This is a genomic window from Sphingomonas sp. Leaf30 (assembly GCF_001422525.1).
GTDB lineage: Bacteria > Pseudomonadota > Alphaproteobacteria > Sphingomonadales > Sphingomonadaceae > Sphingomonas > Sphingomonas aerolata.
Window position 1 is genome coordinate 1,718 of the sequence record NZ_LMKZ01000022.1, and the last position, 53,109, is coordinate 54,826.

Genomic DNA, 53,109 nt, shown 5'->3' on the forward strand with positions numbered 1-53,109 from the left:
CGTCCTTGTTCCAGTAGTCGTGCCCTGTGTAGATCGTGCGGTTGTACGGATCCATTGCCTTGACGCCGCCCGTGCGCTCGACCTCGACCAGAGCGAGCGGCAGGAACGTCATGTTGTTCCAGTCGCCGGCGCCCGCAAAGATATAGCCCCGATAGCCCGCCGCCCGGATAGCTCGGATCGTCTTACGCAGCGGTTCCGTCCATACGGTCAGGTCTTTGCTACCCTTCCCTGGCTCGTTCGCCAGCTCAATGCCGAAGAGCGGGGTCGGACCATCGATTGCCTTGTCCAGCGCTGGCGCAAACATCGCCCAAAAGCTGGCGACAGCCGGGTCGCTAAAGGGCAGGTAGGTGTGCGCGTCGAGGACGGTGGAAACGCCGTGCGAGATGTTAAACTTGATGGCCGTTGCAAGCGTTTTGACGACCCACTTGTTGATCGTGCCGTCAGCGTTCAGGCAGTATCTCGGGTGGATCGGGAGCCGTACCGTCTTCACGCCGAGGTCGACCATGTTTCGCATGTCCGAAACCTTCGGCCAACCACTGCCGTTGTGCTTGCCGTCGCCAAGCGTGGCTCCGAACCACGCCACGCCGTTGGCCGGCTTGCCATAGGCGAATGATGCGAGGCTGACGGCCTGTTCAGCGATGGCGGCGGAAGCGGGGAGTGGGGCAGGATTGATTACGGCCGGCCGGGGTGAGGCTAGCGCGGCCGCCGGCGCGGTAACGACCAGCCCGGACGGAACTCCCGCCGGCAACAGCTTTTCTAGAGCCTTCTTCGCTGCCTCTACATTTTTGATAGAGGCGACACCCGCATTGATCGACTCCTGCGCCTTCGCCTGAGCTGCATCGAGCGCAGCTCTCAGCGCTACGAGGTTTATCTGTTCTGTCGTCATACTAGCGACGGGCCGGTTTGCGCCGATGACGGCGGTTTCCGTTTGGGCTGCCGCCGAGGTGGCGAGCAGAGCGATGACGGCAGCGAGCTTAACCCGGATCATATCGATTCCCTATTTGCGCGGTCAGGTTATAAAGATCTTTGACGGAATTGACGCCCTGCTGGCGAAAGCCGCACTAAACGAGACGCCTGCCTAGCTGCGGCGGAACCGCTCAATGGGTCGTCATGCCGTCGCGATCGGTGTCGAACCGGGGTATGTCGAAATAGTAGATCATGCTGTCCACCTCGAAGTCAAAACGGGTGCAATTAAGCTTGCTTGTTCAACTGTTTGGCACGACGACCCGTGCCCAACATAAGGCGGAACGACAGGATGCTTGCGACGATCGAACACCTTCAGCATCTCAAGACAACCGTCGATCAGGCGACCGACCTTTCCGCTGTGAAAGCAGCGGTTTCGGGCCTTTTCGAGCATGTGATTTCCGGCTTGGTCGCCGAGAATGAGAGCCTTTACGCTGGGTTCCCAGGGTTGAGGGAAGCGCAAGAAAAGCACGCAAAGGCATTATATTCCCAGCCTACCGATAATAGCCTGCGCGAAGGCGCGGGCCTCGGTAAGAGCATCGGCGTAATCGGATGCGTTTTGGTCGAGTAGGGCGACGGGGATAATTACCCCGCTCGCCATGAAGGTCGCATCGTAACGCGAATATGCAATCGCCATACCCAGATACTGGGTCATGGTGATTGTGTTGACTTCCAGAACATGCGCAACACCGTCACAAATATTAGTGAACAGTGTGTTTCGAGTTATGCTTGAAAGGGCAACTCCATCCTTTGCGTATCGGACGCTAGACGAATTGGTGCCAAAGCTAGCTCCGCCCGTGTCCCCGCTTTTGTACGCGCCATGAAAAGCCGTGGTTGAACTTGTGTTATTGCCAATTGAGCCAACAGTATCCGTGGTTTTCACGATGTAGACCATCGTGCCCAACGCCGGGCCGGTACTCGCAAAAGCAAAGTTCAGGCTGTCGTCAGCGCCATCAAACGTGAGGCCGCCTGTCGAAAGAGGGCGCTGGGCATCGGTGGGCGCAATGAGGTGATAGTTGTTCACACCGCGCTTGTCGTTCATGCGCGCAACCGGCTGTGCGGTCGCAGTGACCGGCACGCTGCTATCCGCACTCTGAAACATGGTCGTGCGGTCAGACGCGTCCCACGCCGCCAACGTTGCGGTGCGCGACAGGAGACCAGTCTGGCCCGCTGCCGCTGCCGTGGTGACGCTAAACGTATCCGAGACGCCGCCAATGGTCAGGGTGACGTTCGAGGTGGTGGATGCAGCGCTGGACGATGTGAGGCGAACCTTGACCGTCTGGCCGTTTGTAACCGTACCCGCCGCGGTGACCCAGGAACCGCCGTTGATCTGATATTCGCCGCCGCTGACACTGATAGCCGAAGCCGCGTTGATGCCGGACACCGTGATCGCGTTCGACGCGGTCAGCGTAGAAGGCGCAGCGTTCGTTGCATCAGTGAAGGTAAATGCGTTCGGCGTGGTATCGGTGACAGGGGCACTACCGTCGATCGCCTGAACTGCCGACGAGATCGCAGCGGCCATAGCGGAAACTGCGACCGGCGACGGATGCACGCCATCGATCACGTTCTTGTTCGTCGTGCCGTCGGCCAACCACTTGTTAGTAGTCGTGTCAAATACAGCAGGGACCGGGTCGAACACACCCAGGCAGTTAGGCAGGACGGCTTTAATCGCTGCCTGCACCGTGTCGAACTTCCCCCCGGGAAGGAAGTTCGTAGGGACCGTCTGATCGCTGCCGTCTGCCAGCGTCCATGCGCCAGACGAACGCGAAGTAATCGTGGTCCGATAATACCCGGTGTCGCTGAAAAACGCACCGACGGTGTTGAGGTTATTGATGATGCTCGACGCCGACGTGCTGCCGTTAACGTCGTTGCAGCCGTACTCAACGATAGGAGGTAAAGAGGTGTACTTTCGAAGCGCCCGGCGTTTTTCGGAGTTGGCACCGTTGGCGAACGAAGAGGCGGTGTCTCCGTAGGAACCAACGTTGATGACACCGAACTTGTTGCCAATCGCTTCCTCAATGTAACCGTGATTACCGGCAGAGGTCCAAGCGCCATTTGCACCACGGCAAATGCTGTCACCGACAGCAAGCACTGCGGGAACGGTCGAATCACCAACGATCGCAACTGGAAACCAGGCCACAGCCGAGTTCGTCTGCGCTATCGTTCCACCCATCACCTTGTTGGTTACCGAAGCACCGTACTCCAGGCAGGCGACAGACGCCGGGATGGGATCGCCAACCGGATCCTTCGAGATGGTATAGTAGCCAGTCGTCGTTACCATGTAGACGCGCCACCGGTAGAAAGCGCCTTTAGGTACGGTCACGCTTGCCAGATCTGACTCGAGCAGGTCCATCGCTGCGGTCATGGTACCCGCGCTGGCTCCGCCAAATGTTACGCGCGTAAAGGTGCCGAGAGGATACTCGAGCGCCGCCTCATATGTTTGCTCGAAACCACTATTGGTGTCCGCGCCCCCGTTACTGTTCCAGCGCCAATTTGGGATAACGATCGTAGGCGGCTGGGTATCGGTAGCAGTGTGAGCAGTCACAGAGTTGAACGCAGCAGCACCGGCTACAGCGTTCGTCATGATGCGACAATTGTTGGCGATCTGTCGAAGATTAGACGCTCCCGCCGCCGCAACCGTCAGCACACCGCTTGCCCCGGTGGCGCCAGTCGCGGCGACCGAGTAATTGATCGTTCCAGTCGAAATCGCTGACATGCCGCGCACGACCTTCCAGCCTGCCGATGCATCGCCAGCGATGACCAGGCGGCCGTCGTTCGGCGTCACCGTGGGCGTGACACCGGCCGGGACGTTCGTGATGTTTGATACCGTGGTGCCCGCGGCTGCGTTCGATGCGATCGAGATAGAGGCTGGCGACAGGGTGAGGGTTGGCGTCGCGGCCGATACAGTGCGCGTCAAAATCGACGACGAAGCACTGCCGCCCGAGCCTGTCGCAAACTCCTGATACGTCAGCGTGCCAGCTGAGGCAGGGGCGGCGGTCAGCCCGGTGCTGATCACCGAGCCGTTAAGCGACCAGGCACGGGACGTGATCGTGCCGTTGGTCACTGCACCTGGCGTCGCGGTGTAGGTCGTCGTCCCCGCCGTGCCAGTCGAGGGGCTGACCGTCGGCTGCGACGTGAAGGCCGGCGCTGCGGCAGCGGCGGTTGCAACGGTCACCTGCTGCACCGTCGATTGCGTGGTGCCGCCCGGTCCGGTCGCGGTCTCCTGGTAGGTCAAGGTACCGGACGACGCGGGTGAGGCAGTGAGGCCGGTGCTGATGACCGTCCCGTTGATCGTCCACGATCGCGACGCAACCGCGCCGTTGCTGACGTTGCCCGCGGTCGCCGTGAAGGTTGTGGCGCCTGCGGTGCCGGTGTTCGGGCTGATGCTCGGCTGCGAAGTGAAGGACGGTGCCGGCGTCGGGGTGACGGTGGCCGCGGTTACTGCCGCCACCTGAACCGTCGACGTCGTCGTACCGCCCGGGCCGGACGCCGTTTCCTGATAGGTAAGAGTGCCGGCCGACGCAGGCACAGCGGTCACGCCAGTGCTGATGGCGGTGCCGTTCAGCAGCCATGCGCGGGACACGACAGAGCCGTTGCTGACGGTGCCAGGCGTAGCGGCGTACACCGTCGATCCAGCGGTCCCGCTGGTCGGACTGATGCTAGGCTGCGTCGTGAAGGCAGGCGCGGGGGTCTCTACGGGGACGCCCGCCGCCTCCAGTGCGGCAACCCGCTTGAGCAGCGAGTTCACCGTGTCACGCCAGTCACGCGCGGACGTGTTGTTTGGGATATTCGTCAGCACGGCCATGCGTGGACACTCCTATTTAGGAAAGCGGGTTTGGAGCTCATCAGGGAGGCGACGCGTCAGCGCGGCCAGGCGTCGACAGCGAGGCCGCGGCGCGCGTCACAGAGTGCGAGGTCGGCGCGCGCATCGCGCAGCGACCACTCGGTGTCCGCGCTGTTGGCGCTACCGTCCGGCTGCCGGCGCATCGGCGTCGCCGTGCAAGGCTTCTTCGCCTCGGCTGGCACTGGGGGGATCACCGGCGAATAGCTCAGCGTCGAGCGCGTCGATGCCGCGCACGCGATCAGCAGGAAGGCAGGCAGCACGGCCAGCAGCAGTTTGCGCATAGGTCCTCACGGTGTCAGTGGATCGAAGGATGATGGGTTCACGATTTGCGAGGCGATCGGCGAAGGTCGCGAGCGCCGTGGTTTGCTGGACGGCGAACCGCTTTTCCGCGTCGGTGGGCAGCTGGTCAGCCTTCGCCATATCGGCGCTCATCGCCGCTCGCTCGGCGTTCAGAGTTGCCGTGCGATCAGCGAGCGTCTCTCGAGTGAAGTGCAGCGCGGCGAGCAGACCGAGCATCGGTACCGCCCACCAGAAACGCCGCAGGAGGGCGAGGCCCCCCGCCCAGGTCATGCTTCGTCCGAAGATGAGGGGACGCCCGCGATCGTCGCCATTTTCACAGCGCCACCGATAACGGGCACGCCGGCAGGCCAGCGCGATGCGGTCAGACGCGACTTTGCAATGCGTGTGACCGAGACCGCGTTGCCCTGATTTCCACCGAGCACATGATATGCGGACTCGTCTTCGCCAACATAGAAGCCGACATGCCCGCCGCCTGGGCGATCGAAGACGAGGACTGCACCGGGAGCAAGCCGCTCAGGCCGCAGTCGGCTGCCCCAGGACGCCCAGCTCTTCGCGCGCGCTGCGATCTTGACCGGTTCCACACCGACGGCGACGAGGCATGCGGCGACGAAGCCACCACACCACGGCATCTCGTCGTCTTTCCAGATCACGCCGTTCCATTTGCGTGCCGAGTTAAGGAACGCGATCAGGGCGTTGTTGTGCGTCCGCCCGACTATTTCACGGGTGCCAAGAAGCGACCGAGCATGGCGAAGCCACGCCGGCGTTGATGCCGTCGTCATGATTATTTCCTTCGATGTGAAGCTATCGGGGACTTTGGTCGTTCTCGACGCGCCGGGAGTACCCCAATGCGTCCCGGTCGGCCCGCCACGAACCCCTCCCGGTTGGGCGGGCCGTTACCTTGACATCACGAGCGCAGTGCTGCGTTGGAGCATACGCCAGACGCTACGGAAGAGCGGTTGGCCGGCCCGTCCTTGACTGATCCCTGGGGGCGGGCCGTTAGGCCTCTGGTTTGCCGGGTGGCTGGAACAGGTCGCTGCCGCGCTTTACCCACGCGAGACATGCGCTGATGATCAAGACGCCAGCGGATCCCAGTCCCGTGCCGTAAGCGAGCGCCCAGAAGGGTTCGGGACGCAGCCGGATGACGATGCCGGCGGTGAACAGCAGCGTCAGCATCGAAACGGGCAGATCGACGTTCCAGCGATGGTCCTTCCGGTCCTCTTGGCTGACGTAGAAACGAACCGCGAGGCACGCGCAGATGCCGGCGATCATGCTGCCGGCTTCGAAGGGATACCCGAGGAAATGCCAGATCTGAGGCGTGCTTTCCGTCACGATTGCGGCCTTGTCTTTCGCTATGGCCGCAGCCGCTACCGGTAATGCCGCCCCCGCGGTCGCGATAAGCCGCCACATTAGCGCGTGCTCACCACGCCGATCGCGGCGATCAGGCTGAGGAGGGTTATGCAGACGGGGCGCTTCAGCTGATCCCGTCGCGCCCAGATGCGCAGGGGAAGCGGTTCGCGCTTGAGATGGTCCGCCATGCCGCGGCCGGAGATCTCGAACAATCCGAGCGCGAGTAGCCCGATGGTGAATGCGATCGGATCCGTCATGCGCTGGAGCGTCAACAGCCAGGCGGTGGACGCCGCCTTTTCCGGATCCCAGCCCCAGAGCACCATGGCGGCCGGACCGAACCGGACCGCCATGGCAAAGCTCACCGCTCCACCGAACGCACGCCACACGGTTACCGGGTGATGGAGCTTGTCGTGCCGGCGGTTCCGCCAGATGTCTCGCGCCATCTTGATCGCAAGCATCAGGGCGATAACGAAGCCGGCCGTGAAGCCCGCAAGGTTCAGCACGACGAGCCAACCGTGGCCGTTGAACGAAGGAGGGGCGAGCGTCATCGGCCCTTTCGCGACCGCCTGAGCCGCGAAGCTACTGTTACTCATGATAGGATCCCTCAGGGTTTGGGCGCGCAGCCCAGGAAGGCAGTTTCGACGTTGCGCCGGCAGTGCTCCGGCTCCGCACCGAGCAGAATGAAGAGCCGGTCGATGATCGCTTCGAGCATCAGCCCCCAGCGATGCCCCTTGATCGCCGCGCGGCCAACGCGGCTGGAGATCGTCTCGTCAGCCGATGGGGTTGGCCCGCCCGCGACGACATAGATCGGCACGGCAATCAGGATGTAGGCGAGCTGGTCAACCGCGACGAGCAGCTGGCGCAGCCCGAGCCAGAAGCGCTCAGCCATTGAGGACAGACCAGTCGACCTTGCCGGCAGCGACGATGGCGCCAAGGTTCGCCGCGCGGCTGACCGCGGCCTTGGCGCCCATGCGCAGCCCCTCGATCGCAGCACCGATTGCCACCCACGCGTCGGCCAGCTGGATGATCTCGGCCGCGAGGTCGGCAATCGACATCTCACGCGCGCCGGCCTCCGCAGAAAGAAACGGCGTGGCGGTGTCGTTATTGAGTGACCATGCGCGCGCTTCGGCTTCCTTGCGCTGGTACGTCATGGCTTGACCCGCGCCGGGCGTCAGGATGCTCTGCCGGATCACCTCGGCCTGGGCATCGATGCTGGCGGCCGCAGTATTGCGCAGCACGTCCAGATCGAGCGCTTCGCCTTCGAGGGCCTGCGAGGGGACCAGCACAATCCCAAGGCCCTCGGGCAATACCTGCGCCGCTGCAGCACCCGCGCCGCCGCTCCCGCGCCAGCGCTCGGCGCCAGATGCGAGGTCGTAAACGATCCAATATTCCATGACCTGTCCCTTCAGACGGCTGCGCGTTTCAGTTCGGTGATTTCCATCGTCGAGCCCGCGAGCACGGTCAGGGCACCGTCTGGTTCAAGGTTGCGGATCGAAAAGATGATGGTGTGATTGCCTGCCGCCAAGCCGGTGACGAAAGCAGGCAGGGTTATCGGCATCGCGCCGGACGAGCGCTGAAGATCCAACACGATATTCACGGTGCCGGTTTGGTAGAGGGTGCCGTCGATGGTGATGTATCCGGCGAACTGGAGATCGTCGGGGCTTTGCAGGCTGGCATAGGCGAGGATGCGCAACGCGCTGCTTGCCTCGGCCTTGTTGAAGGTGGCCTGAAATATGGTTGTGCCGATCACGTAGCCACCGCCGCCGGTTCCGCCGCTGCCGGTTCCGCCGCCGCCAGTGCTGGGATCATCTTCGTATACTGGATACGGAATCGCCATGCCGCTTCCTCATCCATAGGGGATCGCCATGCTGCCCGGCAGCGTCATAAACATGGCCTGTTGAACCGATGAGGCACCCATCTTCATCGAGGTGATCGTGCCATCCACGACGAGATCTCCGCCGATTCTGCCGTTACCGATTAGCTCCCAAGCGCCGCCGAAGTGATCCGACCAAAGGCTGAGCCGTGCGACGCCGTTGCCGCCATCGGCTAGCAGGCGGACATAGGCGGTCGCCTTGCCAGCGAGATCGACTATCGTTCCCGCCTGCTGTGATACCGTTGCAACGGTGCCGTTATACTCGGAGCGCAACGTCTGGACGGTTTGCGCAACGGCGCCTGTCATAGCGTCCGCGATCGCGGTAGCGCGATCCTCAATCCGAGCAATAAGTGAGGTACTGATGCCGCTCGGTTCAGCGCCCCTCATTTGCGCATCGAGTGTTTGCACCAGTGAGGAGGCCGCATAGCGATTCGGCAGATCAACCAAAGTGTCTTCGGTTGATTTGATCCTCGCGGTTAGGGCCGGGATCGCCGTATCCGTTGCGCGGCTGGATGCTTCGAGCACCTCCGTTCTATTGGCGAGCGCAGTATCAGCACTGGTGAAGGCGGTTGTGATCTCCTGCGCCTTGGCGGTCAGGGCTGTTCCAAAGCTTGCCGCGACAGTGTCTATGCGGCTGCCAAGGGCGCGATCGGCCTCACTCATCGCGCTTACTGTTTGATCAACTCGCGCGTTCGTTCGGCTGTCGCGGCCGATATAGTCGGTAGTGATCGTGTCGACCCGCTGCCCGAGCGCGGTGTCGGCATCGCTGAGCGCCGCAACCGCGGTGGTGATGCGCGTGCCGGTGGCCGCGTTAGCTGCCCTGTAATCCGTGGTGACCGTGTCGATCCGCTGACCGAGCGCGGTGTCGGCATTGGACAAGGCGGTGACGGATTGCGTGATCCGCGTGCTGGTTGCGGAGTCGGCCGCCTTGAAGTCGGTGGTGACGGTGTCGATGCGCTCGCCTAGCGCCGCGTTCGCAGCCGAAAGGGCCGTGACCTGGGTCGTGATGCGAGTGTTGGTGGCGCTGTCCCGGCTCTTATAATCCGTCTCCACGCTGTCGATGCGCTGCCCAAGGGCGGTGTCGCGGGTCGACGAGGCCAATTCGACCCGGCTGATCGCGGCCTGGGTAGCGGCATCCTTGGTGGTGACGTCGGCTACGATGGAGTCGACGCGCCTGCCGATCGCCTCGTCAGCAGCGGACAAAGCGGCAACCGAATCTGTGATCCGCGTGCTGGTCGCCGCATCGGCGCTCTGGAACTCGGTCGTGACGGTGTCGATCCGCTCGCCCAACGCCCTGTCGGCAGCGGACAGGGCGGTGATCGTGGTCGTGATCCGCGTGTTGGTGACGCTGTCCCGGCTGGTGTAATCGGTGACGACGCTGTCGATCCGCTGCGCGATCGCGCGAACGTTGTCGGTGCGGACCAGCCGTTCCGTCTCGATTAGCGCGCGCACCTCACCGTCGTTCTTGTTGGTGACGACGATCAGGCTGTCGATGCGGCGTTCGAGCAGCTCGTCCTTGCCCTGCGCCCGGTTCGCCTCGGCGTTGAGGTCGGTCATCGCGGCATCGATGCGGGTATTTGCCCGACTGACCGCCAGCTCGGCCGCGACCCGCGCCGCTCCCAGTTTGCTATCCGAACTGGCCAGGGACCCATCAAGAGCGATCCCGGAGGAAAGCAGCTTGGCATTGAGGTCGGCCAGCGCCGCATCTGCCTTTGCCCCGGCTGCCTTGATCAGGGCATTGGCCGCCGCCACCGCGCTGTTGATCGCGGGGATCGTGATGTTCTCGAGGATATCCGATCGCTGCTTCACCGAGGCCGCATCTGCAATGACCTGCGTCGCCGGCACCCCAGCAACGGCGCCGGTGTCTTTCGAGGTGTTCTCGCCGGTGTTGTCGGCGTTCTCGGTCGGCTTCGTGCCGCTGACATTCTCCCAGGGGATCGTCAGCGGCGCCGGGGTCTTCGCTTCGCTGAAGCCCTCGATCGACAGCGTCAGCTTGCTGAGCGTCTCCCCGACCTCGACGCTGAAGTCCTTGAAGAAGCCGTAAACGATAAGGCTGTCGACACCGGCGTCGCCGAGCCACAGCGACGGCACTGCGCGGACGGCTGCAATCCGTCCGACGACCTGGTCGACCGCATCGGTCCGGATGAGCGCCTTGCCCGCCATCCGCTTCGCCCATGCGCGCGGGACGATCATCGTCTCGCCGAACTCGTCCGTCTCGCGCCGGCTATAGTCGGTAATGCCCGACGTCGCCGAGCCCTCGGTGATGCCGAGCGGCCGCAAAATGCCGAGCAGCATGGTGCCGACAAATACGGTGCCATCGCCACCGCGGCTGTCCTGCCAGTTCGTAAGGTCGCTCACGCCCTCGGCATCAGCCCAGCTTGGCAGTTCGGCCGTGGCAGTGCCTGCGACCGTGTCCTGCCACGAGACCGAGTCGTCCCAGGCGAAACCATCATCCCAGACGACACGCGTTGCGGCTTTGCCGAAAGGTGTCAGTGTCACCGTGATGCTGGCGCCGGCCGCTAGCGAGAGATCCAGGAACAACGCACCGCCGGAGCCGCCCGTCGGCGCAACGGTGCGGTCATATCCGGGGGCCTGAACGCGGACAGCCGCGGCGTTACAATCAAGGATCGCCAGCCCGGATGCCGCGAGACCGGGTCGCAGCGTGACCGCGATTGGCGCCTCGTCGGTGGTAACGGATCCAAGCGCCTGGTCGAACATGGCCCAGCGGTTCGTCGGTCCGACGTCGAGCCATGCCCCCGTCGTGGTCGCCGGATCATGACCGACGTTCCGATCAATCAGGCTTTCCCATACGCGATGCGTCGAGCGCCGAATGACGCGCTGCCCCAAGGCGTAGCCGCCGGCCGCGGTCCACTCAATCGCGTCATCCTCGGCGACGCTACTCGACGTCAGGACGGCCTCTGTGATCGCGATCGGCTGTAGAAGCTGAAGGGTGGACGCCTGCCCGGCCGGGGCCGGATCCGAGCCGTCGTCTGTAAACGCCTCCTCGCCGGTCAGCCCCTCGACCGTCAGCGTGCAATAGCTGAGCGGCGCGGTCGAATGGTCGACCTCAAACTCTTTGTAGAACCCGCGGACCGTGAGGCTGCCGAAGCGCTCGTCGGCGATCCACGTCGCCGATGTGGCGCGAAGCTCAGCCAGCTGGCGCTGGATCGTGTCGACGTCATCGAATGGTACGGCGAGACGCACCGTCATGCGACGCGCGAAACCGCGCTTCACGACCGTGGTGACCCCGAATTCGTCGGTGACCCGTCGACTGTAGTCGACGACACCGATCGTCGGCGCCGTCTCGACGGTTCCAAGCTCGATTGCGCCTGCGGCGGTGACGACCTTCATCAGGCGGCGCTCGCACCGCTGACGCTGAACGCCATGCCGTTATGATCGGCCGTGACATCGTCGAGCTTGCGATCGATCCCCTTGGCATGGCGGGCGATCTCAGACTGCGCCGAACTATTCTCGCGGCGCAGGCCGGCGACCTCTTCCTGCAAGGCTTCGATGGCGCTGACGATCATATCGTCGTTGGCCGGAGCGGGCGCCTTGCCGGTTGCGACGTTGGCAGCCGTGATCATCGTATCGATCGGCGTGGCGGCGCGGCCCGACGCGGCGGTGCCGGCCGCCAGCGCGCTGACGACGCCATAGGCGGCCTGCCGGCTGGCATCATTCATCGCCTGCACGCGGTCGAGTTCCTGCCGGCTGGTCATCTGCTCGGTGGTCGGCGTGGTGGTGCCGTTGCCGAGTGCGCTGATCACGCCATAGGTCGCCTCGAGGCTGGCGGCGGTCATGGCCCGCACGCGTTCCAGTTCCTGCCGGCTGGTCGCCTGCTCGGCCGCAGCCGTCAGCAGCGCCTGACTGAGCGCCGGCAGGGTCTTCGCTGCATCTTGATCACCGCCACGCGCGGCGGTGTTGGCCGCGTTAAACTGCCCCTGCAACGCCGCAAAGCCGTTGCCGCCAGCAGCGTCGGTGACGCCGCGGATGCGATTTACCTTATCCATGATGCTATCACCGACCGACGTCCATGCGTCCGCCAGCGTCTTGGCGGCCGACGCTGCGGCCTGGGCGTCCTGCACGGCATAAATCTCCTGCTGTAAGCCGCGATTGCTCGCATCCAGCTTTGCAAGGTCGAGCGCGCGAAGAGCGGAAGTGTCGCCGCGCAGTTCGAGCAGTTGGCGCTGAAGATCCTGCCGCTCGCTCGCGATGTCCGCCGCGCTCTTGGCACCCTCCATGGACGCCTGAAGATCGGCGAAGGCCGGGGCGAGTTGCAGCAGCGTCGCATAGGTCGCCTGACCCGCGGCGCTCGTCAGATCCTGCGCCTCCACAAGCTGGCGGAAACCCGCCAGCGTTTCGGGCATTGCCATGCCGAGGCTGCTGAAGACGCCGGCGAACTGCGCCGTCTTCGCGGTTGCCTGCTCTTCCTTGGTGTAGAAGGACCCGAAATAGGCATCGGCTGCCGAGGTCAGAGCGGACACGCTGTCGAACTGGTCGGCGAGGCCGAGCTTTGCCGCGATGCCCATCGCCTGCGCGCTGGTACCGAGTAGGTCGAGCGACGCGCCGACCGCCTCGACCGTTGACGCGACACGCACAAGCGTTTCAAAAGTGCCTTCACCGACCTTCTGGAACTGCGCGACGGCCGGGAAGGCCGCTGCCGCCATGCCATCGGCCGCGGCGCCGAAGATCGCGGTCAGCTTCTCCTGGATCTGCTCGCCGGTCAGATCCTTCAGGTCGATCTTGCCGATGTTGACGACGAAGCGGTTTAGGCGGTTCTGGATATCGCCGGTCGCCGCGCCCAGCGGCCCGGCCGACGCCACGATCGCATCGTTGAACTGCCGCAGGATCAGCGTGAACTGATTTTCCAGACCGGCATCCGCCGCGCCGTACTGCGTCGAATATTTCGTGCCGGTCGAGATCCCGAGGAACGACGACTTCTTCTTCACGTCCGAATAATAGGACGCGTCGAAGCCGCTGTTCAGGATGCTGCCCACCGACTGCGGACCGCCCGACAGGCCGTTGCCGATGACCGAGGTCTTCGTGCCGAACAGGCCGCTCAAGAGGCTGCCGATGACCGGGATCTTGGTCAGCACCGCGCCGATGCCCGCACCGATCGGGCCGCCGATCGCCATGCCGATGCCTGCCATCGTTGCCGTGGCGTTGCTCTTGAACCCGGTGTTGACCCCGGCACTGGCGTCGATGTTGCCGGCGCGGACGACGAGCGCTGCAACGCCTCCGATCTGACTGTCGATCGACTTCAGCGACGCGGCCATGTCGCGCGAATAGGACAGCATCACAGTGTCGACGTCCTTCAGGGCATCGATCGCGTTCCGGATGCTCTCACTCTTCGCCGACGAATCACCAAGGACGGTCCCGGTGCCGGTGTTGGTAGGCGCGAGGTCGCTCTTCGACGATCCGAACGAACCCGCGACCGACACGCCGATCCCCGCCAGCGCGGCGACCGTCGCGGCGCCCGCGGCGATGTTGAGCGGGAAGGGGAGGCTCTTGATGGCGTTGACCACCGCCTCGGTCGCCCCGACCGCGATACGCGCGACGCTGTTGGCGATCTTGCTGCCGGTCTCGATCGCATCCTGCGCGATCGCGCGGACCGACATGGCTAACTGGACGAGGCGGAATGCCTTCTCGGCCGTCGCCAACGCCTGATAGCCGGTCGACCCTTCCTTAAAGAACCTCTTGGCGGCTGCGGTCATATCGCCGAACGCGCTGATCTGCTGCGACGACGACCGCAGCGAGGACAGTCGGTTCTCGCGGTCGATCTTCTTCTGATCGTCGCCCGCCGCATCGATCGCGGCCGTGTGCGCTTCCTGAAGCTTGGCCTGATCGGCATAATAGCCGGTCATCACGGTCAGCGCATCGCCGATCGCCGAGCCGGCCTTACCGAACGCATCGGCCATGCCCTGCGCAGCGCGCTGCGCGGTCTGGTCGATCGTGTCGAACAGATCTGCCGTGGCGCGCAGCTCGGCATTGAGCGCCGCCTGCGCTTCGACCACCTGCTGCGCGCCGACCGCGATCGCGACCTGCTGCTCGATATAGGCCGCGCGATCGCCGGGATTGTACTTCTGCGCTTCCTGCGTAGCCTTCAGCGTGGCGAGCGCACGCACTCGCTCCATGTCGGTTGCGCCGACCAGTCGAAGCTCCTCGCGCATTTGGGCGAGCCGGTCGTTGCCGGATGCCATGTCGGTATTGAACTGCGCGCTGCGTTCGGCCGTGGTGAGATCCGCACGCGCGGCGCGCTGGTCGGCCAGCGCCTTGGTCGCGCGCTCGGCCTCGGTCGTCAGGCCGCGCGTGCGGGCCGCCTCGATCGCGGCGAGCAACGGCAGATCCGCGATCTGATCCTTGACCAGTTCGGCCGCCCGCATGGCAGGCACTAGGCCGGCTGCGACCTGCGCATTGACCAGCATCTGCGCCGCGGCCTGGTCACGTGCGGTCGCCGTCGACTTGGCAACGTCCGACACGCGCTGCGCGATAGCAAGACGCACCTGACGGTCGACCGACGCCTCGATGTCGGCGCGCTGCTTGATCGCCTTGCTCTCGGCCTTCACGCGGGCCTCGGCGATCAGCGCCGCGGCTCCGGAGACGCCATAGGCATCGGCGAGTTTGTACAGGTTGCGGATCTGCGCCTCGATCGCCTCCGAATCGCGCACAAGCGACGCCGCGTGACTGTCGACGGGCGTCTTCTTCGGCGTGCGGTTGGCCTTGATCTCGTTCGCCTTCTTCAGCAGGCGCTCCTGCGACTTGCTGATGATGTTCTCGGCAGCGGTGGCGAAGAACGCGTTCGTTCCGTTGACGACCTGCCCGGCGCCCCGCGCGTAGCCCTTGCCGAACGCCTTGCCGAGGCTGCTGCCGGCGCTGGTCACGGCCGTTGCGGCATCGCTCTGGCCCATGGCCTTCAGGATCGGGCCGGCAAAGTCGCTGATCGCACTGCCGATCGACTTCAGCCAGCCGGCAACGCGGTTGTAGATGGCGTTGAAAATCTGGGCGATGCCATTGCCGGCCCATTGGGCCGCGGCGACGACGGGGGCGAAGAACTGCGCGACGGCCGTGGCTGCGGCCGAGACGTAGGCCGACACCGAGGTCGAGATGCTGCTCCATAGCTCGACGATCGCGGCATAGGTGCCGGTGAACGTGGCATAGATCGAGGCGAGGAAGCCCTGCACCTGCTGCGCGTCGTTCGGCGAGAACAGATAGTCCATCAGCGACTTGCCCGACCCGCCCAGGTTGAGCCCGTCGGTGATCGTCTTCCAGACGCCGGCAACCATGTCGCCGGTCGTGATCGACTGATCACCGAGCTTCTTCATTTCCTTGGACGTCAGCCCGAGACCCTCGGCGAATTTCTTCATGCCCGCGTCTTCGTTGATCTGCTCCTTCCACCGGTAGAGCGCGACGCCAGCGACGGACGCAACCGCGATCGCGGGGAGGAACGCGACGGCAAGGCCGCCCATCTCGGCTGCGAAGCCCTTCACGCCGCCTTCAGCCATCTGCGCGACCTGAAAAATTTGGCCTGCTTGGCTGGCGAAGATCTGGAAAGGCGCCGCGCCCATCGCCGCCATCGTCGCGACGTCGTTCAGCTGGAACGACAGCTGCGTGAGTGTGCCTTTACCCTTCTTGGCGACACGATCCATATCGTCCTGCGCCTGCGCGCTCTGCCGCAGGCGGCCGGTCAGCACCTCCTGCTGGCGTGCATATTCCGCGGGCGCGGTCGCACCGGCGTGATAGAGGCGGGTCGACTCTGCGATCTGGTCGTTCAGTTTCTTCGTCGACACATACAGGGGATCGGTCGCCATGCGCAGCTGCTCGGCCGCGGCCGCATCGGCAACCTGGGCATCATGCGACGCGCGCACGGTCGACGCCAACGCGGCATGCTCGCGCGCCAGCTGCTCGGCCGCCAGCTCCTCAAGGCGCATGGCGGCAGCATTGGCTTCGCGCTTTGCAGACTCGTCAGCAGTTTGCTGGACGCCATAGTCGCGCATGCCCTGCTTGGCGCGCGCCTCGAACATTGCGCTAGCGAGCGCGGCCTCACGACGGGCCTGCGCATCGAGCGCCGCAGCCGCGGCTAGGCTTGCCGCCTCTTCCTCGCGCAGCGCTACGACGCCGGCTTTCACGCGGGCCTCGAACATCTGGTGTGCATAGGCCGCCTGCCGCAGGGCTGCCGCCTCGGCAGTTGCCGCGGCCGCGGCCTGATTGGTGGCGGTGACCAAGGCCAGCTCTTCGCTGCGGATCCGCCCGGCAAGCTCGGTCAGACCCTGCTGCTCGGCTGCCAGCGCGGCGAACTCGGCCTTCGCGCTGCGGACTTCCTCACGGGTCTTGCCGAACACGCTGTTTTGGCGTTCCAGCTGCGCCACCAGCCGCTCGCCTGCCTTCTCGGCAGTCGCGATCGCCTGCCGGGCTGTCTGCATCTCACGTGACGTCGCATTGCCGAACGCGACGACATTCGACGTCGCGGCCGAGACGTCGACCATACCCCGGGTTGCGCGCTCGATTCGGGTAGCATCGGCGAGCACCTTGGCCTCGGTTGAGTCCATCGCCGCCTGCAACTGCATCAGACCACCGAAGGAGTCGCCGGTGTCGATGACAAAGCCGACTTCAAGCCTCGGGGAGGAATCGTCTATGGACATGCGTCATCCTCCCTGTTTGATCAGCCCAGCACGTCGCGGAGCTTGGTTTCTTCGATTTCGCGCTCGCGCGCAGTCACCCCTGCGCGCCACGGGGGCGGGCAGGTTTCAACTTCAGCCTTGCGGCTTTCGGCGAGGTAGGCAGCGGAAAGGCGGCGGATCAGCCGCCCCTCCCATGGCTCAAGGTCAACGGCAGTGCGTTCGCACCATGCGTTGATTTCAAGCCATGATAGCGGAACAGCACCCATGCCGGCCGCCTGGGTCAGGCCCATCTCGATCAGCCGGTCCGTGATATGCGGCGCGGGATTGAACGGCATAGGCGGCACGATCTTGTCGCGCTTCATCTTCTCGATCCGGCTGAGCAGAGGAGCCGGCGACTCTTCCACGAACTTGGCTCGCCGTGATCGAGGGTCCGGCTTTGGCGTGGCCTGAAGCCACGCCATCATCCGGATATAAAGGGTCAGGCCGCTTTCGAGGCGGCCTTGAAGTTTCCCCAGTCGGCGACAAACTTCGTGACCTGGCGGGTGATGTAGCCAATGCCCTGATCGGCGTATGCGGCGCGGAACATGTCCTGCCCGGTGAGGCCGGCTCCTTCGGGCTGATAGTCGAAGTTCTCGAACGACACGGTGATCGCGGCGAGGTCTTCGGCCGTCTCGGCGATGCGCTCTTCCTGGGTCGCTGCGGTGATCTTGCCATCGTTGTCCTGCATGCGCTTCAGCGCGCGTGCGGACTGGCGTGATTCGACAGCGCCATAAGCGCGGCTGCCAGGGCCGTGGAGATGGATGCGGACGGCGAGCTTGCCAGCCTCGTCGGCGTAGAGCGGCTCGCCGGTGGGGCCCTTGACGTGCAGGGCAGCAGTGGCGGCGACGGCGAGCGAGGCGATGTTGAGCAGCTTGGTCATGGGATAGTCCTTCGCGGGAGGATGGTGCGACCAGCTCGGCTCGCGACCCGCGACGACGGGCCGAGCTGGCGCATAAGGACCGGCGTCGCGGGCGCCGGGTAGGGGAGGGGTCAGGTGGTCGGCGCAGCGACCTTGACGATCTTGGTGCAGATCTCGATCGTGGGAGCGCCCGTCAGCATGCTGTCGGCGCCGTCGGCGGTCTCCGGCATGCCGAAGTTACGGCCACCGAAGTAGCGCTTGGCACCGTCAGGATAGGTCACGCGGAAGGAATAGAGCTTCTGGCTCTCGTCATCGGCCGACGTCTGCATGATTGCCTGGCCGGCGTCGGAGCTGTCGAGCGCCATCGACGGCTGCAGCGCGCCGTAGTCGGCCGAGCCCTTGAACTTCTGCTTTGCACCCTTGAGCGGCTGGAATTCGACCTTGGCGAAACTGGCGCCGATCGAGCCGAGCTTCTCGACCTGGCCAACATCGGTGAAGGTCAGAGCGGCGTAGCCAGTGGCGTCGGCAGTCGCCGGCGACGTAACGGAGATCGCAAGCGACGAGCCTGCGGCGGTCTGTGAACCCATGGTGATGATCCTCGTGACTTAATACCGGCAGGGCCGGCGGGGTGGCGCCCGCCGGGCGGCGGGCACGCGGGTTAGGCGGCGGTCTTGGCCTTCGGGTCAGCGGCACTGTCGACGGCCTCGACCAGCCCAGCGGCTGCGAAGTTGACGAACTCGCCCTCGGTAAAATCGTGTGCCTTGTCGGCTTCGAAGTGGCGCTCGGTGCCGGCGTCGGTGAAATCGCGGGTTGGCTTGGCGCGGATCGTCTTGGGCTTAGTGTCGGACATGGTAGGTTCCTTTTCTCTCACGCTGCCGCGTCGAAGCTGACGCGGAAGTCCTGTGTCTGCTCGTAGCTGTTGGCAGGGCCTCCGACATCGGGGCCGGTACCGGCGGTCAGGATCGACACGCGCAGCGCACCGCCGATGTCGCCCGTGAGGCCGCCGCAAAGTCGTTTGATGATCTGGATGATCGCGATCTGATCGGCATAGCTTGAGGCACGGACTGCAACCGAGACGCGGTCCGTGACCCGCCAAACATCGCTGCGCTTCAGCCACTGCCGATCGATCGAACTGACGGTCCGGAGGAGCAGCGCAGGCAACACGATGTTATCGGGGAGTGAACCGGCTTTGATCCGCTCAACGGGAATGCGCTCAATTAACGCGGGGTGATCGCGCAGGATGACGCCAACGATTTCGACGCCGGTCATTCGCTATCTCCTGCATCGGCTTCGCCAGCGATGCCGCCCGCGTGCACCCGGCTATTGATGTGCGCCTGGGCTGCTGCGATTGCCTCCGCGGCCTTCACGTCGAGTGAAATCCGCATGAATGGATGGGCGCGGGCACCTTTGTTGAAGACCGTCGCACCGACGAACTTGCCGCCGATGACGAGCGAGCCCTTCTCTTTGCCAACGGTATTGATCCGCTTAACCGACATGCCTCGGCGTTGAGTATCGTCGACGCTGATAAAGTGCGGAGCTGTTCCGTATTCGAGCCAGATGCCCACTGAACGCGCCCAACCTGGGTTGACCAAGATCTTCACGGTGACCTGGCCGATGCCGCGCTTCGCCTTCATGGACAGCGCATCGTCGACGTCTTGCGAAATTGATCGTGCCTTCGCCTCCTTCAGGATAACGGCGCCGCCAGCGCGCGCCGCACCCATCAAGAGGCGGCTTCCGATCTGCGCGGGAAGTTGCGCCATGAAGCGCTTGACCTCGCCACCACCACGAGAGGTCGCCATCAGGCCGCGTTGCCGGCGACGCTGTAATCCTCGACCATGAACTCGACTTCGTCCCGAACGCCGACTTCAGCTGGCCCGGCGATGATCTGCATCACGCGCGGGAATGGCTTGGTCATGACGAAGCGCATGCTCGGCGTGACATCTGTACGGAACCGCATGCGAACCTTGGCCGGACGCGTTGCCACGTTGATGCCGCCCGCCAGACGTTCTGCACGGCTCGGAAGGACATCGACCACGCTGGCGGCGATCGGCGAGCCAACAGCTTCCCAGCTGCCAGACCCGGCGCCGGTCAGAGAGCTATCCGTGACCGGGCGTTCGATCTGGATCCGGCGATTGTATCGGCTGGCCTTGCCCTTACCGACCGTCACAGGCTGCGTGCCCGAAGTCTGCCGCACAGCCGCCGTGCAGACGCTTCGGCTTTTTGAAACACCTCACCGCCTTCGCGATCGGAGTCGTACGCGCTGATCAGAATCAGCATGGCGCGACGGAAGTTGCCCGGAGCGGCGTCACCCGCCTCATACCCCGCACGAATTGTCACAGTGAAAGCCTGCTGAGCGTCGCAGAATGAATAGAACGGTCCAGCCGGCGGTAATACGCGGGCGGGTCGGGAACTGAGATCGAGCCGCGCGCCTACGATCGCAACGGGTGCTCCAGCAGCGTCGACGTAAGCAACGCCGGGAACTGCAGACGCGTTGATCGGCCACGCCCGAAGCCTAACCGCACCGAAGCCGCGGAACGACTCGGTTACGTCACGCGCGACAAGAATGTGACCGGTGTATTCCTCAACCCACGCTGCGGCGTCGTCGATAAACTGGACGAGGTCAGCGTCGTGGGATTCGTCGTTTTCATCCAGTTGGATCTGGCGGCGCGCATCCTGCAAGGTCACGGGAATAGCCATGAGGCACCTCGATTCACTGGAAAGCGTGGCACCGGACAAAGGAGTCCGGCACCACCCTTAGTCAGGCCTTTGCAGCGACCTGAAGATTGCGCTCGACGGCCTCGTGACCTTCGAGCGTTGGGTCGTTGAAGTCGATGCGGTTCTGCTCGACCGTGGTGCCGGCACGGGGATCGTTGTCGACGGCCGGATGGTCCATATCGACGTCGGGGACGATCTGCTGCGGTGCGCCAGCGGTGTCGATATCGGTTGCCGGGGCAATGCCGTTGCTGGCGTTCTTGGCGGTCTTCGTGTCCATAGGTCTTCTCCTGGTTCGCCGAAACCGTGGGTCATGCCGCGCGGCTTCGAAGAACCGGGCCAGCGCTAGGCCGGCCCGGCGAGAAGTTATGCGTTCACGGCGATCTTGAGCGCCCGCATCGGCTCAGGGTTGTGCACCCCGCCGCCCACGCGCTTGGTCGTGTAGAAGTGCACGAACGGCTTGTTCGAATACGGATCGCGCAACACGCGGATGCCGATCCGATCGACGACCAGGTAGGTGGCTTCCATGTCGCCGTAGAGTGCGGCAACGTTGCCAGCGCCCGCAGTCGGCATGTCTGGCATTTCGACGATCGGCGCGCCGTTCAGCGTCTGCGGCTGTCCGAGAGCATAAGACGGCTGCCACAGGAAGTTGCCCTGGCCGTCCTTCAGCTTACGCGCAGCGCCGAGGCTCTGGCGATTGATGTACAGCTTGGCATTCCCGGCGAACTCGCTGGGGAGGTCGTACATCAGATCGACAAAGCCATCGCCGGTCAGCTTTCCTGCGTCGCCGCTGTTGACCGCCTTGATCGCACCGTACGGATGGCGAGCCGCATTTGCGGCACCCGTGACATAGGTGAGGATGCCGTAGGGCTTGTTCGCCCCGTCGCCGGACAGGAACCCGATGCCTTCCTGACGGGAGAATTCGGTATCGACTTCCTGACCCAGCCACTCCTCGAGGTCGATCGCGGCGTCGTCCAGCAGCTGCTGGGAGATTGCCGGATTGGCGTAGAGTTCGCCCGGCACGAAGTCGAGCACGCCGATCTGCGGAGTCGTGGTCGCAGGGCGGCTAGCCGTTTCACCGACCCAACCCGATCCGACATTGCGGTCCGAAAAGTACTTCTTGAACCCGGCGACGCTGATCGTGATGACACGGCTTTCCGCACGCATCGGGCTGATCTTCTTCAGCTTCTCGCCGATCGTGCGATCCCATTCGATCGGCGCCAGATAGCCGCCGTCGGTGTCAGTGCCCTTCTGCATTGCCGCCCGCACCTCGGCCGAGGCGTTATCGCCCCGGCGCATGTGCGCCTTGAACGCCTTGGTATAGTCCGGGTCGGCCTTGATATCGCCGATGATCGCGCCGTCACCCAGCTTCGCGGCCGCGTTGATCCTTGCCTGATCATCGACAGCAGTCTGCAGCTCCGTGAGGGTGGCGTTGATGGCGTCGAGCTTGTCCTTGGTCAGGACGTCCGTCTTGCCGGCCTTGATCTCTTCGATCTCGCGAGCATGCGTCGTCTTGAACTCGTCGAATGCGCCATTCAGCGCACGGATGAGCGTGGCGGGATCGGACCCGTCAGCGCGAACCGTGCCCGCGATCGCGCGCGGCATAGCGGGCAGGGTAGGAGCCGTGAGCCGCAGCTTCGGTTCCGGCTTGGTGCTTGCTGCCGCCGCAAGGGTGCGGAACGGGTGGGCGAGCACCGTCGCCACCGCCACGAGGGCGGCCATGTTCATTCTCTTCATGGTGGAGCTCCTAGCTCTTGATGGTGGTGAGCAGACCCGCCAGCAGGCCGGTCAACTCGGTCTCGCCGCCAGCGCCTGGCGTGTCGGCTACAGGGGCAGCGCCTGGCGTGCCCTTGATCTTGGTGATGTGATCGCGCGCTTGAGATCTCGTATCGCCGCCGGCGACGAGCTTCAGTTCAAGCGCGGTGATCGCGGTACGCTCGCGGTCGGAGGCCTTCGCCTGCTCGTCTCGCGTCGTCTTGTCGGCCGTTAGAAGCGTATCCGCGAAGCCCCGCTCGATCGCGACGGACCCAGACATGTAGGTCTCATCGTCCATCCACTTCGCGCATTCGGCCGCGGTCCGCCCGCTGCGCTGCGCGTAAACGTCGGCCATCGCTTGATCGAATGGTGCCAGATACGTCGCGGTCTCGGCCATGTCATGGCGATTGCCGACGGCTACGACCCAGCAATTGTGGATCATGAGGAACGACGCCGCACCGATTTCGACCGTGTCACCTGCCATTGCGATGACCGACGCAGCCGACGCGGCCATGCCCATGATCTTGATCGTCACCGGCTGATCATGTTCGCGCAGGACGTTGTAGATCGCGATCCCCTCGAACATGTCACCGCCTGGCGAATTGATCTGAATCTCAACGGGGCGGTCACCGATTGCGCGCAACTGAGCCGTCACCGTCTTTGCGGTGATGCCCCCGCCAGACCAATAATCTTCGCCGATGGCACCGAACATGGTGATGACGTTGTCACCGCTCTCGACCGCGCGAATGCCTGCTGCATCGGCAGACCACTTTTCCAAGATGTTTGGTCGCGCCAATGCCGATACCGATCGATCGGCAGGCATGGGGAGGGCGCTAGGGCGGTCTTTGCCGTTCACGCTCGATATGGCACGCGGCATCGGTGTGCCTGGGGTGGCGACCACCGGCTTGCCCGGCAGAGGGCGGCCATTGAGGGTCAGTACCGCACGCGGCTTGCCCGGCGCTTTATGCTCGTCGGTCATGGTTGCTCCTAAGCCTCTGCTAGAGTTGCTGCGGCTGTAGTGCCGTTGCGGGGCAGCTCGTCGCCCCCCGCGATCGGGTTGCGGTCGAAGTTGTCGCGAGCCTCATTCGGGGTAAGGAAAGCCGCATTCGGACCGAGCGCCGCCTTGAAAAACTCAGCCTGGTCTTTGAGCGAGCCGCGTAAAAGCGCCCCGTCATTGTACTTGGCGTACATCGTGTATTGTTCAGCCGGCGTGAGCAGGCAGAACCACACGGCCTCCTCCCAAATGACGAACCATTGGAGGAGGCAGTATGTGACGAAAAACAGCCCCAGCTGTTCGATGCCGCTGCCCCAGCTGGTCTCATCGAACATCAGCAGCGGGCGCGGAGTGCCGGTAAAGCGCGATATCTCCTCCGCCTCCTGCTGGCGCAGCGCAACGAGCTCGTTGTCCTTCGCCGTGCCGGACAGCACTTTTGCCTTCAGCCCCTCCTCGAGTATCAGCCAATCCTCTTCGGCGTCTGCTCCCGAGAAGTTCTCTCGAAGGCTGTCGCGCAGATTGTCGATCGCTTCCGCTCCAAGCGTCTGATCGGTCTCAAGCGCGCCGCGCGCCATCGTACCCTTGTCAAGCAATCGACCAGCAGCCTGAAGCGCACGATGCGACAGGCCTAGCGTGTCGGCAGCGACGTCCAGCAGGGAAACGCCAGTCAGGCCGTCCAGAGAAATAGGGCCGCGGAAGTGAAAGATGTCTTCCTTGGCAAGCGTCACGGCGCCACCCGATTTGGGCTGGTACCGAAAGCTCAGCTCAAAGGTCGCTGAAAGCTGCGGCTTTACTGATCGCCGGGGGAGGGGGACAATTTGACGTACCGCGCCCCTCGACCGGACGATCAGCGCGAATGCATTGCCGTCGAGCAAGGCGCAAAGCTGCATGTAGCTCTTGAACTGAGTGGCGGATTGAAAGTCGTTTGGCTTGCGATGCAATACCCTGAACAAGGGGTGGTCCCGCGCCTTTTCAATCTTCCCGTCCGCAGCTCTGCGCATGAGATGAAGCGGCAGCATGCCTATTGAGCCGGAGATCAGCGACATGGCCCGAAAGAAGGTGCTGTTGCGAAGCGCAGCACGTTCATTGACCGCGATCCCTGCAACCCCGGTTCGACCGCCATCGCCGCGCATCATCTCATGAAGGGTCGGGTCTGCAAAATCGTAGGCTTGGTAGGCCATGATCGGCCCACCATGGCTCTGCCCAGTTGCCGCCTTGGCTGCGGCGATCGCGCGCGAAGGCGATAAGGACCTTCGCCCGCCAGCCTGGCGGCGATAATCATCAGGCGACATAGACGTACACCCTCCTGTTAGACGCGGATGATGCCGCGGGAGGCATACACGCTCTTTTTCTTCGTCTTCAGGCTGGAGACGGCAGCGCCGATCGCCATCGTGGTAGTGACCATGCCGTCGATACGCCCGCGTGATTTCTTCTTGTTGAACATGCGGTTGCCTTGACCGTCGGGGTCGATCGCGGCGTTTGCCGCGCAACTGTATGTGACCGGCGAATTGTCGATGATGACCCGCTGCGCGAGAATCGCGTCCTCGGTCTTTGTGATCGAGTGCGGCATGCAAAGCTGCCGGTCTTCGAACATAATGCGGGTGCCCTGGGCATGCGCGACGATCTTGAGCCCGCGTCCCGTTGGTTTATCTGGGCCGCCGTACAACCAGGCTTCAAGCCCGACCTCTGCACATGCGTCCATGAAACTCGAGATGAAGGCCGGATCGGCAACCATCTCGAGCACCTTGTGCTCGGCGTAGAGCTTGGACACCTGCATCGCGACGAAAGTGTAATCGATCGTCGCACCCGGCGTGGCGACCAGGAACCCATCCTCGACCCACTCGACGTAAGGGGCGTGATCGCGCTCACCTTTCTCCTTGAGGTGGCCGGCGGTGGTGCCCGCCGCTGTCCAATACCAGCTCTTCACCGCCAGGGGCTCGTCGCCGATTGGCTCCCAAGCCGCGCTGACCGCGGTTAGATCGTTCTTCTGCGAAAGATCGAGCGCCAGCCGGCAGAACCGGTTGCGCATCATCGTCTCATCGACCGGACCCTGCACAGCGGCCCACTTTTCCTCGTCGATCCAGAAGTCCGCCGATGCGGTATCAACCCCGAAATACAGTCGCAGGACGCTCGACTTGGTCGACGGCCGCAGCAGCGCGGAGGCAACCGTCTCGCGAATATTCTCGATCGGGAACGTCTCGCCCAGCGCCGGCAGCGACTTCTGCCAGACCTTCTCGTTCTCGAACACCGTCTCGCGATCGGCCTTGTCGATCCGCGCGACGAACGCGAACGCTGTGTCGTCGCGCGCCTCACCCTTGGCAATCTGCTGGTACATGTCCGAGTAGGACGTGCCGACATGCTGCGACGTGGCGGGCGTGTTCGTGCCCATCAGCATCAGCGCGTGACCGGCGACCTTGTCGATGCCGCGCTTCCACGTCTGCAACACGTTTTCGTCGGTAAGCTCATGGATCTCGTCGCCCGCGACATAGTTCGGTCGCGGACCGGAAAGGCTTTCGCCGCTGGCGATCGGCTGAAAGAACGACCCGCTGTCGGGATGCTCGATCTTCCAGGCGTTCTCCAATTCGCCGCGGATAACGACCTCGCCGAGGCCTTCCAGGCTTTCGCCTTCGTCATGCTCCGGTATCGTCGCGCGGCACATGGCCGCGGCGTCGCGGAACAGGACATTGGCGGTCTTCTTGTCCTCGCCGATGGCATAGCACTGGGCGCGCTGAATATCGCACCAGCCCATGATGTAGACGCCGATTGCACCCATCAGTGGCGACTTGGCCTGGCCTTTGCCGGTTTCCAGCCAGCCTGACCGAAACCGCCAACGGTCGGTTGCAGTGCGCCAGCCGAACAGCGAGCCCATGACGAACGTGTGCCACTCGAGCGGGTAGAACGGCTGGCCCGCAGATGGCCCGTCGGTGACCTGGAAAACCGACGGCAGGAAGTCGAGGGCATGGCCCGCAGCATCCGGTCGCCAGTAAATGCCGCGCCGCTCACCGTCACGCATGTCCCGCAGGTGCCGCTCGGCCGCATAGCGGACGAATTCACCAGCCGTGAACAGCTTCCCGTCGACCGCGGCTTTCGCCCATGCCGTCGTCGGATCAGGATCAGCGAGGAAACGATTAGCCACGCTGTTTTAGGAACCGCGCCGAACCCGTAGTGCGGGTTTGTTTCTTGACGACCTTGGCCCCAGCGCCGCGTTCGCGTGGTGAGATGCAGAGCTCCTTCTCGAGCGCCTGCGCCTGGCTCGCGGCGTTCGACATCGTCGTCCACCATGGGTTGTAGGTCGGGACGCCGGTCTTCTTGGCCTTGATCACCGGGCCAGATTTGATCACCTCCTTCGCGGATTGATCGAACGTGACGTATGCGACGACCAGTCGGATGACCGCATGCGAGTTGGCAACCGCCAGTTTCTCGGCGCCGCGCATCTCGCTGATGATGCTCTTCCAGTAGGACGATGCGGCCTCGCGGTCCGCGGCCCGGCCGAAGATGTTGCGCCAGTTCGGCTCCGGCGGAACGCCGTCACCCCCGACAATCTCGATGACCTCGGCCATATGGCCTCCCGCGGCGGACCGGTCGAAACCCTCCCCCCTCAAAAATTACTCGCAGTGCGCACGCCCCACGTGGTCGGTACGGGTGGGCGCCGGCCCCAGACTTTCGACCGGGGGGTGGGTCAGGCCGGGGAGCGCCTTGCGACGGCAACCCGGCCCGCTACGGTGACGGTGCGAACGACCACTGGAGCTGCAGAATGAAATATATCGACCGCACCTTCACCGACGAAAGTATCACGCTTGACGGGAACAGTTACGTCCGCTGCACTTTCGACGGCTGCGTCCTGTGGTACAACGGAGGCACGGTTGAGATCATCGGCGGGATGAAGTGGCTGAATGGTGGCAACATTAGATTCGGGACTGGCGTCGACCCGGTTCACAACGCTGTCAGCCAGTTCATTAGGCAGAATGCATCGGCCAGCGGCTTTCGGCCCGCAACCGACGATGAGATCGCCAGCAACGAAGCCGTTACCCCGAAGAAGGATCTCAGCTGAAATCTGCATACCCATCCTCACGATAGCGACTGGCGCTTGTTCCATGGATGATTCGCCGCTGTTGGCCGCCCTGCTCGATCCACGCCACCAGCAGGACGCGCCGTGGCGCCCTTGTCGGCCAGCGTCTTGGCGTCCGAGCAGTCCTTGCAGAGCAGCTGGTAGTTCGCTCTCTCGCCGGTGCCGCCCCGCGACAGCGGGACGATGTGGTCGGCTATGGTGCCCAGCGTCTCGATGCCCTTTGCTTTGCATTCACCCTCGCAGGTGATGACAGTGGCGAGCAGGTGAGCTCGCATCTTGTCGTGCGCAGTGCCATAGCCGCGCTGATGGCGGCTGACCTTAGACCAGCCCATCAGCGCCCACGCACGGCGGCACGGAGATCGATCGCTGCCTGCTCAGCTTGGTCGATAAGGCGCTCGCTGCGGCCATGGTGCCGAGACCCTGCTCGCATGTCTTCGGCAATAAGCAGCACGCGCATGCCGATAGCCTCAACGCGGTCAGCAGTAGCGGGTCGGAAGGTTGATGCCACACCATCTCCTGCGCCATTCAGCAACGTTGCTCTGAGGAATAGGGACACAGCACAACGCTCTCGACCACTCGCAGCAAGATTTCGCGGGCTGTTAAGCTATAAGCGTTGCCGGAGGGGACTTGACGACGCTCTCAGCAAGGCTCCCAATCAAAAAACGACCCGACTCGAGGTCGAGCATTGGAGAGATAAGATGCTGAGTACATTTGAGCGTAAAAGAGATAGGCCATCTGAGCGTTGCCGCAGCGAAGCCAATAGCGATCACGGCTCGGAGCAATCACCATGGCCTGACGATCATGTCGCGGATAATGACCACGGCTTACTCAACATCGCCGGCAATAATTCAATCGCGTATTCGGACCACGGATCCAGCACAAGGTCTCGATGAGACCGCCACTCAGGGGATTGGAAAGCCAGTCCCCTGAGTATTAATATCCGCGACGAGAGCATGCGACTGTTGCCATACCGTAGGACAGTCGCTCAGCGCATCGCTCCTGCGTGAGGGGATGAAGGTGGCTAGCCAATGCGCTTTCTAAGATCCTGCGAAAGTTGCTCTACATCCTCGATAAGCCGATCGCTGCGCCCCTGATGGCGCGACCCGCTCGACATCTCCTCGGCAGTCTGCAGTGTACGCATGCCAATAGCCTCTCCATGGTCAGCGGTGGTGAAGTAGAAGGCGCCTCGCGCTGCTCGTTCCATTCCGCACCTCATCTCACGATCAATTTCTTGGCGTCGTCAAATCACCGAGATTCTGCGCGCAAGCGCGCCTGTGCGCCCTGTGCCTTCGCGGCGCAGGCTTTGAAAATCCCCAGCGCGGCGGTTCCGGCGACAGCCGGCTGAGACTTGAGGGCTGCAGCAACAGTTGCGGGAACTTGTGCATCCAGCCGCCCCATATAGAACGCCGCCGTCAAATTCGCGACCTTCCGCGTTGGCTCGTTTGCGGCCTGCTCGCCGACGGCACTGGTTACAACCAGGCACCGGACATCGTCGTTCACCGTTTGCGCGTGCGCCGGAGCGGCAACTAAGATGGATGCTAGAACCAGACTGGCAACGTTCTTCATACAAAGTTCCTGAGCGTAGTGGACCTAAAAGCATAGGCCACATCAATGCACAAAGTAACGTCGCATCTAACCATACCGTGGGACAATCGCCCAAGTACCCTAATCGGGCCTCTGCGTTGGGGACGAGGGCAGTAAGGCGATGTCGCCAGCCGGTCACGCTCGTCGCGGGCTGCTCAAGCAGCTTTCTTCCTCACTGGTACATTGCGGGAACGAAGCTGTAAAGTCTCTACTTTCACCTCTTGCGCGCGCCCGAATAGGCTGACGATCACAGTCGTCGTCAGCCCATCGCTTAGATCGACGAAGCCCTTGAAGCCAGTGAATGGCCCGGTGGTGAAGGTGACCTCGTCGCCGACATCATATGCCTTGCCTCTTGCTCTGCCTGGGGATCTGCCGCTCGCTGGCAGTGAGGAAAGGTAGCTATCCTGCTGCATCACACGCAGCGGCGACAGCTCGCGATGCCGGACGAAGACGGTCTCTCCGTAGTACCGGAAGATCGAGAAGCGCGGATGCGGCGAGACGTCCATGCGCTCGATGTGCTGTAGGTCCGCCATGTGCACTCGTCTGGCGAACGCGTAAGTCGGTGCCAGCGGCACAATGCGATGCTCCGTGCTCTTGCTGCGCGGCACCCGGCGCTTGATGTGCTCAGTCGGCGTCCAAACGTCCATGCCCGCGCCTTGCAGGGATGCAACCAAGCCCAGCGTGCCAGGCCCCACATGCGCAGGATGCACCAATCGGAGGCCAACGGCCCAATGTTTCCCCGCCCCATCGTCTCAACCCTCGCTCTTGAAATAAAACTGAACCGCCATCGATCGCCGGTAACGTTTCGCTAACTAAATTGATTCAGTCGCTGGCAAACGTAGTCAGATAGAAGTTTGCTGTTCTCAGAGGAAACTGATGTGACTGCGACTGTAGCCAAGTTATATGACCAGCGCACAGCGCCCCGGCATTCCGTCGGCCTTGATGGCACCTTGCGAGACGATAGCAATCGTCCATACGAGATCGTTGTTTCTGACCTATCACTTACGGGATTCGTTATTCCGGGTTCAGCGGATCTTAAAATACCGTCGCGGATCGGCCTCGGGCTGACTGGCCTCGGTGGACGGTCGGCGCAAGTAGTTCGGAAAGATGGCCAAGGATGGTACGGCTGCGTATTCGACGTTCCGCTGACGGACGCGGAACTTAACAGCGTTGTCGCTGAGAAGCCAAAATCCACGGTCGTTTCACTACCTTGGACTCCAGATCCAATTTTCGACGCTCCATCGTTTCGAGACGAAAGGTTAAGTCCGCTTGTTAAGGTTCTGATCATTGCGGGCACCACCGTTGCCCTTTGGGGTGGTTTGGCCGCTGCAGTCTGGCCAAGCTTGTAACCGAGCTACGGGCGTCTATTAATGTCCTAAACATAATCATGCTGCCATCTGCTTGGGATCGATCGCTGCATTGTCACCAGGATCGATGCCGAACATGCGCACGTAATCCTCGCGGCTTGGCATTCGCGCCCCGCGGTTAGGGTTTCCGCCCTGCGGCTTTGGGCGGCTTGGATCGGCAGCCGCTGCGAACCGACCACCTAGTGCCGCGACGATCTCAGCCGCTTCATCCGGGCGGCAGCGCTCGGCGGCGGAATTACCAGCCCCGCGACGTGCGCGCGCTTCGATCAGTTGCGAAAGGCGCCACTGCCGCTGGATCCGCGGGGGGGCGGGCTGGCTCATCGCAGCAGCGCGGATCTCCGAGATCGAGGGGAAGAACTTCATCGTCCGCGCCGCGGCCATCGCGCCAGCCATCAGCACGTCTGCGGGAATATCGCTCAGCTGCTCGGCATAGACGTCGAGGCGGGCGCTGGCCTCTTCGACCGACACCCGCGCGGCGGGATAGGCGACCACCAGCTTTGCCATGACGCGATCAACGGCGCGCGGCGAGCTCGTCCGAGGCGCGGCGCGGTAGACGGCCAGAGCCTGCTCAGCGTCTACGAGTTCAACATCGGTCAGCACGGGCAGCCGGGTCGGCAGGGGGTCAGTCCCAAGCACCAGATCGGCCAGCCTCCCGTTCAACGAGGGCTCTTGCCATCGGGGTGAGGTCGTTACCGCGGTACGCTGGTCGACGGTCGTGAGTTCGTTTGCCATTGAAGCTCTTCCAGTTTTTGACCCAGGTTCTCCACGAAGCCTGCCAATCGAGGCTCTTCGTGCCTTGCGTGATGTGCCGGTCGATGAAGTGCTCGACCTGCTCGGCTTCGAGACCAGGCGGCCAAGCTGCCATCGCCTTGCCGGTGATCGAGTCCGGTTTGACGATCGGCGTGAAGTCGAGAGGAACAAGCGTGCCAGCAGTATCGTGCTTGCCCGCCACCTTCGGGGGTATGGTGGTTCTTGGTAGTTTGGGTGCCACTGTGGCGGGGGTCGGCGCCTCCCTGACGGGGGTGACTGTGTGACGGGGCGTCACTGTGGCGGGGGTGTCAGGCTGACGGGGGTGGACCAGATAGATCCGACCCCGGCCGGGGAGGTCTTGCCAGTTGATGTGGCCCGCATCTTTGAGCGCCTGCACTGCGCGCTGCACGCTGCGCTCCGACAGCTTGGTCTTGCCCGTCAGCCCGGCCGGACCATTGATCCCAGGCCAGCACTGAGCCTCGTCGTTTGCCATGACGGCGAGCACGTTCAGCACGCTCTGCTCGGGCGCACTGATTCCGACGACGCTCATAGCGGCGCGGCACAGGTCGAAGCCCGTCAGGAGCGTCACCGGCGGTTCTGCTCGGCGATCGTGCGGAGGGCCAGCAGTTCGGTGCTGATCGACTCTACAGCGCGCGCAATTCGGCAGAGCTGCCAGACTGCGTACAGCGCGATGATCATCATGAAGAGCTTGTCGCCATTATCCACTGTCAGAGCTCCACGTGCTGCATAGCGATAGCGTGCTTGAGCTCGGCGACCTTCGGCCGGGCGCGGATGAAGCGTTCGTGCTCAGCACGCGGCGGGCGGGCCAGCCGGCGAGCGCGAGCATCGGCGATCCCGCGATCGATGTCGGCGTCGAGCCGCGCGAGGCGGTCCTCGATTGATGGGCGCGGCTGGGCCACAGGGGCCCGACCGACGACGGCGCGTTTGATCAGGCCCCACATGGCTCAGATCATCCCCAGCGACTGAAGGTAGACCTCAAGGATCGCCTCCTGCTCCTGGTATTCTTCCCGCTTGAGCTTGCGGATCGACAGGATCTTACGGATCGCCTTGGGGTCGTAACCGCGGCCCTTGGCCTCGGCGAACACGTCCTTGATGTCGTCCGAGATTCCCTTCTTCTCTTCCTCGAGGCGTTCAGCGCGCTCGATCAGCAGCCGCAGTTCGTCAGCAGCCACTTGGCCGCCTCCCATGCCTTCGTTACGCTCTTCGGTCATTGTCATGCTCCTTGGTGAAGGGGTTTTGCGCCGGCCATCGCGGCGATTTGGGCGGGGCTGTAGAGCGTCAGGATCTTCGCGGTGGCGACCGAGCAGCCGAGCGATTGGGCCTTGCGCTCGAACATCTGCATCATGGCCCGCCGCAGCAGCTCTGACGGGTCGATCTTTACCGGGCGGGTTCTGGGCGCAGGCGTCGACTTCTGCGGCCTCGGCGGCCGCGGGCCCGCCCAGACGGGCTTCCCCTCGCGGATCATGCGCTTCCGTGCATACCAGATCTGCTCATAGGTGATGCCGGCACCCGACACGCTGGCAGTCAGCATCGTGTAGACGTCGAGCTGCGCGTGCGTGACGAGAAGCGCCTCGATCAGCGAACGCTGCGCTGCCACCGCATCAACGGCGAACGCCGGCGGGGTGGTGCCGTTCTTCGGGCGGGTCACGCTGCGACCTTAACGATGCGACGTCCGCCAGCCAGCCGGGTCTCGGAGATTGCTGCGTAATCAGGGTTCAGTTCGATCAGTGTGGCGTCGAGACCGATCTGCTCAGCGACCAGCCCAACCGTACCGGATCCCCCAAACGGATCCAGGACATGCCCGCGCGCGCGGCCGAAGATCGCGCAGATCCCGCCGCAATCATCTACGGCGCCGCACGCTGCACACGTCGTCGGCGGGCAGCCCGCGGCGATGCACCGGCGTGCGAGCTCGCGCGGGAAGGTCGCAAAATGCGCCTCGCGGCAGCCCTCGATATTGAAGGTCCAGACATTGCGGCCGTTACGGGTTTCGGGAACGTAGGTCTCGACCCAAGTGCCCGCGCGGTTCTGCCCGGCAGTCGAGCCCTTCGCAGGCTGGTACTGACCATCCTTGCGTCGCGCGTGGGCGTTGCCAGTGAGCGGCTCGCGCAGCGCGTCCGCATCGAAATAGTAGGCCTCGCTGCGGGTGAGCAGCCATATCTTCTCATGCACTGCCGCCGGCCGATCGGTGATCGACTCGGGCTTCGGGTTCGTCTTGTTCCAGACGATCTCAGACCGAACCCACCAGCCGTCATCCTGAAGCGCGATCGCCAAGCGGTTCGGCAGCATGCACAGGTCTTTCGGCTTGAACGACCCGCGCCCGTCGCCAACTGATCCGACGGTGCTTAACGGCTTGTCGCGAAAGGTGCGATCGTCGCTGCCATCCGCCTTGTATGCCGCCGCTGATTTGCCGTTGGGCGTGGCAGCGTGGCAATCGCCGTAGTTAATCCAGACCGTGCCGTGCATCTTCAGCACGCGCCGGACTTCGCGGAACACGTCGACCATGACCGCGAGATGCTCTGCGAAGGTCGGCTCAAGGCCGATCTGGCCGTCGACGTCATAGTCGCGCAGACCCCAATAAGGCGGCGACGTGACCACGCAATCGACCGACTGAGACGGCAGGAGACGCAGCTGCTCGCGGACGTCGCCGATCATGACGCGCGTGGCGCGCGCTGGCCGCAGGATACCGTCCGCAGAACCGGGCTCAACCGGCACTGCGCTATTGAGCGCGTCCATAGTCATCTCCGTTGCGGGGTTTTCCGCGTGTTATTCGTTGGCCGTAGAGGCCGTCAGGGAGCCGCGAATGGCTCCAGGATCTGGATCATCATCACCGCGTCGTCGCGCAGCTCGGCGCGATCAACGTGGCAATATCGGCCGTCGGCGCCGGCGCGAGCGAACTCGGCCGCACCGGTCATCAGCTTCGAGATCACCATGGCGGGGGCGTCGGCGGCCGGATCGAGCTCGCGCGCGCCCTGGCCGATGACGCTCAGCACCCGGTCGGTGAACTCGACGCCGAAGAAGCTGGCGAGGATCAGGAGATTGCAGCCGCTGGGGCACCGGCGATCGCCGCCGCTGGCGATCATTGCCGACAGGGTGCGCGCCGGGATCTTCGTGCCCAAAGCGACGTCCTCCACCGAGTGTTGCCGCCCGCGGCCCATCAGCAGGCCGATCGCCTTGCAGATCTCGTCCTCTGCCGTTTCCGGCGAAATCATCGAGCTATTCGTCACGGACATTGCCTTCCAGACCGAGGAAAGAGGTTTCATGGAAACTGAGACCCTGATCACCACCCCGAAGGCCGTTCGCCTTGCCGTAGCGCGCGCGCTGCTCGAGCATCGCAACCTCGTGGCGGCAGCAAAGGTCGATGCCCCAGAGCAGCACGGCCGAGCCGATCGTGATGATGATCACCATCGCGATGATCGACCAGTGGTCCGTCACAGGACGTTCCCTTCGGCGTCGCGCACGACCGCGCCGTATGCCGCCGCGTCCCTGCCCGAGAGCAGCGACTGGATGAAACGGTGACGCTGCCGGACCGCATGGGCGTGGCCCAAGGCGAAGCACGCAGCACACGCGATGCAGATCATGATGATGTTCATGCAGCTTTCCGATCACGAGAGGGACAAACCGGCGCTTGGCATGACCGAACCGCAATTGCGGCTCGGCAACCACAGGCGGTGCAGTGCGTGACGTCGAGGACCGGTGCCTCGATGTACGAAGGATCCGATGCAGCGTGGAAGCCGAACCGCTGCGCGCCGATCGCGATGATTGCGGTCGCGGCGCCTGCGACGCGGGACGGCTCCATGGTGGGGAGGGTGAGCAGCATCAGCGCAGCCCTTCTGGGGCCGGGCTTGCGGCCCGACCCCTTCCGGCTATCGTGCGGGTGTCGAGACCACCACGAAGAGGAATTCGAATGCCAGATGACAAACCACTCGGATGGCGCCCGTTCACCGAAGAGGACCGTGCGCGGCAACGCGCAATCGGATACGACGAAGAGACTATCGACGAGCTTGAGCTCTCCAACGTGTATTCGCCGAACGAACACGCGATTTGGGCGGTCGAACTGGGCGTGGCGATGCTGCACGCCGCTGGACGCCGACATGGACCAGACTTCGCGCGTGATGTGCTTTCAGCGCTGCAAAGCCGAGCCAAGAGGCTTTCTGGGAGCGAAAGCTCTGACGACCGTGTTGAGGGTGCGATGGTCGCGAATCTGGTTGCCACCATGGACTGGGATGCGGTCATTGCCCGAGCCTCGAATCCAGATTGGAGCGCCGAAGCCGATTAGACCGCTGGCGTTCATGTTCACGCATCTGGGCGTCGGGTTGATCGACGCTTCGAGTGGACTGAGCCGCGCTAACACCCCGGCGCATCCGCAGATGATCGACAATCAGGAAGGGAGCCGCAGCCGCGACGATTGCGAACGGAGCGGCCACGCCGAACACGAGCAACGCGTTCGTCATGCCGCTTCCTTCTGTTCGATGGGGGTGGTGGGGTACGACGCCATGAAGTCGACGATCCGCCGCGCGGTTTTTAAGGTTAGAGAGCGATCGGCTTTCAAATTCGTGATTAGATTTGCGTCGCCAATCGAAAGGCGGCCAAACGTCGATGGCTTGAGCGCATGCTTCGAGCAGAACCGATCAATCTGGGCCAGAATGTCCGCGTCGCTCGCCAGCGTCGTAACCATGACTGAGGTATAGTCGGATGTTTCCTACTTTTCAAGTCGGAAACTTCATGCTTCCGACCCAGCCTGTCGTGTGTGAAGCATCCGACATGGCGGACATAAGCGACTTGCGCGGAAAGCGCCTCTACGACTCCCTGATCGCATTGAAGCCGGCAGACCTGGCCGAGACCGACTGGGCTGTCTTGGCGAAGCTCAACCGCGGCTTTTTCTCCAACCTGAAAAGCGGGGAGGGTAGCCCGCGGCTAGTCTCGGTGCGAAAGTTACTCAATGCGGTGGGCAAAACTGAAGCCGACCTGGACCCAAACGCCCCGCCGGCGCCTTTACCCGCGAAACGTACGTCAAACGCGCAAATCGCAGCGAAGCCGGCCGACGCGGATGAAGAGTTCGAAATGGTCGAGATACAACAGATCGACTTGGCTTATGGAATGGGTGGGATGTTCACAGACGTCCCTATCGATATTGACGTCCTGAAGTTTCCCAAAATGTGGGTGCAGTCCATCACGTATTCACCGCCGGCGTTGCTAACGTGGGCGCGGGGGAGGGGGGACTCCATGGTTCCTACGATACATGATGGAGACGTGATCCTGCTTGATCGTTCGCAGACGAGGGTGACCGAGCAGGATGCTATCTGGGCGTTCACTGTCGGCGACCTCGGGTCGATCAAGCGGCTCCGAGTTAAGGGCGACCGGTATGTAATCCTCTCGGATAATCCCGCCGTGCCCGACGACGAGGAGCATCAAGATTTCGTCAGGATCGTCGGTCGGGTGATATTCGTCGGCGCAAAAAAATAACGTGCCGAGATCCAAGTAGGGGGGGCATCCTTGGCTACATTCGAGCTGCACCACTTATCTTTGGCGCCAAGAGCGCAGCCGGATCTATTTGATAGAGAGCCTGGCAAAGCCGCATGGATCAGGAGGGCATTTAGCAAGCAACGCACATTTGAGCACCGAGGCAACAATTTTCACTGGGTTCCATACGGGGTCAAGGCGACGGACGGCGCTGTGATTGGTGTAATCGAACGCCAATATCCGATCCAGCACTACGAAGCCCCCGAGGACGGGGGCAAGCCGACATCCTCAGATATATGGCAGGGGGCTGTGGTCACCATTGACCCGGAGCACCACGACGACGGCCAGAAGCTTGCTTTCGAACGCGGCACGAAAGTGGGCCAGCCGCTTGCCGTCCTTAGCTCACTGGTTGGAGCGATAAATACTCTTCCAGAAGCACCATACATTATCACGGTGAAAGCGATCTGGGATGAGCAGAGCTTTCAAACATTTGCTCGGCGTCACGGAAACTTGCTTCGCTCGATAACGTTCGACTTCGTCGTCCCGAACATGTTCGATTTGTCGGGAAAACTCGATGAGAAGCTTAAGCAGGTAGGCGAGGATACGGGCGCCCAACATGTGAAGCTCACATTGGAAAGCCCCGATGGAGTCAAAGCGGACGCGCCGGAGGTGCAATCGGGCGTAGCCTACGGCGCGAAAGGGCAAGCCACGCTCACTGCGACTGCCATGGACGGCGACCGATATACCTCGACGGACAAAGTGCGAACAACTAGGGTATCCAGTCTGATCGGGCAGGGTATGGCGCTCGTTGCCTTGGTCAGAGACAAGCTCGACGAGGTGCTCGGCCGAAACGATGTTATTCCAATTGCTCCTGATCGCGATCGCGACGGTGCTAGTCGTAACTAGCATTTGCATTCCGTCGGTACTCTCGGACGGCGGTAACGTGTTTCTGCGGGGTTTCGTTAACCAAGAGCTGCTTGCGACACTTGGCGTTATTGTGACGATCACTCTCGCATCAGCGGGCGCAATCCACATCGAACTAGGCAAGCTTTCGCGCGAACGGAGCATAAACCTTGATCGAGAAAAGCAAGCTGTGAGGTTTAGTGCCTATCTCCTGTTGGCGCAGTTTTTGACGGCCCTGGCCCTGGTAGTGCTCAAGCCGGTGCTGGCGGCATCGGAACGGCAGACGGCGTTCGCCAACTCCATAGGGCTGTTTATCATACTATGGGCCGTCGCAGTCCTCTACGATCTGACCCGTGCCGCGTTTAGCATAAGCCGGTAGTCAGAAATATCCGACCTGACATTTGACAAGTCGGAAATAACCGACTTATAACGTTTCCCACAGGCCATCCCGGCTTGTTGGGAGACCATCGTGGCCGAGCAGGCTTCCACAGATTGGATCGAGTGCGATGGGGCAGGGTGCCCTGTCTCGGATGTTGCCCGTGTCCAGGTGCAGTTCCGGTTCGATCGTGACCGCCGCGCCGCTGAGCGTGCGAACCCCGCCGACGGCCATCCTGCCTACATCTACCGCGACTGCTGGACGCATCAGGGCGCGTTGTCCGACATCGTCGCCTGCCGGGTGGTCGCGTAATGGCTTTGCCCGCTCGCATCCCGAAGAAGGCCAAACGCGCTAGCCGCTGGATGTCGAAGCGCCACCGGACGTTCGTAGCCGGCTTTGCTTGCTGCAAATGCGGATCGATGAAGTCGGTCGAGGCCGCGCACGTCCGTATCGGGTCTGGTGCTGGCATGGGGCAGAAGCCGGATGACTGGCGCACCGTAAGCCTTTGCTCTGCTTGTCACAGGGGCCCGCGCGCCGACGCGCAGCATGCCATGGGCGAGCGATCATTCTGGGCTGGCATCGACTATGAGCGCCTGATCGCTGAGTTCACTCAGGCCAGTCCAGTCAAGTCAGAGATCCTGACGGTGCAGGCTGAGCGCGCGCTGGGCATCGCAGCGTGAACGGCCCGACCATGACCTGCGATCCGGACCTCGATTCCGCGATCACCGAGTTCCGCTATGTCACGACGCGGTTGCGGACGCTCGACCAGCAGATGCTGACCGCCGCGACCGACCGGTACAAGCACTTTGCCGCGATCAAGCACGAGCGGGGCGAGATCTGGGCGACCCTGCGATCGAAGGCCGAGAAGCTGCAGCTGGTACCCGAGGACCACCACCTCGGGGCGCGCGCGCTGCTGCTGGTCACGGAGGTCGCGTGGATTCTCTACGGCCGCAACCGGCGTAAGCCGACCCCAGCGATGATCAAGGCAATGGTCCGCGACATGGGCGAGCTCGCCGAGCGCGATCGGATCGAGGCCGAGGCCGACAAGGTCGAAAACGAGTTTCGCATGCGGACTTCGGCAGTCCGCGCATCCGCGGCTGGGGCCATTGCCCGCTACATCGATCTGAGCGCCGCATGACACAGGCCATCACCCCCTCGTCGCTGTGGCAGGGCACCCCGCATCCGACCTCGCGCTGGACGGTCCAGCAGATCGGCGCACTGATGAAGGAGGGGCGGGATCCGGTCTCGGTGCCGACCGCCACTGTTCTTCGTCGCCCGCGGGAAAACCCTGACGACTGGACCATGCCGCCCAAGGCCGTCGAGCTCGTCCTGCCGCGCCTTAGGCTCAAGCACGACGGAAAGCGCGCCCAAGTGATCACGCCCGCAGGGGCAATCCAGTGGATGGACATCGTTCATGGTCGATAAGCACATCATCGCAGCGATCGCGGAATCGGGCATCGCTGCCGATGACGCGCAGGACATGGCCGAACGCGTGTTCGGTGCCGTCCTGTCGTCGCTGGCCGCGGGTCGGACGGTCCAGATCCCTGGCGTGTGCCGGCTCAGGGCGCCCCGCAAGCCCGCATGGGTGCCCGGCACTTTGAAGCGCCAGGCCGTCGAGCAGCGCAAGGTCGGCATCGTGCACCCCGCGATCATCGAGAAGGGCGCGCCTTACGACGTCGCCAAGCCGATCGATCCGCAGGTTTCCAGCCACGCATGGGGGCAGGCGATCCGCGCCGCGACCGAAGGGCAGGGGCAGTGAGCTACCTCGACCCGGCTGGCGCCGCCACGCGCGCGCCGCTTCCCCCTGTCCCCGATCTGTTGGGCGTCGTCTCTGCGGAGATCCTGATCGACCTGATGATCGCCATCCTCACCCTCGGAGATCGCCCGTGAACTGGACCGACATCATGCACGGTGCCGGCTGGATGAGCCTCTTGGCCATCGGCATTATCGCGGCCGTAATCTTCTTCGAAGACGTCTATCGTCGCTGGCCCCAGATCATGACCGCCCTGCGCGGCAACGATCGGCCCGGCTTCGTGCCCCTCTCCCCGACTGCCTCGGTCCTGCCTTTCAGGACGTCCGTTCCCCCGTTGCGCGTGAACGAGGCACGCGCGCAGCCAACCCGTTCGAAGGTCGTCGCATGAGCGCTCGCCATTTCGTCCCCATCAGTGGCGGCAAGGACAGCCTTGCGACAGCTCTAGTTGCTAGAGAGCGTGCGGAGCGCAAGCCAGGCTTTGAGGTGACTTATCAAACCGCCGATACTATGAACGAACACGAGGTATGGCTTGAATATCTGCACTACCTCGAGGGTGCGCTGGGCGCGCCCATCCAGCGCGTTTCTGCCTACGATGTGCCGGGACTGATTGACGACGGAGCGTTTGCCCGGCGCCGGCAATCAATCCGAGATGGGTGGCCTCACGAGCTGCGCCGCAAGCGCCATAGCGCCGAATGTAAAGCACGCCGGGACTCACTACCTGCCGCTGTCTCACGCTGCAGGCCGTCTATTGAACGAGTGGCAGCGCTGCGTGAACACGCCCGACTATGTGAAGATCATTGCCCGACGATGATCAGTCCCCCGGTGTCTTCGGCGCGCATCGAACAGGCCGTCGCCGCTATGTATTCCACCGGCAACGCCTTTCTCGACATCTGCATGATCCACGGGCGGTTTCCTTCCAAGCAAGCCAAGTTCTGCACCGAGGAAGCAAAGCTGCTTCCGCTGTTTACTGCACGGAACGCCATGCTGGCAGACGGTGAAATTGCGGTGGACTGGGTTGGAGAACGTGCTCAAGAAAGTCTCGCACGCGCCAAAAAACCAGTGATCGAGCGTACGATCACAAGGGAGGGGCAGCGCCGAGTGATCTACCGGCCTATCCATAGCTGGACCCATCACGAGGTGTTCGACATCGCCAAACGCCACGGCGTAAAACCAAACCCGCTTTACCTCATTGGTGCCAAGCGGGTCGGATGCTGGCCGTGCATTAACTCCAGCAAGGGCGAGATTGCCCTTATAGCGCGCCACACGCCGGAGCGGATTGATCTGATCCGTGACTGGGAATGGCGTGTCAGCATGGTTTCCCGTCGGTGGATCGAAGGCAATGGCCGTGCCTCGACCTTCTTCCACTCGAAAACCCTCCCCATGAGCGATCAGGACCAGCCCGATGATCGGGCGAACATTGACGCGGTCGTGGACTGGGCTCGCACAAGTCAGGGCGGTCACAATTTCAGCCTGCTATCGGCCATAGCGGACGATGAATACCGAACAGACGGGGCGTCGTGTGTCAGCGCGTACGGGCTCTGCGAATGAAAATGCACAGCCAGATAGGCCGCAACTCAGCCGGCCCCCGCGAGAGCCAGCGTGTGCTTGACCAGGCCGAGGTCCTCGACCGCCGCGACCGCCTCATGCAGCAGCCGCCATTTGCCGAGCGCAGCGCCGCTCTGACCACCATCCGCGCCCAGCTGCGCAGCATTGATCGGAGAGTTTCCCGTGGCTGATGTTGCCGAAAGAACGAACGGCGTGGCCCAGGCAGTGCTCGAGGGCAGCATCCGCACCGCGCGCGCGCTGATCCCGAGTAGCGTCGCCGGTGAGAGCCGATATAGCGGCGATCGAGCAGCAAATACTGGCGGCGTGGGCCCGGAGAACAAAAAACGTACTGCGAAGGCCGTTGCAGGCCGCCGTACCGTCACGCTGTTTCACAAAGATCGCAGCACGATACCGTGGCGGAGATACTCAGCCCGGAATGCCCCAATTGGCATCCTCGTTAGCGGCCTTGGCCGTTCGAACCAGATGCTCGACGTAGTTCTGAAAAACCGGAACTGTAAACGTGACGAGCGTCGGTTCGCCCTGTGGCTCCTTGAACGTCAGGACGACGAACCGGCTGCCTTCCTCGTCAAGTACGAGTCCGGCCTCCATCGCACCAGTGCCGCTGGGAGTGATGATCGTCGCTGCCATGGTAGTGCCTCTATGGTCGTCCAAGGAGCGGCTCTAGCGAAGCGGAACCGCCGCGTCAGCGTCCGTCGAGCGTTACGCTGCGTCGGCGGCCGTTTGCGACGCGCCGCGGTCATTGGCAGCGATAGCTGTTTTAGTCTCGGATACGACACGAGCTGTAACGCTTCGCGCCTCCGTCCTGCGATATTCCAGATAAAGTGCAATCAAAGAAAACATGGCGACCTCGAGACGAGTCTTGCTGGATGGCAGGACAGGCTCGGCACATGTGACGGCTCGCTAGGCACTTCAAATGCGATTAATCAAATCGCCGTTGCGCCAATCGAAAGCGCACATTGTCACCCCACCACGGGAATGTCATCAATCAGGGCGGCGAGCGAACCATCTTTGAAGGTGTGCGGTCGCACAATTCTATCGGGAAGGGAGATTTTTAGATGGCGCCTTTCAATGGGCTTCATGGCCCGAACCTTTTGGGCCATTAATAGCAACGACCCCTCGAACAGAAGCTCGTTTCCTTCGTCGTCTTTTTGCGCTGCTGGCATCCGCACCAATGTTGCGGCCTCGGTCCACGGGAAGTCCATTTATTGTATTCCTAAAAACGTCCCGCGCCTGGTCATCATACCACATCAGCGCCGCTATGCCATTGATCCTATGAAGGATCGGAGACGGCATATTTCGCCCGTGAATGCTCAGCACCGTAGCACGCTGCACCTCGTGGCGTGCAGTTGACATGGTGTGCTTATTGCCCCGGAGGGCGGGCCTCGTTCACGCCATCCAAAAACCCTCACCGCTGGGTCCCGCAGCCGCTGGTCTCGCCGTGAAAGCTCACTTTACAGATCCGGAAGGACAGAACCGATGAGCGCGATCGCCGTCGCATCAATGCCGGACTGGCCCGCCGGGATGACGCGCGACCTCGCGCTGGCGTACACCGGGGTCGCTGAGGCTCAGCTTCGAGAATGGGAACGGCGCGGCCTTGTCCGGTTCTGTCCTCGCGGCCCGCGCGGCGCGGCGATCGCAGCGCGTAAGTCTCTCGATGACGCCCTGTCCACCCTGTTCTCGTCGGCCGCGCTCGACGAAAGCGCGATCGAGTTCGACTGATGGCCCTCAGCCGCCTGCCTGCCTACGTCCGCCCCACGAAGCTCACGGGCGGGGAGATTGGGCACTATTGGGAACTGCCGCACTGGGCGCGCCCGATCAAGGACCCGAAGACCGGCAAGCTGACGCCAGCGATGCGCCACGGCCAGGCCTGTCCAGTGCAGTCCGAGACGCTGGGCGCCGATCTCGCCGTCGTCCACGCAAAAGCCGAGACGTTGAACGCTGCGCTGCGGGAGTGGCGCCGGGGCGAGATGGGCGCAGGCAAGCTGGCCGAGGGCAGCGTGGCCTGGCTGTTCGCCTGGTACCGGGATCAGGAGCGATTCACGAAGAACAAGGCGAAGACCCGTAAGGACTATCGCGCGCTTATGGACATGCTCGTCGCATTCGAGACGAAGGCAGGTCAGCCGCCGCTTGGGAAGCGCATGGCATCAAAGGTCGACGCGACGGTCGCGGACAAGCTCTACAGCAAGCTGAAGGACAAGGGCGCACGGCAGGCGACCTATGCGATGCAGGTGTGTCGGCTGGTCTGGACCTGGGCCGCACGGCACCACCGCATCACCGGCGTGAAGGAAAATCCTTTCAAGGGGATGGGGCTCAAGAGCACCGCCGCCGCCGGGAACCGCGAGACGAGCCGCGCCGAATACAATCTATACCGCGAGACCGCGCGCAAGCTCGGGTTCCAGTCGATGGCGACGGCCGCAGCGCTCTGCTTTGAATGCTGCCAGCGCGTCTGGGATGCGTTCGGGTTCGAGGATCCGGACGGCGTCGAGCGCCGCGGCATCGAGTGGGCAGGGTATCAGCCGGGCGTCGCGATCTCGCTTATCCAGTCGAAGACCGGCAACCCCGTCGTGCTCCCGCTATCGATCGACGTCGCCGGGATCGGTGACGAGCCAGGTGAACGCGTCTCGCTGTACCCCGAGCTTGAGGAAGAGCTTGCCCGGTCGCGCGCGGTGGTCGCCGCTGGCGCCGAGGTCATCGTCCTCGAAGAGCGCAGCGGGAAGAAATACAAGGAGCGGCGCATGTCGTCAGTCCACCGCAGGATCTGCACCGAGGCTGGGCTGCCCAAGGACATGACGTTCACCGGGTTCCGGCATGGCGGCATCACTGAGATCGGCGACGCAGGCGAGGACGACGTGCGCGCGGTGTCCGGTCACAAGACGCTAGCCGTCACCCAAATTTACAACAAGGCGAGCGCGGAAAAGGCTCGGCGAATCGGCGCCGCAAGGCGCGAACACATTGCCGCATTGGGTGGGGAGATCGCAAAGTGATCGAGATTTTGTCGGAATGGCTTGTCGGAACATGTCGGAGGAACATCTGTCAGACGGCTAAAAAAGCCAGCATTACCAACGTTGTGAATGGTGGACGCACTTGGGCTCGAACCAAGGACCCGCTGATTAAGAGTCAGCTGCTCTACCAACTGAGCTATGCGTCCATTCCGGGGCGGTTTTGAGTGGCGCCCTGGTGTGGCGCCCCGCTGCTGGAGGCGCGCTGTTAGCAGACTCATCGGGGGCCGCAACCCCCTTTCGTCCAAATTGCTGTCTTTTTCTGCTTACCAGCGGGTCGTCTTACGATTTTCCCGGTCGATCGACATCAATATCCCCAGGCACAGCAGCACGGTCATCTGCGACGACCCGCCATAGCTGAACAGCGGCAGCGGGATGCCCACCACGGGGGCGAGGCCCATCACCATCATCAGGTTGATCGCGACATAGAAGAAGATCGTCGTGGCGAGCCCCGCAGCGGCCAGCCGCGCGAACCGCGACTGCGCGCGCTGGCCGACCTCGATCCCCCAGCGGATCACCAGCAGGAAGGCGAGGATCAGCAGGCAGCCGCCGACCAGCCCCCATTCCTCGGCCATCGTCGCGAAGACGAAGTCGGTATGCCCCTCGGGGAGATAGTCGAGATGGCTCTGCGTGCCGTTGAGGAACCCCTTGCCCCACAGCCCGCCCGATCCGATCGCGATCTTCGACTGGCTGATGTGATAACCGGTGCCCAGCGGATCGCTTTCGGGATCGAGGAAGATCAGGATGCGGTTGCGCTGATAGTCGTGCAGCGCGAAGTTGATCGCGAGCGGGATCGCGACCGACGCGGCCACCGCGCCGCCGACGAACAGCCTGAGCGGAATGCCCGCCAGGAACATCACCGTCGCGCCACCCGCGCAGATCATCAGCGCGGTGCCCAGATCAGGCTGTTTCATCACGATCGCCGCGGGGATGCCGATCAGCACCGCGGCGGGCCAGACGGCCGCGAACCGCCGCGTCTCGTTGGGCGGCAGCATGTCGTAGAAGCGCGCGCAGGCGAGCACGATCGCGGGCTTCATCAGTTCGGACGGCTGCAGCCGGATGAAGCCGAGGTCGAGCCAGCGCTGGCTGCCCCCGCGCACCGCACCGAGCAGCTCCACGAGCACCAGCGCGAGGACGAGCGCACCATAGGTCGGCCACGCCGCCGCCTTCCAGACGCGCTCGGGGATGCGCGAGAGCACGACCGAGCCTGCCAGGAGGATGAAGAAGCGGATGCCCTGCGGCAGCGTCCAGGGGCGCAGCGAGCCGCCCGCCGCCGAATAGAGCACGACCAGCCCGAAGGTCCCGATCGCCGTGACCAGCAGCAAGGTCCGCCAGGGCAGGGTGGCAAGCTGTTCGGGGATGATCCGCGATGTCATTGGCCGCGCTCCGTGGTTCCGTCTTCCGCGACCCCGCCGCCCGCGGTGGCCAGATCCGCCTGCGTCCGGTTGGCGACATCGGTGGCGTTCTCGACCGCCGGCGCGTCGCTCGGCACGGTCGAGTCGGTCTTGGTCGCGATCGCGGCGGGCGGGGCACTCTGCGCCGCGCGATAGCTCGCCGCGGTCGCCGCCATCCGCGTCCTGATGTCGCCGCCCCAGGTCGGTTCGACCTCGGCAAGCGACTTCAGCGCGCGCTCGCGGTCGAGCATGTAGGTCATGATGTCGCGCCCGATCATCGGCGTGTCGAGGTTGCGCACCGTGTGGCCATTATGCTCGAGCACCACGGCGAGCGCGTAGCGGGGGTTGTCCGCGGGCGCGAAGCCGATGAACAGCGCATGGTCGCGCAGCTTGAACGGCAGCTGGCCGTTCTTGAGCACGCCCGAGCGCCGCTCCGCCATGGTGATGCGGCGGACCTGCGCGGTGCCGGTCTTGCCCGCGATCGCGACGCCCGGGATCAGCAGCTTGGCCGCGCCGCCGGTGCCGCCCTGGTTGATCACGCCGAACATCGCCTCGCGCACCCGCGCCAGATTTTCCGAATCGATCGCCAGCGCGGGCGCGTCGCGGTGGACCTGGCTGGCGAGAATGCTCGGTTGCAGGTCGCGGCCCGACGCGATCCGCGCCGCCATCACCGCCAACTGGAGCGGGTTGGCGAGCACATAGCCCTGGCCGATCGACGCGTTGAGCGAATCCGCGACCGTCCAGGGCCGCTTGTACTTGGTGAGCTTCCAGTCGGGGTCGGGCATCGTCCCGAACCGCTGCGTCGAAAAGGGCAGGTCGAACTTCTGCCCCATGCCCAGCGTCCGCGCGATCGGCGCGATCGCGGCATAGCCGACCCGCCGCGCCATCTCGTAGAAATAGATGTCGCAGCTCTGCATGATCGCGTTCTTTAGGTCGAGCGGCCCGTGCCCGCCGCGCTTGTGGCAATGGAACACGCTCGTCCCCAGCCGCATCGCGCCCGAACAATTGACCCGCGCATCGGCCGGGACGCCGGCATGGAGCAGCGCCAGCCCGTTCATCGGCTTGACCGTCGAGCCCGGCGGATACAGCCCCTGCGTGACCTTGTTCATCAGCGGCACGTGATCGTCGTCGCTCAGCATCTGCCATTCGAGATGGCTGATCCCGTCCGAAAAGCTGTTGGGGTCATAGGCGGGCATCGACACCATCGCGAGCATCTCGCCGGTGCGACAGTCGATGACGACGACCGACCCCGAATTGGTACCCAGCCGGCGCGCGGCATATTCCTGCAGTCCCGCGTCGATCGTCAGCCGCGCGGTCTTGCCCGGCACGTCGGGCTTGGTCGCGAGCTCGGCGACCAGCTTGCCGCGCGCGGTGACCTCGACCCGCTTCGCACCCGCCTCGCCGCGCAGCGCGGGTTCGAGCATCTTCTCGAGCCCGTCCTTGCCGAGCTTGAAGCCGGGGGTGACGAGCAGCGGGTCGCGCGTCTTCTTGTATTGCTCGGCATTGGGCACGCCGACATAGCCGGTCAGATGCGCGACCGCGGCGCCTGCGGGATAGTTGCGTGCAAAGCCGCGCGTCGGCGCGACGCCGGGCAGCTCGGGCAGCCGCACGCTGACCGCGGCGAACCGCTCCCAGTCGAGATTCTCCGCGACCTGGACGGGCTGGAACCCGGCGGCATGGTCGAGGTCGATCGCGATCCGCTCGATCTCCTCGGGCGGCAGCTGGAGGATGCGGCCGAGCAGCGGCAGCACGCGCTCCTTGTCGCGCAGCCGGTCGGGGATGATGTCGACGCGGAAATCGGTGCGGTTGTTGGCGATCGGTACGCCGTGGCGGTCGACGATCCAGCCGCGCCGCGGCGGCAACAGCGTCATGTTCACGCGGTTGCTCTCGGACAGCATCGTGTAGCGTTCGTTCTGCGCGATCGACAGCCATGCCATCCGCCCGGCCAGCATCAGCCCGACGCCACCCTGCACCGCGCCCAGCATCCAGGCACGACGCGAGAAACTATAGGCTTGCGACATCTCGGTCACGACACGCGGCGGCCGTCTCATCGTTCGACCCGCCTCATTCCTGAACCCTGCGTCGTTCGATCGTTGCGACGATCCGTGCCGCCAGCGGGAAGAGCATCATGGTGATCACGATCTGCGCCAATAGCACGGTGTCGACATGCGTGCCGACCCGTACGCCCAGAAATCGCCCGCCGATCACGCAGCACGCGATCCCGCCGCTCGCGATCAGCCAGTCCTGCCAGAAATCGCGGTACACCAGCCGCTGCTCGATCATGTCGATCGCCACGAACGCCAGCGACCAGAGCAGCACCGCGCTGCCCAGCGGCTGTCCGCTGAGCAGGTCGTCGAACAGCCCGAGCGGTGCCGCCGCCCAGGGGCGCAGCGCGTAACGGGCGAGCAGCCGCCATGCGAGCAGCATGACGAACCCGAACGGCGGCAGGATCGGGATCGTCGCGATCAGCGGCACGATCGTCATCAGCGATCCCGCCATGACGGTCAGCCACGGGATCGCCCGCGCCCGGCCGCCTGCGACCTTCGGTTCGAACGGCTTGTAGTCGACGCTGTTGCGGGTGGTCACGGCTGGTCGATCATCTGGGGGAAGACGGGATAGGGTGGTTTGGCAGTCACTTGGCGCTATTGTCGGACGGCGCAAGGGCGCGCGGCGGCGGCACCGGCATGAAGCCGGGTTCGACCACCGCGAAATCGAAGGTGTCGGGGTTTGCGAAGGTCCGTGCCATCACCGAATCCGCACCCGCGGTCATCACCCGCGCGACCGGGATGCCGGGCGAATACAGCCCGCCGACGCCCGACGTGACGAACAGGTCGCCCGCATTGAACTTGACGTTGGTCGCGTTGACCGACCGGACGTCGAGCATGCCGTCGCCGCGCCCGACCGCGATCGCGGGCAGGCCGTCGCGCGTCCGGCGGATCGGCACGATGCTGTCGCCGTCGGTCAGCAGCATCACCCGCGCCGCATTGGGGCCGGTCTCGACGACGCGCCCGACCAGCCCGTCGGGGCCGCGCACCGCCATGCCCGGCCGCACCCCGCTCCAGCGGCCCGCGTTAAGCAAGGCGAAGCGACGCCCGCTCGACGCGCTCGAACTCACCAGCCGCGCGGTCACGACCGGTTCGGCGATGCGGTCGCGGACCTTCAGCAGCGACCGCAGCCGGCGATTGTCATAGGCGATCGTCCGCGCACGCATCAGCAAAGCGCGCGTCTGGTCACGCTCGCGGCGCAGCGCGCCATTTTCCTGGCGGACGAAGAAATAGGTCCCGATCGCCTCGGGCACGGCGGCGACCCCGCCCACGACCCAGGCGAGACCCGACGAGACCGGGGCGGTGAGGCCCGCCACGCCCATCCGCGCGCCGGCAAAGGCGGGCGGGTTGAAGGTCGAGACGACGAGCAACGCTGCGCCCACCACCGCACCGGCGATGGCGAGCACATAGCCTACGAACACCCCATATTGACGCCGTCGGGAAAACCCCGTCCGGCGGTCGCGGGCTGGCGCCATGCGCCTGTCCCCTCGTTCTCGGGCATCGCCGGGTCCGGGGCCCTATCCCCGCGACTCGGTCGATGCGATTTCCACTGACCCGTTTCCCACCTACACGCTTCTCAGCCGCTCATCAGCACGCCGCGGAACAGCGGGTCCTCCAGCGCGCGACCGGTGCCCAGCGCGACGCAGGTCAGCGGATCCTCGGCGACCGTCACCGGCAGCCCGGTCTCGTCGCGCAGCACCTCGTCCAGCCCCTGCAGCAGCGCGCCGCCGCCGGTCAGGACGATGCCCTGGTCGACGATGTCCGCGGCCAGCTCGGGCGCGGTGTTCTCCAGCGCGACGCGGACGCCCTCGACGATCGTCGCGACGGGCTCGCTCAGCGCCTCGGCGATCTGGCCCTGGTTGATCTGGATTTCCTTGGGCACGCCGTTGACTAGGTCGCGGCCCTTGATGTGGATGATCGTGCCGATGCCGTCGACCGGCGGCTTGGCGATGCCGACCTCCTGCTTGATCCGCTCGGCGGTCGCTTCGCCGATCAGCAGATTGTGGTTGCGGCGGACATAGCTGACGATCGCCTCGTCCATCTTGTCGCCGCCGACGCGGACCGACGTCGTATAGGCCAGCCCGCGCAGCGACAGCACCGCGACCTCGGTCGTGCCGCCGCCGATGTCGACGACCATGCTGCCGATCGGCTCGGTCACGGGCATGTCGGCACCGATCGCGGCCGCCATCGGCTCCTCGATCAGCCACACCGTGCTCGCGCCCGCGTTCGACGCGGCGTCGCGGATCGCGCGGCGCTCGACCTTGGTCGACCCCGACGGCACGCAGATCACGATTTCGGGCCAGCGGGCGAAGCGGCGCGGGCCGTGCACCTTCTGGATGAAATATTTGATCATCTGCTCGGCGACGTCGATGTCCGCGATCACGCCGTCGCGCAGCGGGCGGATCGCCTCGATATTGCCCGGGGTCTTGCCCATCATCAGCTTCGCGTCGTCACCGACCGCCTTGACGCGCTTGATGCCGTTGATCGTCTCGACCGCGACCACCGACGGCTCGTTCAGGACGATGCCGCGGCCACGGACATAGACAACCGTGTTCGCGGTGCCGAGGTCGATCGCCATGTCGTGCGACATGAACTTGAAGAAACGCGAGTAGAAGGCCATTCAATCAGGGTCCCGTAATCCTGGCCGCCGGACGGGCGGCATTTCGCACATCATCTCGCGGGCCCCGCCGGTGTTTTCGAGCACCGGGTGCCTAATAAGCGGGCGTTTGCGGGTCGCGGGATGCCGTCGCTTGGTCTAGACGCAAACCCATGTCAATACGGCGTCTCCCCGAGCATCTCGTCAATCGTATCGCCGCCGGTGAAGTGGTGGAAAGACCCGCCAGCGCGTTGAAGGAGTTAGTCGAGAACGCCATTGACGCGGGCGCCGGACGCATCGCGATTCTCCTCGTCGAAGGCGGCACATCGCGCATCGAAGTCGCCGACGACGGATGCGGCATGACGCCCGCCGACATGATGCTCGCGCTCGAACGGCACGCGACCTCGAAGATGCCCGACGAGATCATCGAATCGGTCGTGACGCTCGGCTTTCGCGGCGAGGCGCTGCCCTCGATCGCCAGCGTCGCGCGGCTGACGATCGAAAGCCGGGTGAGGGGGGCCGAAGGCTGGTCGCGGATCGTCGACAATGGCCGCGTCGAGCGCGAGGGGCCCGCCGCGCTGCCCCCCGGCACGCGCGTCGTGGTCGAGGATCTGTTCGCGCGCGTCCCCGCCCGCCGCAAGTTCCTCCGCTCCCCGCGCGCCGAATATGCCGCCTGTCTCGACGTCGTCCGCCGGCTCGCGATGGCGCGTCCCGATATCGGCTTCACGATCGAGCATGACGGCCGCCGCACGCTGGCGGCGATGCAGGTCGAGGACCGGCCGGGCCGCGTCGCGACGCTCACCGATCGCGCGCTCGCCGACAATGCGGTCACGATCGACCTCGAACGCCCGGTCGACTCGGGCATGCTCGTACTCGGCGGGGTCGCGAGCCTGCCGACCTACAATCGCGGCATCGCCGATCACCAGTATCTGTTCGTCAACGGCCGGCCGGTGAAGGACCGGCTGCTGATGGGCGCGATCCGCGGCGCCTATGCCGAGATGCTCCCGCGCGACCGGCACGCGGTCGTCGCGCTGTTCCTCGACGTCCCCACCGACCAGGTCGACGTCAACGTCCACCCCGCCAAGACCGAGGTCCGCTTCCGCGACCCGGCGATGGTAAGAGGCCTGATCGTCTCGGGCCTCCGCCGCGCGCTCGACGCCGCCGGCCACCGCAGCCAGCGCGCCAGCGACACCGCCCTTGCCATGTGGCAGCAGGAAAACTCCTCTCCCCCCGGGGGAGAGGAAGGGGCCCGCCCGCAAAGCGGGTGGGAAGGTGAGGGCACGCCGCAAAGACTACCGCTGGAATCCCGCAGCTACGCCAGCGTCAGCGACGCCCGCCCCACCTTCTTCGCCGCGCCCCCACAGGCCAGAGCCGAACCCGCCTGGACACCCCCGCCGCAGACCAGCGCCTTCCCGATGGGCGTCGCGCGCGGCCAGGTCGCCAAGACCTATATCGTCGCCGAGGCGGAGGACGGTCTCGTCCTCGTCGACCAGCATGCCGCGCATGAACGCCTCGTCCTCGAACGGATGCGCGCCGCGCTCGCCGGCGGCACGGTCGCCAGCCAGGCGCTGCTGATCCCCGAGGTCGTCGAGCTCGACGAACCCGCCTGCGACCGGCTCGAGGCACGCGCCGCCGAACTGTCCGAGTTCGGGCTCGACCTCGAGCGCTTCGGCGCGCGCGCGATGCTGGTCCGCGCGACCCCCGCCTTGCTCGGCCAGAGCGACCCCAAAGGGCTCGTCACCGACCTCGCCGACGAACTCGCCGCGTTCGACGAGGCGCTGTCGCTCAAGGAACGGCTCGACGCGGTTGCGGGCACCATGGCCTGCCACGGCTCGGTCCGCGCCGGCCGCATCCTCTCGGTCCCCGAGATGAACGCGCTGCTCCGCGAGATGGAGATCACCCCCCATTCGGGCCAATGCAACCACGGCCGCCCCACCTGGGTAAAACTCGCGCACGGCGACATCGAGAAACTGTTCGGCCGCAAGTAAACGGCGCGGCGTGGGGGCGGGCACCGTCTCCCGCAGCCCCCCACACTCCCGTTCGTGATTATCGTAAATACAAGAGCTTTGACCAACGATGGTGTTCGACAGGCACTGCTCACGGTACCCCCCCCCAGCAGAACCGCCTGCCGAACGCATCGGCATGTAATAAAGCAGGCTGCTCAGGACTATTATTAAGTTTGATCCAAGGATCGACAATTAACTATTGATACTACGATTTATGGAAAATACGCCTTTCAGGTGTACATCAAGGCTTATGCGACATGGATAAAGCGCATAATGCATAACATAGGTTATGTTTTAGGATCGACTTCTTTGTGCTTCTGCATATTTTGATTCGACGAGATACTTAAACACTTTCGTGGCGGGAGTGCTATCTACTGCGAGCGTCGTCCATGGCCATTGCCAACGTTGTTCGCAACAGGTTAACTTGGCAGGTGGATTAAGCTGACACTTACACCTTCGGACAATTGCAGACATTCGAAGCTTAGCGGGGTTGGACGCAAAGGAGCGTTCATGCCGACGGCAAAACATCCGGCAATTACCGTGACGCGTATGCTTCCGCTCGCGGCATCGCTGCTGTCTGGCACTCTATTGGGTCGAGCGGCAATGCTCGCGTTAGTTTCGCCGATGGCGATGGACGGTGGACAGTCTGTCGGCGCGTGGGCGCTGGTATTGTTCTTGCTCGCTCAGCCTATCATGCTCGTCGCTGCTATGACGGCGGGCTTTCTCTGCTATCGCCGATTGACAAAATGGCGCTTCGTCACTGCGCTCGCACTGCCGGCTTTGCACCTTCTCGGCATGAGGATTCTCATGCTCGCTTTATAGGCTGAAAGTCGAGTTTCCACCAAGTTGAGCCGTTGACACCGGCTGCCCGGTGCCCGGCGATAACGCCCTTACATCCGCGTCGCGTCACAAAAAAAAA

66 protein-coding genes and 1 tRNA gene are annotated in these 53,109 nt (G+C 63.8%); 20 read left to right on the plus strand and 47 right to left on the minus strand.

Annotated elements, in window-relative coordinates; all coding sequences use genetic code 11:
• The 10 genes from ASE89_RS18940 to ASE89_RS18995 form a co-directional block, all read right to left on the minus strand.
• Positions 1 to 988 (minus strand): cellulase family glycosylhydrolase (locus ASE89_RS18940; RefSeq protein ID WP_156363591.1); only part of this gene is annotated, 988 nt, incomplete at its 3' end.
• A gap of 456 nt (positions 989 to 1,444) precedes the next feature.
• The gene (locus ASE89_RS20635; protein ID WP_156363578.1) at positions 1,445 to 4,768 is read right to left on the minus strand and encodes a beta strand repeat-containing protein; all 3,324 of its coding nucleotides are present in this window, start codon (positions 4,766 to 4,768) and stop codon (positions 1,445 to 1,447) included.
• 159 nt (positions 4,769 to 4,927) lie between these two features.
• Positions 4,928 to 5,323, minus strand: a complete 396-nt coding sequence (locus ASE89_RS20640) for a hypothetical protein (protein ID WP_156363579.1) — start codon at positions 5,321 to 5,323, stop codon at positions 4,928 to 4,930.
• Between the two features lie 50 nt (positions 5,324 to 5,373).
• Positions 5,374 to 5,886, minus strand: coding sequence for a TIGR02594 family protein (locus ASE89_RS18965; protein WP_056681130.1), 513 nt, complete (start codon positions 5,884 to 5,886; stop codon positions 5,374 to 5,376).
• Between the two features lie 217 nt (positions 5,887 to 6,103).
• Positions 6,104 to 6,514: a hypothetical protein gene (locus ASE89_RS18970; RefSeq protein ID WP_056681133.1), complete on the minus strand. Its 411-nt coding sequence runs from the start codon at positions 6,512 to 6,514 to the stop codon at positions 6,104 to 6,106.
• Complete coding sequence (locus tag ASE89_RS18975) at positions 6,514 to 7,002, minus strand: hypothetical protein (protein WP_236701884.1); 489 nt, start codon at positions 7,000 to 7,002, stop codon at positions 6,514 to 6,516. Before ASE89_RS18975 ends, ASE89_RS18970 begins: the two co-directional genes overlap by 1 nt.
• A gap of 56 nt (positions 7,003 to 7,058) precedes the next feature.
• Positions 7,059 to 7,343 (minus strand): hypothetical protein, encoded by a 285-nt coding sequence (locus ASE89_RS18980; protein WP_056681140.1) that lies wholly within the window; start codon positions 7,341 to 7,343, stop codon positions 7,059 to 7,061.
• Complete coding sequence (locus tag ASE89_RS18985; RefSeq protein WP_056681143.1) at positions 7,336 to 7,848, minus strand: hypothetical protein; 513 nt, start codon at positions 7,846 to 7,848, stop codon at positions 7,336 to 7,338. The genes ASE89_RS18980 and ASE89_RS18985 overlap by 8 nt, the downstream gene beginning before the upstream one ends.
• 11 nt (positions 7,849 to 7,859) lie before the next feature.
• Positions 7,860 to 8,291 (minus strand): hypothetical protein, encoded by a 432-nt coding sequence (locus tag ASE89_RS18990; protein ID WP_056681146.1) that lies wholly within the window; start codon positions 8,289 to 8,291, stop codon positions 7,860 to 7,862.
• Positions 8,292 to 8,300: 9 nt separating this feature from the next.
• Positions 8,301 to 11,174: a hypothetical protein gene (locus tag ASE89_RS18995; protein WP_168427735.1), complete on the minus strand. Its 2,874-nt coding sequence runs from the start codon at positions 11,172 to 11,174 to the stop codon at positions 8,301 to 8,303.
• Positions 11,175 to 11,384: 210 nt separating this feature from the next.
• Between ASE89_RS18995 and ASE89_RS20935 the strand changes: the two genes are divergently transcribed.
• The gene (locus ASE89_RS20935; protein WP_168427737.1) at positions 11,385 to 11,723 is read left to right on the plus strand and encodes a hypothetical protein; all 339 of its coding nucleotides are present in this window, start codon (positions 11,385 to 11,387) and stop codon (positions 11,721 to 11,723) included.
• Here the strand turns inward: ASE89_RS20935 and ASE89_RS19000 are convergent.
• The 15 genes from ASE89_RS19000 to ASE89_RS19070 all read right to left on the minus strand — a co-directional run bounded on the left by ASE89_RS19000 (position 11,678) and on the right by ASE89_RS19070 (position 26,861).
• On the minus strand, positions 11,678 to 16,963 hold the full coding sequence (locus ASE89_RS19000; RefSeq protein WP_056681152.1) for a hypothetical protein: 5,286 nt from the start codon (positions 16,961 to 16,963) through the stop codon (positions 11,678 to 11,680). The genes ASE89_RS20935 and ASE89_RS19000 overlap by 46 nt on opposite strands.
• Before the next feature lie 20 nt (positions 16,964 to 16,983).
• Complete coding sequence (locus ASE89_RS19005; RefSeq protein ID WP_056681326.1) at positions 16,984 to 17,304, minus strand: phage tail assembly chaperone; 321 nt, start codon at positions 17,302 to 17,304, stop codon at positions 16,984 to 16,986.
• Positions 17,305 to 17,420: 116 nt separating this feature from the next.
• Complete coding sequence (locus ASE89_RS19010; protein WP_056681156.1) at positions 17,421 to 17,861, minus strand: hypothetical protein; 441 nt, start codon at positions 17,859 to 17,861, stop codon at positions 17,421 to 17,423.
• Positions 17,862 to 17,971: 110 nt separating this feature from the next.
• Positions 17,972 to 18,427: a hypothetical protein gene (locus ASE89_RS19015; protein WP_037528050.1), complete on the minus strand. Its 456-nt coding sequence runs from the start codon at positions 18,425 to 18,427 to the stop codon at positions 17,972 to 17,974.
• A 71-nt stretch (positions 18,428 to 18,498) separates the two neighbouring features.
• Positions 18,499 to 18,690 (minus strand): hypothetical protein, encoded by a 192-nt coding sequence (locus ASE89_RS19020; protein WP_056681160.1) that lies wholly within the window; start codon positions 18,688 to 18,690, stop codon positions 18,499 to 18,501.
• Positions 18,691 to 18,707: 17 nt separating this feature from the next.
• On the minus strand, positions 18,708 to 19,109 hold the full coding sequence (locus ASE89_RS19025; protein ID WP_056681163.1) for a hypothetical protein: 402 nt from the start codon (positions 19,107 to 19,109) through the stop codon (positions 18,708 to 18,710).
• Positions 19,106 to 19,639, minus strand: a complete 534-nt coding sequence (locus tag ASE89_RS19030) for a hypothetical protein (protein WP_056681166.1) — start codon at positions 19,637 to 19,639, stop codon at positions 19,106 to 19,108. Before ASE89_RS19030 ends, ASE89_RS19025 begins: the two co-directional genes overlap by 4 nt.
• Entirely contained in the window at positions 19,639 to 20,007 is a 369-nt protein-coding gene (locus ASE89_RS19035; protein ID WP_056681169.1) for a head-tail adaptor protein, read from the minus strand. Before ASE89_RS19035 ends, ASE89_RS19030 begins: the two co-directional genes overlap by 1 nt.
• The gene (locus ASE89_RS19040; RefSeq protein ID WP_056681171.1) at positions 20,004 to 20,537 is read right to left on the minus strand and encodes a head-tail connector protein; all 534 of its coding nucleotides are present in this window, start codon (positions 20,535 to 20,537) and stop codon (positions 20,004 to 20,006) included. Before ASE89_RS19040 ends, ASE89_RS19035 begins: the two co-directional genes overlap by 4 nt.
• Positions 20,538 to 20,598: 61 nt before the next feature.
• Complete coding sequence (locus ASE89_RS19045; RefSeq protein WP_056681174.1) at positions 20,599 to 20,832, minus strand: hypothetical protein; 234 nt, start codon at positions 20,830 to 20,832, stop codon at positions 20,599 to 20,601.
• Between the two features lie 86 nt (positions 20,833 to 20,918).
• Complete coding sequence (locus ASE89_RS19050; protein ID WP_082451789.1) at positions 20,919 to 22,280, minus strand: phage major capsid protein; 1,362 nt, start codon at positions 22,278 to 22,280, stop codon at positions 20,919 to 20,921.
• A gap of 19 nt (positions 22,281 to 22,299) precedes the next feature.
• Positions 22,300 to 23,286, minus strand: coding sequence for a head maturation protease, ClpP-related (locus ASE89_RS19055; protein WP_201781567.1), 987 nt, complete (start codon positions 23,284 to 23,286; stop codon positions 22,300 to 22,302).
• Positions 23,287 to 23,294: 8 nt separating this feature from the next.
• Positions 23,295 to 24,482, minus strand: coding sequence for a phage portal protein (locus ASE89_RS19060; protein WP_236701885.1), 1,188 nt, complete (start codon positions 24,480 to 24,482; stop codon positions 23,295 to 23,297).
• Between the two features lie 128 nt (positions 24,483 to 24,610).
• Positions 24,611 to 26,437, minus strand: coding sequence for a terminase large subunit (locus ASE89_RS19065; RefSeq protein WP_056681177.1), 1,827 nt, complete (start codon positions 26,435 to 26,437; stop codon positions 24,611 to 24,613).
• Positions 26,430 to 26,861 carry a P27 family phage terminase small subunit gene (locus tag ASE89_RS19070; protein ID WP_056681180.1) on the minus strand — a complete coding sequence of 144 codons (432 nt, stop codon included), beginning with the start codon at positions 26,859 to 26,861 and terminating at the stop codon, positions 26,430 to 26,432. Before ASE89_RS19070 ends, ASE89_RS19065 begins: the two co-directional genes overlap by 8 nt.
• A 194-nt stretch (positions 26,862 to 27,055) precedes the next feature.
• Between ASE89_RS19070 and ASE89_RS19075 the strand changes: the two genes are divergently transcribed.
• Entirely contained in the window at positions 27,056 to 27,352 is a 297-nt protein-coding gene (locus tag ASE89_RS19075) for a hypothetical protein (RefSeq protein ID WP_056681183.1), read from the plus strand.
• Positions 27,353 to 27,369: 17 nt separating this feature from the next.
• Here the strand turns inward: ASE89_RS19075 and ASE89_RS19080 are convergent, their stop codons facing one another.
• The 3 genes from ASE89_RS19080 to nusG all read right to left on the minus strand — a co-directional run bounded on the left by ASE89_RS19080 (position 27,370) and on the right by nusG (position 29,601).
• A complete protein-coding gene (locus ASE89_RS19080) occupies positions 27,370 to 27,702 on the minus strand; it encodes an HNH endonuclease (protein WP_082451793.1) in 333 nt (110 codons plus the stop codon).
• Positions 27,703 to 28,615: 913 nt separating this feature from the next.
• A complete protein-coding gene (locus tag ASE89_RS19090) occupies positions 28,616 to 28,936 on the minus strand; it encodes a hypothetical protein (RefSeq protein WP_056681188.1) in 321 nt (106 codons plus the stop codon).
• 173 nt (positions 28,937 to 29,109) lie between these two features.
• The gene (gene nusG / locus ASE89_RS19095) at positions 29,110 to 29,601 is read right to left on the minus strand and encodes a transcription termination/antitermination protein NusG (RefSeq protein ID WP_156363580.1); all 492 of its coding nucleotides are present in this window, start codon (positions 29,599 to 29,601) and stop codon (positions 29,110 to 29,112) included.
• Positions 29,602 to 29,832: 231 nt separating this feature from the next.
• On the opposite strand from nusG, the gene ASE89_RS21660 reads away from it, so the two are divergent.
• On the plus strand, positions 29,833 to 30,303 hold the full coding sequence (locus ASE89_RS21660) for a PilZ domain-containing protein (RefSeq protein ID WP_443024363.1): 471 nt from the start codon (positions 29,833 to 29,835) through the stop codon (positions 30,301 to 30,303).
• A gap of 36 nt (positions 30,304 to 30,339) precedes the next feature.
• On the opposite strand, the gene ASE89_RS19100 is transcribed toward ASE89_RS21660, so the two are convergent.
• The 3 genes from ASE89_RS19100 to ASE89_RS20645 form a co-directional block, all read right to left on the minus strand.
• Positions 30,340 to 30,825, minus strand: a complete 486-nt coding sequence (locus ASE89_RS19100; protein ID WP_056681195.1) for a hypothetical protein — start codon at positions 30,823 to 30,825, stop codon at positions 30,340 to 30,342.
• Positions 30,826 to 30,943: 118 nt separating this feature from the next.
• Positions 30,944 to 31,660, minus strand: coding sequence for a hypothetical protein (locus ASE89_RS19105; RefSeq protein ID WP_056681198.1), 717 nt, complete (start codon positions 31,658 to 31,660; stop codon positions 30,944 to 30,946).
• Positions 31,657 to 31,797: a hypothetical protein gene (locus ASE89_RS20645; protein WP_156363582.1), complete on the minus strand. Its 141-nt coding sequence runs from the start codon at positions 31,795 to 31,797 to the stop codon at positions 31,657 to 31,659. Before ASE89_RS20645 ends, ASE89_RS19105 begins: the two co-directional genes overlap by 4 nt.
• A 14-nt stretch (positions 31,798 to 31,811) precedes the next feature.
• Here ASE89_RS20645 and ASE89_RS20650 point away from each other — a divergent pair, with 14 nt between their 5' ends.
• Complete coding sequence (locus tag ASE89_RS20650) at positions 31,812 to 31,973, plus strand: hypothetical protein (RefSeq protein ID WP_156363583.1); 162 nt, start codon at positions 31,812 to 31,814, stop codon at positions 31,971 to 31,973.
• A 63-nt stretch (positions 31,974 to 32,036) separates the two neighbouring features.
• On the opposite strand, the gene ASE89_RS19110 is transcribed toward ASE89_RS20650, so the two are convergent.
• From ASE89_RS19110 to ASE89_RS20655, 6 genes are read right to left on the minus strand one after another with little or no spacing between them, the layout of a single operon-like run.
• A complete protein-coding gene (locus ASE89_RS19110) occupies positions 32,037 to 32,279 on the minus strand; it encodes a DUF2312 domain-containing protein (protein ID WP_197977735.1) in 243 nt (80 codons plus the stop codon).
• 26 nt (positions 32,280 to 32,305) lie between these two features.
• On the minus strand, positions 32,306 to 32,740 hold the full coding sequence (locus ASE89_RS19115; RefSeq protein ID WP_056681202.1) for a hypothetical protein: 435 nt from the start codon (positions 32,738 to 32,740) through the stop codon (positions 32,306 to 32,308).
• Positions 32,737 to 33,825 carry a DNA-methyltransferase gene (locus ASE89_RS19120; protein ID WP_082451795.1) on the minus strand — a complete coding sequence of 363 codons (1,089 nt, stop codon included), beginning with the start codon at positions 33,823 to 33,825 and terminating at the stop codon, positions 32,737 to 32,739. Before ASE89_RS19120 ends, ASE89_RS19115 begins: the two co-directional genes overlap by 4 nt.
• Positions 33,826 to 33,878: 53 nt before the next feature.
• The gene (locus ASE89_RS19125; RefSeq protein WP_156363584.1) at positions 33,879 to 34,316 is read right to left on the minus strand and encodes a hypothetical protein; all 438 of its coding nucleotides are present in this window, start codon (positions 34,314 to 34,316) and stop codon (positions 33,879 to 33,881) included.
• The gene (locus ASE89_RS19130) at positions 34,306 to 34,524 is read right to left on the minus strand and encodes a hypothetical protein (protein WP_056681208.1); all 219 of its coding nucleotides are present in this window, start codon (positions 34,522 to 34,524) and stop codon (positions 34,306 to 34,308) included. The genes ASE89_RS19125 and ASE89_RS19130 overlap by 11 nt, the downstream gene beginning before the upstream one ends.
• Positions 34,521 to 34,682: a hypothetical protein gene (locus ASE89_RS20655; protein WP_156363585.1), complete on the minus strand. Its 162-nt coding sequence runs from the start codon at positions 34,680 to 34,682 to the stop codon at positions 34,521 to 34,523. Before ASE89_RS20655 ends, ASE89_RS19130 begins: the two co-directional genes overlap by 4 nt.
• 314 nt (positions 34,683 to 34,996) lie before the next feature.
• Between ASE89_RS20655 and ASE89_RS19135 the strand changes: the two genes are divergently transcribed.
• Positions 34,997 to 35,368 carry a hypothetical protein gene (locus ASE89_RS19135; RefSeq protein WP_056681210.1) on the plus strand — a complete coding sequence of 124 codons (372 nt, stop codon included), beginning with the start codon at positions 34,997 to 34,999 and terminating at the stop codon, positions 35,366 to 35,368.
• Between the two features lie 171 nt (positions 35,369 to 35,539).
• Here ASE89_RS19135 and ASE89_RS20095 read toward each other — a convergent pair whose 3' ends face one another.
• On the minus strand, positions 35,540 to 35,767 hold the full coding sequence (locus tag ASE89_RS20095; RefSeq protein ID WP_082451797.1) for a hypothetical protein: 228 nt from the start codon (positions 35,765 to 35,767) through the stop codon (positions 35,540 to 35,542).
• Between the two features lie 86 nt (positions 35,768 to 35,853).
• On the opposite strand from ASE89_RS20095, the gene ASE89_RS21405 reads away from it, so the two are divergent.
• From ASE89_RS21405 to ASE89_RS20100, 11 genes are all read left to right on the plus strand, one after another.
• Positions 35,854 to 36,555, plus strand: coding sequence for a S24 family peptidase (locus tag ASE89_RS21405; protein WP_236701886.1), 702 nt, complete (start codon positions 35,854 to 35,856; stop codon positions 36,553 to 36,555).
• A 30-nt stretch (positions 36,556 to 36,585) separates the two neighbouring features.
• Entirely contained in the window at positions 36,586 to 37,458 is an 873-nt protein-coding gene (locus ASE89_RS19150) for a hypothetical protein (protein WP_156363586.1), read from the plus strand.
• Positions 37,459 to 37,495: 37 nt separating this feature from the next.
• Positions 37,496 to 37,834: a hypothetical protein gene (locus tag ASE89_RS19155; protein ID WP_056681219.1), complete on the plus strand. Its 339-nt coding sequence runs from the start codon at positions 37,496 to 37,498 to the stop codon at positions 37,832 to 37,834.
• A 90-nt stretch (positions 37,835 to 37,924) separates the two neighbouring features.
• Positions 37,925 to 38,143, plus strand: coding sequence for a hypothetical protein (locus tag ASE89_RS20660; protein ID WP_156363587.1), 219 nt, complete (start codon positions 37,925 to 37,927; stop codon positions 38,141 to 38,143).
• Positions 38,144 to 38,193: 50 nt separating this feature from the next.
• Positions 38,194 to 38,511 (plus strand): hypothetical protein, encoded by a 318-nt coding sequence (locus ASE89_RS19160; RefSeq protein WP_443024364.1) that lies wholly within the window; start codon positions 38,194 to 38,196, stop codon positions 38,509 to 38,511.
• 11 nt (positions 38,512 to 38,522) lie between these two features.
• The gene (locus tag ASE89_RS19165; RefSeq protein WP_156363588.1) at positions 38,523 to 38,969 is read left to right on the plus strand and encodes a hypothetical protein; all 447 of its coding nucleotides are present in this window, start codon (positions 38,523 to 38,525) and stop codon (positions 38,967 to 38,969) included.
• Complete coding sequence (locus ASE89_RS19170; RefSeq protein ID WP_056405116.1) at positions 38,966 to 39,256, plus strand: hypothetical protein; 291 nt, start codon at positions 38,966 to 38,968, stop codon at positions 39,254 to 39,256. Before ASE89_RS19165 ends, ASE89_RS19170 begins: the two co-directional genes overlap by 4 nt.
• Complete coding sequence (locus ASE89_RS19175; RefSeq protein WP_056681226.1) at positions 39,246 to 39,590, plus strand: hypothetical protein; 345 nt, start codon at positions 39,246 to 39,248, stop codon at positions 39,588 to 39,590. The genes ASE89_RS19170 and ASE89_RS19175 overlap by 11 nt, the downstream gene beginning before the upstream one ends.
• Complete coding sequence (locus ASE89_RS21490) at positions 39,587 to 39,721, plus strand: hypothetical protein (protein ID WP_269082973.1); 135 nt, start codon at positions 39,587 to 39,589, stop codon at positions 39,719 to 39,721. The genes ASE89_RS19175 and ASE89_RS21490 overlap by 4 nt, the downstream gene beginning before the upstream one ends.
• Entirely contained in the window at positions 39,718 to 39,972 is a 255-nt protein-coding gene (locus ASE89_RS19180) for a hypothetical protein (protein WP_056681228.1), read from the plus strand. Before ASE89_RS21490 ends, ASE89_RS19180 begins: the two co-directional genes overlap by 4 nt.
• The gene (locus ASE89_RS20100; RefSeq protein WP_082451799.1) at positions 39,969 to 41,132 is read left to right on the plus strand and encodes a phosphoadenosine phosphosulfate reductase domain-containing protein; all 1,164 of its coding nucleotides are present in this window, start codon (positions 39,969 to 39,971) and stop codon (positions 41,130 to 41,132) included. Before ASE89_RS19180 ends, ASE89_RS20100 begins: the two co-directional genes overlap by 4 nt.
• Positions 41,133 to 41,158: 26 nt before the next feature.
• Here the strand turns inward: ASE89_RS20100 and ASE89_RS19190 are convergent, their stop codons facing one another.
• The 3 genes from ASE89_RS19190 to ASE89_RS19200 all read right to left on the minus strand — a co-directional run bounded on the left by ASE89_RS19190 (position 41,159) and on the right by ASE89_RS19200 (position 42,352).
• Positions 41,159 to 41,377 (minus strand): hypothetical protein, encoded by a 219-nt coding sequence (locus tag ASE89_RS19190; protein ID WP_156363589.1) that lies wholly within the window; start codon positions 41,375 to 41,377, stop codon positions 41,159 to 41,161.
• Positions 41,378 to 41,555: 178 nt separating this feature from the next.
• Entirely contained in the window at positions 41,556 to 41,777 is a 222-nt protein-coding gene (locus tag ASE89_RS19195; protein ID WP_146163707.1) for a hypothetical protein, read from the minus strand.
• Between the two features lie 332 nt (positions 41,778 to 42,109).
• On the minus strand, positions 42,110 to 42,352 hold the full coding sequence (locus tag ASE89_RS19200) for a hypothetical protein (RefSeq protein ID WP_056681236.1): 243 nt from the start codon (positions 42,350 to 42,352) through the stop codon (positions 42,110 to 42,112).
• Between the two features lie 274 nt (positions 42,353 to 42,626).
• Here ASE89_RS19200 and ASE89_RS19205 point away from each other — a divergent pair, with 274 nt between their 5' ends.
• Positions 42,627 to 42,869: a hypothetical protein gene (locus ASE89_RS19205; RefSeq protein ID WP_056681240.1), complete on the plus strand. Its 243-nt coding sequence runs from the start codon at positions 42,627 to 42,629 to the stop codon at positions 42,867 to 42,869.
• Positions 42,869 to 44,134 (plus strand): tyrosine-type recombinase/integrase, encoded by a 1,266-nt coding sequence (locus ASE89_RS19210; protein ID WP_056681243.1) that lies wholly within the window; start codon positions 42,869 to 42,871, stop codon positions 44,132 to 44,134. The genes ASE89_RS19205 and ASE89_RS19210 overlap by 1 nt, the downstream gene beginning before the upstream one ends.
• A gap of 88 nt (positions 44,135 to 44,222) precedes the next feature.
• On the opposite strand, the gene ASE89_RS19215 is transcribed toward ASE89_RS19210, so the two are convergent.
• The 6 genes from ASE89_RS19215 to ASE89_RS19240 form a co-directional block, all read right to left on the minus strand.
• Positions 44,223 to 44,298 (minus strand) — tRNA-Lys (locus tag ASE89_RS19215).
• Positions 44,299 to 44,415: 117 nt separating this feature from the next.
• The gene (rodA, locus tag ASE89_RS19220; protein WP_031392826.1) at positions 44,416 to 45,525 is read right to left on the minus strand and encodes a rod shape-determining protein RodA; all 1,110 of its coding nucleotides are present in this window, start codon (positions 45,523 to 45,525) and stop codon (positions 44,416 to 44,418) included.
• Positions 45,522 to 47,594 carry a penicillin-binding protein 2 gene (gene mrdA, locus ASE89_RS19225; protein WP_056681248.1) on the minus strand — a complete coding sequence of 691 codons (2,073 nt, stop codon included), beginning with the start codon at positions 47,592 to 47,594 and terminating at the stop codon, positions 45,522 to 45,524. The genes rodA and mrdA overlap by 4 nt, the downstream gene beginning before the upstream one ends.
• 13 nt (positions 47,595 to 47,607) lie before the next feature.
• Positions 47,608 to 48,129, minus strand: coding sequence for a rod shape-determining protein MreD (mreD, locus tag ASE89_RS19230; RefSeq protein WP_031440173.1), 522 nt, complete (start codon positions 48,127 to 48,129; stop codon positions 47,608 to 47,610).
• A 46-nt stretch (positions 48,130 to 48,175) separates the two neighbouring features.
• Positions 48,176 to 49,063, minus strand: a complete 888-nt coding sequence (mreC, locus tag ASE89_RS19235; protein WP_056681251.1) for a rod shape-determining protein MreC — start codon at positions 49,061 to 49,063, stop codon at positions 48,176 to 48,178.
• Positions 49,064 to 49,164: 101 nt separating this feature from the next.
• Positions 49,165 to 50,208, minus strand: coding sequence for a rod shape-determining protein (locus ASE89_RS19240; RefSeq protein ID WP_031439534.1), 1,044 nt, complete (start codon positions 50,206 to 50,208; stop codon positions 49,165 to 49,167).
• Positions 50,209 to 50,357: 149 nt separating this feature from the next.
• On the opposite strand from ASE89_RS19240, the gene mutL reads away from it, so the two are divergent.
• Together mutL and ASE89_RS19250 are read left to right on the plus strand one after the other, a co-directional pair.
• On the plus strand, positions 50,358 to 52,172 hold the full coding sequence (gene mutL / locus ASE89_RS19245; RefSeq protein ID WP_056681255.1) for a DNA mismatch repair endonuclease MutL: 1,815 nt from the start codon (positions 50,358 to 50,360) through the stop codon (positions 52,170 to 52,172).
• A 528-nt stretch (positions 52,173 to 52,700) separates the two neighbouring features.
• Entirely contained in the window at positions 52,701 to 53,012 is a 312-nt protein-coding gene (locus ASE89_RS19250) for a hypothetical protein (protein ID WP_146163682.1), read from the plus strand.
• Positions 53,013 to 53,109: the final 97 nt, after the last annotated feature.

Excerpts from the sequence above, each read along its gene's own strand:
- ASE89_RS19110 (WP_197977735.1), bottom strand. The coding sequence starts at position 32,279 with ATGGGAGGCGGCCAAGTGGCTGCTGACGAACTGCGGCTGCTGATCGAG.
- ASE89_RS19135 (WP_056681210.1), top strand. The coding sequence starts at position 34,997 with ATGCCAGATGACAAACCACTCGGATGGCGCCCGTTCACCGAAGAGGAC.
- rodA (WP_031392826.1), bottom strand. The coding sequence starts at position 45,525 with ATGACATCGCGGATCATCCCCGAACAGCTTGCCACCCTGCCCTGGCGG.
- ASE89_RS19025 (WP_056681163.1), bottom strand. The coding sequence starts at position 19,109 with ATGACCGGCGTCGAAATCGTTGGCGTCATCCTGCGCGATCACCCCGCG.
- ASE89_RS19200 (WP_056681236.1), bottom strand. The coding sequence starts at position 42,352 with ATGGACTTCCCGTGGACCGAGGCCGCAACATTGGTGCGGATGCCAGCA.
- mrdA (WP_056681248.1), bottom strand. The coding sequence starts at position 47,594 with ATGAGACGGCCGCCGCGTGTCGTGACCGAGATGTCGCAAGCCTATAGT.
- ASE89_RS19205 (WP_056681240.1), top strand. The coding sequence starts at position 42,627 with ATGAGCGCGATCGCCGTCGCATCAATGCCGGACTGGCCCGCCGGGATG.
- ASE89_RS19000 (WP_056681152.1), bottom strand. The coding sequence starts at position 16,963 with ATGTCCATAGACGATTCCTCCCCGAGGCTTGAAGTCGGCTTTGTCATC.
- ASE89_RS19050 (WP_082451789.1), bottom strand. The coding sequence starts at position 22,280 with ATGAACATGGCCGCCCTCGTGGCGGTGGCGACGGTGCTCGCCCACCCG.
- ASE89_RS19030 (WP_056681166.1), bottom strand. The coding sequence starts at position 19,639 with ATGGCGACCTCTCGTGGTGGTGGCGAGGTCAAGCGCTTCATGGCGCAA.
- ASE89_RS19045 (WP_056681174.1), bottom strand. The coding sequence starts at position 20,832 with ATGGACACGAAGACCGCCAAGAACGCCAGCAACGGCATTGCCCCGGCA.
- mreC (WP_056681251.1), bottom strand. The coding sequence starts at position 49,063 with ATGGCGCCAGCCCGCGACCGCCGGACGGGGTTTTCCCGACGGCGTCAA.
- ASE89_RS18975 (WP_236701884.1), bottom strand. The coding sequence starts at position 7,002 with ATGACGCTCGCCCCTCCTTCGTTCAACGGCCACGGTTGGCTCGTCGTG.
- ASE89_RS18985 (WP_056681143.1), bottom strand. The coding sequence starts at position 7,848 with ATGGAATATTGGATCGTTTACGACCTCGCATCTGGCGCCGAGCGCTGG.
- ASE89_RS19175 (WP_056681226.1), top strand. The coding sequence starts at position 39,246 with ATGGTCGATAAGCACATCATCGCAGCGATCGCGGAATCGGGCATCGCT.
- ASE89_RS19170 (WP_056405116.1), top strand. The coding sequence starts at position 38,966 with ATGACACAGGCCATCACCCCCTCGTCGCTGTGGCAGGGCACCCCGCAT.
- ASE89_RS19015 (WP_037528050.1), bottom strand. The coding sequence starts at position 18,427 with ATGGGTTCACAGACCGCCGCAGGCTCGTCGCTTGCGATCTCCGTTACG.
- ASE89_RS19070 (WP_056681180.1), bottom strand. The coding sequence starts at position 26,861 with ATGGCCGAGGTCATCGAGATTGTCGGGGGTGACGGCGTTCCGCCGGAG.
- ASE89_RS19020 (WP_056681160.1), bottom strand. The coding sequence starts at position 18,690 with ATGTCCGACACTAAGCCCAAGACGATCCGCGCCAAGCCAACCCGCGAT.
- ASE89_RS19195 (WP_146163707.1), bottom strand. The coding sequence starts at position 41,777 with ATGGCAGCGACGATCATCACTCCCAGCGGCACTGGTGCGATGGAGGCC.
- ASE89_RS18980 (WP_056681140.1), bottom strand. The coding sequence starts at position 7,343 with ATGGCTGAGCGCTTCTGGCTCGGGCTGCGCCAGCTGCTCGTCGCGGTT.
- ASE89_RS20935 (WP_168427737.1), top strand. The coding sequence starts at position 11,385 with ATGGTCGACCTCAAACTCTTTGTAGAACCCGCGGACCGTGAGGCTGCC.
- ASE89_RS20095 (WP_082451797.1), bottom strand. The coding sequence starts at position 35,767 with ATGGTTACGACGCTGGCGAGCGACGCGGACATTCTGGCCCAGATTGAT.
- ASE89_RS19075 (WP_056681183.1), top strand. The coding sequence starts at position 27,056 with ATGAAATATATCGACCGCACCTTCACCGACGAAAGTATCACGCTTGAC.
- ASE89_RS19250 (WP_146163682.1), top strand. The coding sequence starts at position 52,701 with ATGCCGACGGCAAAACATCCGGCAATTACCGTGACGCGTATGCTTCCG.
- ASE89_RS18970 (WP_056681133.1), bottom strand. The coding sequence starts at position 6,514 with ATGTGGCGGCTTATCGCGACCGCGGGGGCGGCATTACCGGTAGCGGCT.
- ASE89_RS19005 (WP_056681326.1), bottom strand. The coding sequence starts at position 17,304 with ATGAAGCGCGACAAGATCGTGCCGCCTATGCCGTTCAATCCCGCGCCG.
- ASE89_RS19080 (WP_082451793.1), bottom strand. The coding sequence starts at position 27,702 with ATGGGCTGGTCTAAGGTCAGCCGCCATCAGCGCGGCTATGGCACTGCG.
- ASE89_RS19040 (WP_056681171.1), bottom strand. The coding sequence starts at position 20,537 with ATGGCTATTCCCGTGACCTTGCAGGATGCGCGCCGCCAGATCCAACTG.
- ASE89_RS18965 (WP_056681130.1), bottom strand. The coding sequence starts at position 5,886 with ATGACGACGGCATCAACGCCGGCGTGGCTTCGCCATGCTCGGTCGCTT.
- ASE89_RS20640 (WP_156363579.1), bottom strand. The coding sequence starts at position 5,323 with ATGCTCGGTCTGCTCGCCGCGCTGCACTTCACTCGAGAGACGCTCGCT.
- ASE89_RS19090 (WP_056681188.1), bottom strand. The coding sequence starts at position 28,936 with ATGAAGAACGTTGCCAGTCTGGTTCTAGCATCCATCTTAGTTGCCGCT.
- ASE89_RS19100 (WP_056681195.1), bottom strand. The coding sequence starts at position 30,825 with ATGGCAAAGCTGGTGGTCGCCTATCCCGCCGCGCGGGTGTCGGTCGAA.
- ASE89_RS19120 (WP_082451795.1), bottom strand. The coding sequence starts at position 33,825 with ATGGACGCGCTCAATAGCGCAGTGCCGGTTGAGCCCGGTTCTGCGGAC.
- ASE89_RS18990 (WP_056681146.1), bottom strand. The coding sequence starts at position 8,291 with ATGGCGATTCCGTATCCAGTATACGAAGATGATCCCAGCACTGGCGGC.
- ASE89_RS19010 (WP_056681156.1), bottom strand. The coding sequence starts at position 17,861 with ATGACCAAGCTGCTCAACATCGCCTCGCTCGCCGTCGCCGCCACTGCT.
- ASE89_RS19060 (WP_236701885.1), bottom strand. The coding sequence starts at position 24,482 with ATGGCCTACCAAGCCTACGATTTTGCAGACCCGACCCTTCATGAGATG.
- ASE89_RS19240 (WP_031439534.1), bottom strand. The coding sequence starts at position 50,208 with ATGGCCTTCTACTCGCGTTTCTTCAAGTTCATGTCGCACGACATGGCG.
- ASE89_RS19055 (WP_201781567.1), bottom strand. The coding sequence starts at position 23,286 with ATGACCGACGAGCATAAAGCGCCGGGCAAGCCGCGTGCGGTACTGACC.
- mutL (WP_056681255.1), top strand. The coding sequence starts at position 50,358 with ATGTCAATACGGCGTCTCCCCGAGCATCTCGTCAATCGTATCGCCGCC.
- ASE89_RS20100 (WP_082451799.1), top strand. The coding sequence starts at position 39,969 with ATGAGCGCTCGCCATTTCGTCCCCATCAGTGGCGGCAAGGACAGCCTT.
- nusG (WP_156363580.1), bottom strand. The coding sequence starts at position 29,601 with ATGGACGTTTGGACGCCGACTGAGCACATCAAGCGCCGGGTGCCGCGC.
- ASE89_RS21405 (WP_236701886.1), top strand. The coding sequence starts at position 35,854 with ATGGCGGACATAAGCGACTTGCGCGGAAAGCGCCTCTACGACTCCCTG.
- ASE89_RS19210 (WP_056681243.1), top strand. The coding sequence starts at position 42,869 with ATGGCCCTCAGCCGCCTGCCTGCCTACGTCCGCCCCACGAAGCTCACG.
- ASE89_RS19165 (WP_156363588.1), top strand. The coding sequence starts at position 38,523 with ATGACCTGCGATCCGGACCTCGATTCCGCGATCACCGAGTTCCGCTAT.
- ASE89_RS20655 (WP_156363585.1), bottom strand. The coding sequence starts at position 34,682 with ATGAACATCATCATGATCTGCATCGCGTGTGCTGCGTGCTTCGCCTTG.
- ASE89_RS19160 (WP_443024364.1), top strand. The coding sequence starts at position 38,194 with ATGTCGAAGCGCCACCGGACGTTCGTAGCCGGCTTTGCTTGCTGCAAA.
- ASE89_RS20635 (WP_156363578.1), bottom strand. The coding sequence starts at position 4,768 with ATGGCCGTGCTGACGAATATCCCAAACAACACGTCCGCGCGTGACTGG.